The following is a 57,671-nucleotide window of genomic DNA, read 5'->3' as shown; positions in this document are numbered from 1 at the left end:
ACGGCCTGATCGCGCCCGACTCGCACCGGTCGCCGACAGGACTTTCCGTCGCTCCGACGAAGGGCGGAACCGGCGACGTGTGAGCGAGACGTCGCCGGTTCCGGCCTTCGCAGGAGCGACGGGCCGACTCGGGCCACTGAAGCCCGTACCGCCTCAGGGATTTTCGATCAGATCGGCCAATTCGCCCGGATCCTCGAGAACGACCATCGCGGCGGCCGTATCGCCGTCATGCGTGATCGACAGGTGCACCCGCACCCGCGGCAGGAATTCCGCCGCCAGTCCGTGCAGTTTGATGCTGGGCCGGCCCCAGGCGTCGTTCACCACTTCGATGAGCGGATACGGGTTGTCACCGATCTGCGGGCGGCGGGCGAACCGGGAGGTGGCCCATGCTTTGAGCACGGCCTCCTTGGCCGCCCACCGCGCCGCGAAGCTGCGGGCCGGATCGGTGCCCTTGCTCTGACAGTAACGCCGCTCACCCGCGGTGAAACTCTCCCGGAGCATGGTGGTTCCGGCCCGTTCGAGCTGTTCGGCGAAATCGGAGATGGTCACCAGATCCAGGCCGATACCGAGGATGGTCATGAATCCGCAGCCTACGGATTCGGCGAGCCATCATCGGTATCGGCGGATCGTTACCCGGGAGTTGTTACTTCCCGGGCCCGATCTCCTTACTTCTCGGCCTCCCGGTTACCGGCCAGTTCGCCTGTGCCGCAGGAACCGTGGGCCAGATACAGCCCCTCCGCACCCAGGCGGGCCTCCGCCGAGAGCAGCACGTCGGCCTCGAGCTGACGGATCTGCTTGGCGGGAGTGCCGTCGCCGCCGAGACGGCGGTCGGCGGGCCGCTCGTAGAGCGGTTCACCACCGCACATCGCCTCGACCAGCCGCTGACGGCCGGCCAGGCGGCGTTCCTCGGCGCGGCGCAGGTAGTCGTCGCGGCGCTGCGGATCGAGCGCCGCGACGAAGGCCTGCGGATGCACGACCGCCAGCAGGCCGGACACGTGCCCGAACCCGAGCGAGGTCACCATTCCGGCCTTGAGCGCGAACCGATCCCCGAACCGCAGCGGCTGCCGCGGCCACACCAGATGCGGATACTCGGCCATCTTCTCGTCGACGCAGTCGAGGCTGCGGTTCGGCGGAATCACGCCCTGCTCCAGCACCTGGCACAGCCCGATCAGCTGGAAGGCGGCCGCACCGCCCTTGGCATGACCGGTCAGCGACTTCTGCGAAATCACGAACATCGGTGCGCCTTCGGAACGGCCCAGCGCGCCGGCCAGCCGCTCGTGCAGCTCCGATTCGTTGGGATCGTTGGCGGCGGTGGAGGTGTCGTGCTTGGAGATCACCGCGATCTCGTCCGGAGTCACGCCGAGCTTGCGCAGTTCGGCGGCCAGCCGCGATTCCGCACCGCCGCGGCCCGCGCCGAGCGCGCCCAGTCCGGGGGCCGGGATCGAGGTGTGCACGCCGTCGGCGAAGGACTGCGCGAACGCGACCACGCCGAGGACCGGCAGGCCGAACTCCGCGGCGATGTCACCGCGGGCCAGCAGAACCGTTCCGCCACCCTGGGATTCGACGAACCCACCGCGGCGGCGGTCGTTGGCCCGGGAGAAGTAGCGGTCGCTGATGCCCTTGGCGCTCATGGCCGCCGAATCCGCGGTCGCCGACATGTCACCGAACCCGACGATGCCCTCGATACCGAGATCGTCGTAACCGCCGGCGACCACGACCTCGGCCTTGCCGAGACGGATCTTGTCGACACCCTCCTCGACCGATACCGCCGCGGTCGCACACGCCGCGACCGGGTGGATCATGCCGCCGTAGCTGCCGACGTAGGACTGAACCACATGCGCCAGTGCGACGTTCGGCAACGCCTCCTGGAGGATGTCGTTGGCCCGCGGCTCACCGAGCAGGTTGTCGATGTAGAGCGAGCGCATCGACGACATACCGCCCATACCGGTGCCCTGGGTGTTGGTCACCATCGCCGGGTGCACCCAGCTCATCAGCTCGGCGGGACTGAAGCCGCTGGACAGGAACGCGTCCACGGTGCAGACGATGTTCCACAGCGCCACGCGGTCCACCGAACTCGCCATATCCGGCGAGATGCCCCAGCGGGTCGGATCCCAGCCCTCGGGGATCTGGCCGCCGACGGTGCGCGACAGCTTCGCCTTGCGCGGCACCCGAATCTCGGTGCCCGCCTGGCGAATCACCTGCCAGTCGCTGGAATCGGCGACGGGGCTGATCACGGTGTGCTCGGGGTCGGCGGCGTAGAACGCGCGAGCCTCTGCCTCGCTGTTGACCACGAAGCTCAGATCCCGGTCGAGGAAGACGGAGGTGAGCAGCGGCGCGGCGTTGTCGATCATGGAACCGTCGTCGCCGTAGCGGCGGATGCCGCAGCGCTGTACGACGGCGTCGTGGTAGCGCTCGGCCAGCTCCGATTCCTCGACGTAGTCGCCGCTTTCGACGTCGTACCAGCCCGGCTTCGGGTCGTTCTCCCAGGTGACCAGACCGGTGGTCCACGCCAGTTCCAGGACGCCGGCCGCGGACAGTTCGTCGGCGACCTCCATCTCGAAGCGCGTGCGCGCGGAGCCGTAGGGCCCGAGCTCACCGGCGCCGATGATCACGACCATATCGGCGAGATCGGCGGTGACGGAACCCCATTCGGGAGTCGGCAGGGCCGAGGTGAGCGTCGGCGGCACCGGCAGCGCCGGGACCGTCGCGCGCTCGTCATCGGCGACGGCCTCCGGCTCGCGCTCGACATCGTCGGCCAGCGCGGACAGATCCAGCTTCGCTCCGGCCAGGCCACCGGTGAGGTCGATCTGCTGCGGGCCGGTGGCGGTGACGGCGCGAGCCCGCGACGTGCACCACTTGAGCAGTTCGTCGGCCATCTCCTGCGTGGACCAGGTGTGCACGCCGGCCTTCTCCACGGCCGCGACCAGCGGATCGTTATGACCCATCAGGCCGGTGCCGCGCACCCAGCCGATCATCGCGTGCACCATGGTGACCCGCTGCGCCCACGACTTCTCCACCCGCCACTTGGCGATCACCGCGTCCAGCGCGGCCTTCGACTCGCCGTAGGCGCCGTCGCCGCCGAACATGCCGCGGTTGGGCGAACCCGGAAGCACCACATGCAGTTTCGCGTCGACGTCGTGGTCGGCGCCGAGGGCGGACAGACCGCCGATCAGGCGCTCCACCGACCACAGCAGGACCCGCATCTCCATTTCGGCGCGCGCGCCGGCATCGGCCAGATCACCGGCCACCCGCGGGGCGGCGAACGGCAGCAGCAGCGTCGGGGTCATCGCGGGCTTCACGAGCACCTTCGCGCCACCGGCGTTGTCGGTCTGCTCGTTGCCGACCCAGTCGATCAGTGCGTCGATATCGGAGTAGGAGGCCATATTCGCCGGCACCACCCACAGCGCGGCTCCCGCACGAGCGTGGTCGCGGTAGAGCTGCTTGTAGAAGGCGAGGCGGTCGTCGTCGAGCTTGGACGTGGTGAGGATGACGGTCGCACCACCGGCGAGCAGCCGGCCCGCGATCGAGGCCGCGATGGACCCCTTGCTCGCGCCCGTGATCACCGCGGTGTCGGCGGACCAGACACCCTCGTCGGTGCTCAGGGCCACCTCGGCGATCCGCTCATAGGTACGTGCCAGCACCGAACGCGCCTCGCCCATAGCGAGTTTGCGCCACCACTGCGCCTGTGCCGCAACGGCCTTACCGGCTCCGACGAAGCTGTCGACCGTGTCCTCGCCCGAACCACCCAGCCACAGGGTGGCCAGATCCTCGCGGGCGGTGGCCCAGCGGTCGTCGATCAGCACCGCCTTGCGCGCGTCGAAGGCCGGAGCCACCAAACGCGGCCAGTCCGAACCCAATTCGGCCGAAACCAGGTCGACCAGCGATTCGTCGCTCGCCTCCGGCGCCGACACGTGGTCGGTGAGGCCCAGCTGCTCGAGCACGACCCGGGCGGCGGTCGCCAGCACACCGTCGCGCCCGGTGATCTGCTCGGTGAATTCACCGAGGGCGGCCGCGTCGACCGTGGCGCCACCGCCACCACCGGCGGCCGGCAGCGCGACGCTGATTCCGCGGCGCGCGGCGACGGCCTGCACGGCGGCGTCGATCGCGGCATCCACCGAAGCGCCGTCGCTCAACGCACCGGAGACCAGTCCACCGAGATCCCCGCCGCGCACGCTGGCGCCCTCGCGGGTGCCCAGCGACACCTCGGCGGTGACGTGGTGGGCCCAGCCGTCGCCGAGCTGCCACACCTTCTTCACCCGATCGGCGATCGCCGCCGGGCGCTTACCCGAGGGTCCGAACACCTTGCGCAGGTGGTCGCCGATGGCGTCGGACAGCACCGAACCGAACGGCTTGTAGGTGCGGGCCAGCCGGTCGACGGTCGCCGACAGCGCGCCCATATCGGCATCGGCGGCACCGTCGATCGCGCCCAGCGACAGCTCCGAGCCGAGGTCGACCAGCAGCTGGTTGCGTCGCGAGGACACACCGTCGCACAGCGCCTCGATGGTGTCCACGGGACCGATCTGGTCCAGCCGCAGCTTGGTCCACAACGCGATCAGCACGCGGGTGGCGTCGGCGGCGGTGAAGGTGATGTCGTCGGGGCGGGGACCACCGGAGGCGGCGACCGGAGCCGGCGCCGGGGCGGCCGCGGCGGCCGTCGCGGCCGGAACCGCCTCGGCCACAGTCTCTTCCGGCTCGTCCACCGGAGCCGGATCGGTATCGGTGGAGTACACCACGCCGGCCTCGCGCTCGATGTTGAGCACCTCGACCTTGGTGGCGGAGTACTGCGGCAACTTCAGGGTGTTGCCCGCCAGGTTCGCCACGGTCGGCGTCGCCGCCAGGCCGATCTCGACGAACCGCTCCACACCGAGGCCACCGCGTCCGGTGTCGGAGAACAGCAGATCCTGGGTCTCGATCCACCGCACCGGGCTGGCGAACTGCCAGGCCAGCAGCTCGATCAGCACCACCCGGCACAGTTCCTCCGGACGCGCGGCCCACGACTCGAAGTCGTCGAGCACCGCACGCAGCGGCTCCGACGGCACGTAGCCGGCGATCTCGGCGATGAAGTCGCGCTCCAGCGAGAACGGCCGCGGCACCAGGTTCGGAATGTAGCGTCCGGCAAGGACTTCCGGATGCAGATTCTCCGGCAGCAGCTCCTCGAGCTTGTTGCGGAACTCCGGCACACCCTTGCGCAGCACCGTCGAGTGGAACGGCACGTCGATACCCGGCACCAGGACGAAGGCACGCTTGCCGCCGAATTCGGCACGGCGACGCTCGATTTCGGCTTCCAGCTCCTCGAGCCCGGCGACCGTACCCGCGATCGCGTACTGCGAACCGCGCAGGTTCAGGTTCACCACCTCGAGGAATTCTCCGACACGCTCACCGACGCCGGCGACGAAGTCGATCACCTCGGCGTCGGGCAGCCCGATCTGCGACGGCCGGATGGCGGCCATCCGATAGTCGCTGCGGCCCTGCGCATCCCGGGGCACCAGCTCGTGCATGGCCGAGCCGCGCTGGAAGACGACCTCGAGCACGGCTTCCAGCGGAAGCACACCGGCGACCGCGGCCAGCGCGTTGTACTCACCGACGGAGTGACCCGCCAGCATCGCGCCCTCGACGAACGCACCGGCCTCACGCAGTTCGGCGACCTGCGCCACACCGAGGGTGGCCATCGCGACCTGAGTGAACTGGGTCAGATGCAGAACACCCTGCGGGTGGCGGTATTCCACGCCGCGGGCCTTGAGGTAGGTCGGGTTGTCGCGCACCACGGCGAGGATCGAGAAGCCCAGGGCTTCCCGGGTGTGCTTGTCGGCGCGATCCCACACCTGCTTGGCCGCCTTCGACCGCGACCGGGCGTCCAGTCCCATCCCCTTGGTCTGGATGCCCTGACCGGGGAAGGCATAGACGGTCTTGGGGGCCGCGAGCCGGGCGGTCGCGGTCATCACCAGATCACCGCCGGTCCGGCAGGACACCTCGACGATCTCGCAGCCGCGGTCGACGGCGATCCGCTCGACGCGCACATCGATCTGCGCGCCCGGCCGGACCATACCGAGGAATCGGGTGGTCCAGGCGGTGACAGTGCGTGCGGGCAGCGGAGATTCGGGATCCACCGCCGAGACCGCGTGCTGGGCCGCGGCCGACAGCCACATGCCGTGCACGATCGGGCTGCCCAGGCCCGCGAGTTTCGCGGCGGCGTTGCTGGTGTGGATCGGGTTGTGGTCGCCGGAGACCTCGGCGAAGGCAGCCATGGCCCGCGGCGCGGTGAGCGTGACGTCGCGACGGCGGCGACGCGGGGTTTCGGTCGCCTCCTCGGACACCGTCCCGGCCGCACGCGGCGGATCGGTAAGTTCGCCGGCGCCGTTGCGGCCGCGAATCGCGAAGCGCTCCACCAGCGTTGCGACGGTCGGGGTCTCCAGACCGTGATCGCGCATGACGCCGACGGTGACCCGCACCTCGACGACGCGGCCCAGGTCGGTGTCGATCACCGACGCGGATTCCGCGCGCACGCTGAGCACCGCCGGATCGCTGGGCAGCTCGCGCACCAGATCGACCTGGTGGTCCAGGTGCACCAGATCCAGCATGCCCTCGATAACGCTGATGACGCTTCCGTTTTCGCCCTCGACACGGCTCGCGCCGAGCACGGCGAAGACGGCCGGCCAGCAGGCGCCGACCAGCACGTCGGGAACCCGGCTGCCGATGGTGCTGAGGCCCTCCGGCAGACCCGAACCGGTCACACCGGCGTGGTCGGCGACCATATCGGGCGTCCACGCCAGATTCACGTGTGCGACATGAGTTCCGTTGGCGGACTTGATCTCCGGCAGCGCCTGCCCGGCGGCCACGGCCAGCAGGGCCGACATCGCGGTCTCGGCATCGGCTTCGGTCACCACCGGGGCGCCACCGTTGTAGACCGAGCCCGGCACGGTGATGCGGATCCGGACCTCGTTCGCGGGCGACAGCGGGACGGCCAGTTCGACGTAGGCGTTGTCGGCGTCCGGACCGGTCGCGGGAACCAGGGTGGCGCCGGTCGGGCGGTGCAACGCGCCCTGGGTGTCGACGGTCCACTCGCGCAGATCGCCGAGCCGGTGCACCGGGTTCGTGGTGGTGCGTCCGGCCCACTGCACGTCGGGCGCGGCCAGCACGATGTCGATGGCGCCGGAACCGATGTCGGCCCGGCGGCGGCCGTCGACGGCGGCGGGGGTGACGCCGCCGCGGATCAGCGTGTAGGCGGTGTCCTGTTCGAAACGATCGAGCAGTTCACCGACCGGCTCGTCGACGCGGGTGATGCCGGCGACCGAGACGGTGCCGGGGATCACGCACACCTGGTCGGCGGTGTAGCGCGGGTCGTGGGCCTGCCACAGCGAGTCCGAGCGCCACCAGCGGCGCACATCGGCGTCGACGACCGGGACGAAGTTGACCGGCTTGCCGGGGGTCTTGCACAGCGAGACGAAGAACGGCACATCGGCCGGGTGCAGGACGGTCTCGGCGGCGGCCGGGTAGTGCTCCTTCAGCGTGCAGATCACGTGCACCGGCCGTTCGAAGACGCTGTCGTCGTCGAACAGGGTCGGGATGCGGCCGCGGTCGGCGGGGTTGAGGCGGCCCTCGACGCGGCGCACCATCTCGGCGAACCGATCCCGCCAGGTGATGTCGGCCCACACCGAGCGAGTGGCGTCGGCGATGGCGTCACCGAGGTCGGTGCCGCAGTCGAAGCCGTCGCGACCGGCGCGCTGATGTTCGGGCAGCAGTGCGGCCAGCTCCACGTAGCGTTCCAGCCAGCGCAGGTACGTCATGCTCGCGACGTCGCCGAAGTAGGGCTTGGCAGTGCTGTCGAGCGCCTCGATGATCTCGTCGCGGCGCGCGGCCACGGCCTCGGCGTCGCCGGCGACCTCGTCGAGCAGGCGGCCGGTGCGCGAGGCGGAGTTGTCGATCTCGTGGATGTCGGCGCCCAATTGGCTACGGCCGGAGGCCATTCCGCCGGTAGCCGTCCCGGCGGCGACCCAGTCGGGGGTGCCGGGGGTGTCGACCAGCAGCTGCTTGACCTCAGGTGCGGTGGTGGCCTCCAGGGTGGCCATGGCCGCGGTGCCGACCAGCACGCCGTCCAGCGGCATCTTGGGGTAGCCGTGGGAGACCGACCATTCGCCGGTCAGATATTCGGTGGCCCGCTCCGGGGTGCCGATGCCACCGCCGACGCAGATCACGACGTTGTCGCGGTTGCGCAATTCGGCGTAGGTCTCGAGCAGCAGGTCGTCGAGGTCCTCCCAGGAGTGGTGGCCACCCGCGCGGCCACCCTCGATGTGCATGATCACCGGGTAATCCGGTACCTCGTCGGCGATGCGCAGCACCGCGCGGATCTGCGCGACGGTGCCGGGCTTGAACGCGACGTGGGCGATACCGGCCTCGGTCAGCTCGGCGATCAGCGCTACGGCCTCGTCGAGTTCGGGGATGCCGGCGGTCACGACCACGCCGTCGAACGGGGCGCCGGCGGTGCGCGAGCGCTGCACCAGTCGCTTACCGCCCAGCTGCAACTTCCACAGGTACGGGTCGAGGAACAGCGAGTTGAACTGCACGGCCCGGCCGGGCTGCAGCAGGGTCTTCAGCTCGGCGACCCGATCGGCGAAGATCTGCTCGGTCACCTGACCGCCACCGGCCAGCTCGGCCCAGTGGCCCGCATTCGCCGCGGCGGCAACGATTTTCGCGTCGACCGTGGTCGGGGTCATACCGGCCAGCAGGATCGGCGACCGGCCGGTCAGGCGGGTGAACGAGGTTTCGACCACGATGCGGCCGTTGGGAAGCCGAATCGGCTTGGGCGCGAAGGCATCCCACGCCGGTGCGACCTGCGGGGCCGCGCCGGGAGTGAACAGGCTGCGCTGTCCGGGCCGGGTGGCGACCGCGAGGATTCCGACGCCGGTGCCCTTGAGCGAACCCTGGGTCAGGCGGCTCAGCAGATCGCCGGGGCCGATATCCAGAATCCATTGGGCCCCACCGGAAACGGTGTCGTCGACGACCTGTACCCAATCCACCGGGTCGACCAGAATGCTGCGGGCGAGCTGCGCGGCGAGTTCGGTGTCGATCTCACACTGCGCGGCCCACGTCGACACCAGTTCGACGGTCTCGGCCAGCGCCGGGTGATGGAACGCGACCTCGACCTGGACGTCCTCGAAGACCGGGGCGAACACCGCACCGCCGCGCTTCTTGGCGTCGCGATCGCGAGTCTGTTCGGCGTTGATCTCGGCACAGCGCTGCCGCACCCGCTCCAGTTGCGCCACGGTGCCGGACAGGACCGCCCGCCGGCGGCCGTTGCGAATCGACACCACCGCGGCGACATTCGGATCCACACCCTCCGACACCTCGGCCACGACCGCGCGCAGCTCGTCGGGGTCGACATTGGACACCGCGACCATCGGCGATTTGTCGCCCACCGGGATGAGACCGCGCCGGCGCGCCACCAGTGTGGCTGCCGCACCGATCAACTGGGCCAGCGCGAGCAGTTCCGCGTCGCGCGCACCGTGGGCGGTCGCGGCCTCGGCGGCGAGCAGGCCCTGGGAGTGGCCGACGATGCCGGTCGGCGCGTGCTCGGCCGGATCCAGCCCCTGCATCCGCAACGCGCGCAGCGCGGCGACCTGGGCGAGGAACACACCCGGCATCGACACCGCGGCGGAGCGCAGCGCCTGCGCGGACGGCGCCGCCGACTCCTCCCCTTCCGCACCGTCGGCGAGCTCGTCCTCGAGCATCCACGCGATCGGGTCGAAGCCGACGGGCCGGACCACCAGCAGCTGCGCCGCCACCGGTTCCAGCCGCGCGTCCGCCTCGCGCACGAGGGCGGTCAACTCGGGCTCGAGTGCGCTGTCGCGGCCGATCTCCTCGAGCTCCCGCAGCCACTGCGCCCCCTGCCCCCCGAAGGCCAGCGCGTACTTCTCACCACCGAGCAGGCGATCCAGCAGCGACGACTTGATACCCGTATCCGAAACTCCCCCAACGACCTTCGCGTTCGTTCCGGTCCCGGTGCGTTCGTTGATCGTCAAGACGTATCGACTTCCTTCTCGTGGCGGCTCACCCCGCGGGGGCCCGCTCTTGCGTGCACAGGCGTCCCTCACCCCTGAGGACCTGACGAAGCCTCAGGTTCGCACAAAATCATGAGGAAAGCCTCACGTTTCCCCGGCCCCTACATCCCTACCGTCGAGTATTTCGGTACGTACGTACAAGAACGCCACCAAACATGACCCTCCCTCATGTTTGAACCCCCAGGTGGCAGGGTTACTTGGAAGTCAGAAAGTTGAGGGTTCCTCATATTGGGAGTTGCGAAATCGTTATAATCCCAGTTCGTGTTACCCGTGGGTACACGACACCCCCGCGCGGCTTCGCGATCCGCCCCCGGGCCGGTAGAGTTTGGACGGTCGTACCATCACGCGCGAGTGGCGGAATTGGCAGACGCGCTGGATTTAGGTTCCAGTGTCCTCGGACGTGGGGGTTCAAGTCCCCCCTCGCGCACCACTCGAACACGCATATCAGGCAAGTTTGCTGGAAACGCGTGTTTCGGAGAACCCTCGCACACACATTCCCGGCAAATTTGCAGCTTTGCGTACCGCATCCTTCGAGCACCCGCCCACTTAGATCTCGTCGAACTTCCGGCTTTCCGGCCGGACGAGCCGGTGCGTGCTGACGCGGCTGCGGTAGCCCTTGTGAGATGCGGCGGAAGGTCAGGAGTGCGGCGAGTCCTGCCACTCACTCGACAGCCGGGCAGACCACACCGGATTGCGGCAGCCCAGCCGGGCGCGCATTCCTTCCGCGGCGTCAGGGCTGCCCATGACCCGCAGGTGCAGTTCGGTTTCGAGCTCGGCGACACGGGCGGGGTCGTAGCCGTGGATCGCGGTGTCCCACAGCAACCTCTTACTCAATGCCGCGGACATCGGTGCGACATGGGCGGCCATGTCGGCGGCCATTGCGAGAGCGGCGGGCAGCACGTCGGCGGCGGGAAGACAGCGGGTGGCGAGGCCGAGGCGCACTGCCTCGGGGCCGTCGAAAGTCCGTCCCGACAACAGGATGTCGGCCGCGACCGACATCCCCGCGACCTTGGCCACGGTCCAGTGCGCCATCGCGTCAGGCACGACGCCGAGACGCACCTGGGGAATGGCGTAGCGGGCGTCGTCGGCGACCAACCGGATGTCGGCCTGCATCGCCAAGGTCAGCCCGATGCCGATCGCGTGCCCGTTCACCGCGGCGATCACCGGTTTTCGCAGGGCGAAGGCGGGCGGGTCGACCGGTGACGCGGAAAATGCCGCGTCGTCGGGCTTTTCGAACGTCGCCGCACCGCCGCCCAGATCCGCTCCGGCGCAGAAGGCCGGGGCGGCGCCGGTCAGCACGATGATCCGGACCGCGTCGTCGGCGTCCAGATCGCGGTACGCCCGGCCGAGGGCACGGCCCATCGCGGCGGTGAAGGCATTGCGGCGCTCGGGCCGGTCCAATGTCACCACCGCGACGCCGTCGGTGATGTCGATCCGCACGTCGCTCATGCCTGCGCCTCGCTGACGCTCGGCTCCGGCATGACCGACCTTGTCGGCTGTGTTGATGTTCGCTCGCTGCGCTCGCTCATGCGACCTGCAATTCGGCGACCAGATCCCTGATGTGCGCGTCGGGCACGGCGTAACCCGGGAAATAGCAACAGATCCGGTCGGCGACGGCACCGAAGCGCGCCATGATCTCGGCGGCGCATTCTTCGGGCGTGCCGTAGACGGCGAGTGTCTCCAGCATCCGGTGATCGATCAGTTCGGTCATGGCGCCGACCCGGCCGCGCTTGGACAGCGTATTCAGTTCGGGCTGTAGCTCACCCCAGCCCTCGACATCGAGGACCGGGCGGTAGGCGGGTGTCGATCCGTAGAAGGCGAGCAACCGGCGGACACCGACGGCGGCCGCCTCGAGTTCCCCGGCGGTCCGGCCCATCGCCACGATCACCTGCGGATAAATCGCCAGCTCTGCGGCATCGCGACCGGCGCGGGCCAGACCCTCGGCGATCGCAGGCCGGGTGCGCTCGGCGAAATGCCGGGCACTGTTGAATGGCATGACCAGCAGCCCGTCGGCCACTTCGGCCGCGGTTCTGGTCATGATCGGGCCGAGCGCGCCGAGGCAGATCTCCGGCACCCCACAGGGATTGGGGCCGGGGTCGAAGGTGGGCGGCATCAGGGTGTGCCGGGTGAATTCGCCCTCGAAGCGCAGCGGTGTGCCGTACTGCCAGGAGTCCAGGATGGCCTTGACCGCCAGCACCGCCTCCCGCATCCGTGCCGCTGGCCGCGACCACTGGCCGCCGTACCGCTTGTCGATGTGCGCACGGGTCTGCGAACCCAGGCCCAGCCGGAACCGGCCGCGGCTGAGCAGATGCAGATCGTAGGCCGCGTGCGCGAGGTGCACCGGGCTGCGTGGGAGGGCAATGGCGACATTGGTCATCAGGTCGACCGGTTCGGCACCGGTCGCCGCCAGGGTCAGCGGCAGGAAGACATCGTGGGGGCCCTCGAAGGTGAACAGGCCGTCGGCGCCGCAGGCGATCAATTCGGTTGCCCGCGAAACGGCTTCGTCGGGACGACCGCTCAGCTGGAGATCGACCTTCATTGCTCCGCCGCCAGCAGCTGCTCGATCCGTGCGGCGCAGAACGCGGTCACATCGACCTCCGGCGGCAGCTGTAACCGGTGCGCCATGCGCAGCAGCGGGATACTGAGCAGGACGGCCGCCAGTATCTCGTTGTAGCGCAGGTTGCGTACTGTCATCCCGGTGCGTTCCTCGTAGCGCGCGATGGTTTCGGCCCGGGTGGGCGTTCCCGGCAGCCGCTCGGTGCCCTGGAATTCCGAGCACGCCCAATCCAGGAACAGCATCCAGGCGAGGTCGGCCTCGTGGTCGCCGATGTAGGCGATCTCCCAATCGAGGACCCCGGTCACCCGGAAGTCGCTGTCGTAGAGGATATTCGACATGCGGGCGTCGCCCCAGCACAGCGTGACGTGCTCGGGTTCGTACAGATTGGCGCGCAGCCAGTCCACGGCTCGGCGCAGTGCGGGTGGTTGGGTGGTGGACGCCCAGTCGAGCGCGGCGTCGACATAACCGATCATCTGCTGGAGCGGCGCGGTACCGAATTGCGGAAAAGACAGGAAGTCCAGATTCAGTGTGCGCCAGTCGAGCCGGTGGATTTCGGCGATGGTGTCGACACAGCCCCACCACATCGTCGCCCGCTGGGCCGGCTCGGCATCGAAGTACAGCCCGGCCGAGTGGTAGGACGGGAGGTCACCGGGCGCGCTGCCCTCGATCCGGTCCATCACGAAGTACGGACTGCCGAGGGCTTCGCTGCCGCGATCCAGCCAGCGCACGGTCGGAACCGCAACAGAGGTGCCGGCGAGCCGACGCATGACCAGAACCTGTCGCAGCAGGTCGTAGTCGGGAAACAACGCCACCTCGGGCGGGCGCCGCAGTACCAGCGATACCGGATCGGCGCCGTCGCGTTCGAGGTCGAACAGGAAGGTTTCGGTCGCCAGCCCGCGCGGGCTGGCCGACCAGTTCGCCACCCGGACGGGGTCCGCGCCGCGAAATCCGGCGCGCAGCACGGGGACGACAGCGGTCGGCAGATCGGCTGCCGTGGGTCGAGCGATCATCAGTAGCCCTCGTATCCGTAGCGGTCGTTACGACCCATGAACACCATCTCCACCAGGCCGTAGCCGACCTTGCCGTCACTGCTCTCGACCTTGCAGAAGGTTTCGGTGAGCATGCTGACCTGACGCAGTTCGTCGGTGTCGTTCAGATCGACGGTGAAGCCGTCGCTGAAGGACGGGCCCTTCCAGATACCGGACGCGTATCCGCGATACATGTCGTAGCCCGCGAGCCCCGGCCAGAAATCCTGTAGCGCGGTGACCGTGAAGGTGCGGGTATTGCCGTCGGCGGTGTTCGCGGTGAAGGAACCCTCGGACACGATCCGGAAATCGTCCCGGAACCGCAGGTCGTGGTGCACGCTGACGATCGGCACGATCGGCGCCCGCGCCTCGATGGGCTGCTGGATGGAGCCCTCGAAGTGCCAGCGCTGCCCGTCGGCCGTCTCGCGCTGCGCGAAATGCACCAGCTCGTCGTCGAACTGGAAGATGCCCATGAAGTACAGAACACCATCCGGGATCTCCGAAGGCTGCAGGCCCGCACCCTCGCCGAGGCTGCCGCCACCACCGCCGTGGCGAGTGCCCCAGGAATGGTCGCGGCCGAACCACCAGGTGTCGGGATCGATGTCGATGCGCTCGCCGTCGACTTCGAGCCAGCCCGAGATCCGGCCGTTCTGGTAGTAGCGGCGCGCATCCTCGCGGACCCGGCCCCTGGTGCGGAAGAACGCGGGCTCCTGCTCGTAGGCCGGGAACCTGCCGTGGAAGTTCAGCTCGAGACGCAGGCCGTGGTCGTTGTCGCCGAGGGTGGCACGCACACCGCGCAGCGGTTCGGTGATCTCGTAACGGTAGGGCCCGATCTGCCAGGCGCCGAGATCGTCGTAGTTGCCGCCGATCTCGCGCGACAGGCGCGCCACGTGCGCCTTACCGTCCACGGTGACCATGGCGTAGGCGTCCATGACGTTGCGGTTGGGATAGCGCGCCATGCCGGTCATGACGCTGACCCGCCCGGTGGTGTCGAAACCGTAGAGCACGATGCGCTCGGTCCAGCGCAGATCGCTCTGGGCGACGTGGTCGAAGGTCGTGGGCAGTTGATGGCAGAGCAGTTCGTCCTGGGGAGTCAGCACGGCATGTCCTTCGAGTGCGGGAGTGGAACGGGTTTCAATTTAGCCAATTTGAATACGCGATGAAGCGTTTTTCAAAAACTCCCAGTTCGGCTATGCTCTGCGCTCATCGAAGGAGGTGTGATCGGTGACCGAACACAGCGAGGTCCGGCAGGGCCCCGGCCGCCCGCGTGACCGGCAACTGGACGAGCAGGTGCTGCGCGCCACTCAGGAACTGTTGGTGGAACAGGGTTTTCAGGCCACGACGATCCAGGGCGTCGCGCGCCGGGCCGGGGTGGTCGCCACGTCGATCTACCGTCGGTGGCCGAACAAGATCCACCTCGTCGAGGACGCGATCTTCGCGCTCGACACCGGGGTGGTGCCGCAGCCCACCGGCGATATCGGCGCCGACCTGCTCGCGTGGACCCGGCTGTTCTTCGCCGCCGCGACCCACCCCGCGGCTCGCTCCGGCATCCCGGGTCTGCTCTCGGCCTACCACGACGACGAGCAGAGCTACCGGCGGCTACGCGAACGCGGCGAGGGCCTGGCGCGCGTCGCCTTGCGCGCCACTATCGACGCGGCGATCGAATCCGGACAGGTCCCTCTTGGCTGCGATCCCGGCCTGATCTTCGAATTCCTTCGCGGTGCAACGCTACTGCGCGCCCTCACCCGCGGTGACGAGGACGGCGAACAATTCTGCCGTCAGACCGCCGCGGCACTGGTCACCCTGGCCGTCCACCATGAAGGTACGACATGAGAACTTCCGCTCGCCGCCTACTCGCCGCGGTGGCCGCCGTCCTGCTGGTACCCGCGGTCACCGGCAGCGCACAACCCGACTCCACGGGAGTCGTGCTGGAAGACCGCGACATCGCCGATACCGCCGTCCCGCGCGCCACCTGCACGGGCGACGCGCTACCCGAACCCGGCCTGCAAGGCGACGTGTCGGCCGACGAACGCGACAGCCACCGCAGCACACATGGTTACCGATGCAATATCACGCGCATCGGCGGCTACGCGGGCCGCGGCGCTGGGATCACCTCGACCCAGTTCGAGCACTGCGTCTACCTGGGCAGCTTCTTCCCCGGCAACCTGCTCGGTCCCGCGCAGGGCGTGCAGGTGGTCGACGTCGCCGATCCGGCGAATCCGGTACTCACCGCCACCCTCACCGAACCGGCCATGCTGGCCGGAACATGGGAGAGCCTCAAGGTCAACGCCGCGCGAAAGTTGCTGGTGGGCACCGGAGTTCCCGCATTCACCGGGGCCGGGCTGATCTCGGTCTACGACATCTCCGACTGCGCGCACCCGCGCCTGCTCAATCCGGGCCCCGGCACCGATCTGAGCCTGCCGGTCCCGATCACGGCACACGAAGGCGGATTCTCTCCCGACGGCCGCACCTACTGGGCCTCGGGCGTCGTCCCCGGGATCGTCAGCGCCGTCGACCTGACCGATCCGGCCGACCCCCGCGTGATCTGGCAGGGCATGCCCGGCCAGTCCATGCACGGCATGGGCCTGAGCGCCGACGGCAACCGCCTGTACCTGGCCAACAATATGGGCGGGCTCACCATTATGGACACCTCCGCGGTGCAGCGGCGCGACCCCGATCCGCAGGTGCCGATCATTTCCCAGCTGACCTGGACCGACGGCTGGGCGACCCAGCAGAACGTCCCCGTCACCTATCACGGCGTCCCCTACGTGTTCAGCGCCGACGAGGCAGGATCCGGCGGCGTCAAACTCATCGACATCTCCGACGACACCCATCCGCGGGTGATGAACACGATCAAGCTGGAGATCAATCTGCCGAAGCACCGCGACACTGCGATGGCATCCAGCATGGGCGGCTCACTGTTCGCCTACGACGCCCACTACTGCTCCGCCGACCGCCCGGTCGACCCCACCGCACTCGCCTGTGGCTGGATCTCCTCCGGCATCCGGGTATTCGACGTGCGCGACCCGTTCCACGTGCGCGAGATCGCCTACTACAACCCGCCCGCACGCACCGGACAGAACACCGAGCTGTGGAACTCCCCGCACGCGTTGGCCTCGATCATCGGTGTTCCGCTGCTCAGCGCGCCCTCGGTGATGCAGGCCGTGCAGTCGGGCGCCTTCGATCCTGCGCAGGCACACAGTTCGCGCACCGGCGACGTGGCCTTCGGTGACCTCTCCACCGACTGGTGCTTCTCCGCGCCCGAGTGGCGTGGCAATCAGCTGTGGGCGGCCTGCGCCGACAACGGGCTGCTCACCCTCGAGTTGTCCCGTGAGGTGTATACCCCACCCGCCGACCAGCATTCGACAGTCGGCTCATGAGCCGACGAATGGTGCTCGGCGCCGCGGCCGCCGCGTCGATCCTGTTCCTGCTGGTGCTCGGCGCGGCCCTGCGGCCGCTCGTGATCGCCGACACGGCCACTGCCGCACCGGTATTGACCCCGGCCGAGATCGGCTTCGTGCAGGACATGACCGCCCACCATCAGCAGGCACTGATCCTGGTCGAGCGGCTCGCCCCCGATGTGGACCCCACCGTCCGGCGACTGGCCGACCGGATCGCCGATGCCCAGCGCCTGGAGATCGGCATGATGCTCGGCTGGCTCCGGCTGGCCGGGGCGACCCCGACCGATCCGCACCCGATGTCGTGGATACCCGCCGGTCACCACACCGCCGCGGCGATGACCATGCCCGGCATGGCGATGCCCGGCATGGCGACTCGGGCCGACCTCGATGCCCTCACCCGGGCACGCGGCGCCGACGCCGAGACGCTGTTCCTTCGCCTGATGTATCGCCACCATCAAGGCGGCGTCACCATGGCCCAGATGTTCGACGAGCTGTCCACCGGCGGACCGGTCGAACAGGCGGCCCGCGACATGATCAGCACCCAGAGCCAGGAGTCCGGGATCATGGGTCTGCTGATGACGCAGCGCGGCGTGACAGCGACCGGCTGAGACCCCGGACTCAGGGGTGCGTGACCAGTTCGCGGATCGTGGTGCGAACCTCGCCGACAGCCGGGACCGACGCGAATTCGACCGACTCGTGGCAGAAGTCAGACAGCCGCGCGACCGCGCGACCGGCCGGGCGGCCGTCCAGCGACAGCGCCAGGCCGACCTGCTGGGCGGCGTGGTCGGGCTCGCCGAGCATCAATTGCAGGCGAGCGGAGGAGATCGCGGCCATCGCCGGTGACACGAATGCCTCCGGCAGGGGCGGGTGAACATCACCGAAGGCGATCCGTGCCAGGTCGGGCCGGGTGGCGATGAGCTGACGGTAGCTTCTGCCGAGCAGCCGCCACTGCTGCCCCGGCCCCGGCCAATCCCGGCGTGGTCCGAGGAGCATGCCGATGGCGGCCGCGGTGAGGCTGCGGTCGGCGGCGCGATCACCGGCCACGGTTTCGGTGGCTTCGCACCGGCATTCCGCAGCCACGACGATCGCGCGCTGGAACGCGGCCTGCTCGCCGAGAATGCCGTGCGCGTACGCCTCCACCTCGGCCAGGGCCAGCCGCAGCAGCGGCGTCGCCGTGCGGCGTGCCAGATACTGGGCGAGTTGGGCAACCTCCAGTCCCTCCGCCGGGCTGCCGCTGTCGAGGAGTTGCCAGGTCGATCCGGTGAGGATCGCGGCGGTCAGTACCGAGTCCCCCGCGGCGTGGGCCAGCCGCGCGGCGGCGACCGAATACCGGCGCGCGGCGCCGATCTCCTCCACGTCCCAGCTCATGGCGGCGGCGATATCCGCCAGCTCCGCGCCGGCCCGCAGGGCGCGTCCATGCCTGTCCGAGTTCGAAAGCTGCTGCAGTCGAGGTAGATTCGCGGCCAGCCACGCGGTGACGGCGCGACGCGGCGCGTGCCCGTCGCCCCATTGTCTGGCGCGCGCCCAGGTCGCCAGCTGCTCGGCCGCCGCCAGCTCTGTCGTAGCCAGGGCGGGGCGCCGACCGACCGTATGCGCGAGCGGCGGCAGCAGCAGCGACGACAGCTGGCTGGGCAAATCGTCGAACTCGTTCATCGATTCGACGGTCAGCCGGTCGCGCACGTGATCCAGAGGCAGATTCAGTGCCAACTCGTAGGCGGCCACATGCTCGGCGCGCACCGCGCGCGCCCCGGTCTCGAGCTGACCCAGGTACGGCTTGGAATAGTTCGTGCGCGCGGCCATCCCCTGCAAGCTGATTCCCGCAGCCGTTCGGGCGCCACGCAGCGCCGAGCCGACCTCACTCATGTGAGGTCCGCGACAGTGCGGGCCGGCTCGTCCATCCCTTCGAGAATACGACGCCGTCATTCCTCCGCGTGAGCGTCTGCAAAGTGTCTGCAAGACCGCGCGGACGGCCCTGCGCAGCCGGCGGTGTCCCTATCGTCCGACAACGTGAGTAACAACACCGTCTTGTCCGGTCGGCATTCGCGCAACGGCGCGCGGCTCGTGCTGATCTTCCTCGCGCTGATCGTCGCCGCTACGGCGGGGATGACACCGGCGGCGGCGACGCCGTCCTACCAGCCCGTCGGCCAGATCGAAACCACCTTTTACGCACCGGGCCCGTGGGCGGTGGCCGAGCGGACCGGCGTCGACTGCTGCACGTCGACCGGCGAGACCTACGACATCTGGTATCCGGCCGATCTCGGGGCGGCCGTCCACCCGGTCATCACCTGGGGCAACGGCACCATGGCCCACCCGCGCGAATACGCGTACCTGCTCTCGCACCTCGCGTCGTGGGGATTCGTGGTCATCGCCGCCGACCGGACCGACACCGGTACCGGCATTCAGATGCTCGACGCGGTGCGGTATCTGGACCGTCAGAACAACGATCCGAACAGCATCTTCCGAGGCAGAATCGACACTCGCGCGGCCGGGGCCGCGGGACATTCGCAAGGCGGCCTCGGCGCGTTGAACGCGCTCGCGCGCGGCGGCGGCACCGTCGGCACCGCGGTGACTGTCGAGATGCCGGTGTCGGCGGTCTGCGGGTCGCTGCCGTCGGTCGACGGCCAGAGTGCCTGCGTCGATCCGACCGCGGTGACCACGGGGTCGGTGCTGCTGATCAATGGTTCGGCCGACGGCGTCTCGCCCGCGACCCAGCCGGTCCCGCCCGAGCTGATCGGCGCGCAATCGATGCAGGCGTACTACGACGCGTTGCCCCCCGGCCTGCCGAAGGCCCGCGCGGCGGTGGTGGGCGCCCAGCACAACGACATCCAGGGCCAGCCGGACTGCACCAACTACAGCTGTACCGAAGGCGTGTACCGCTACCTCGGCTATCTCACCGCCTGGTTCATGGACCGGCTGCGCGGGGATGCGGTCGCGCACGGCGCCTTCGTCGCAGGCACCGGCGAACTCCTGCACAACCCGCACTGGTCCGACCAGGCCAGCACCATCACGCCCTGACCAACGAAAGGCCTTCTTCGCCATGCAAGACCACATCGAGGAACTACTCGCCAAGCTGGACCTGGACGGCAAGCTGCGGTTGATCTCCGGCGCGAGCCTGTTCCGGCTGGCCGGTGACCCCGCGATCGGACTCGCCGAGATGCCGGTGTCCGATGGCCCGTCCGGGGTGCGGGGCGAGAACTGGGACGAACGCGATCCGTCGGTGAGCCTGCCCTCGGGCACCGCGGTCGCCGCGACCTGGGACCCGGAACTCCTCACCGAGATCGGCGCGCTCATCGCCGCCGAAGCTCGCCGCAAAGACGTCTACGCGGTGCTGGGCCCGACGATGAACCTGCACCGTTCCCCGCTGGGCGGCAGGCATTTCGAATGCTTCTCCGAAGATCCACTGCTCACCGCCGAGATGGCCGCGGCGTACGTGCGTTCCGTGCAGGCACACGGGGTCAGCGCGTGCCCGAAGCACTACGTGGCCAACGATTCCGAGACCGACCGCTTCACCCTCGACGTCCGCGTCGACGACCGGGCACTGCGTGAGCTGTACCTCTACCCGTTCGAGCGCACCGTCGAGGCGGGGGCGTGGATGATCATGGACGCCTACAACGCCGTCAACGGCACCACCATGACCGAGAACCCCCTGCTCGACGAACCACTCAAGGGCACATGGGGATTCGACGGTGTGGTGGTCTCGGACTGGACCGCCGTCCGCACCACCGAGAGCGCGGCAGCAGGCACCGACCTGTGCATGCCCGGCCCGCCCTACCTCTGGGGTGAGCCGCTCGCCGCCGCCGTGCGCGCCGGCGAGATCGCCGAGTCGGCCATCGACGACAAGGTGCGCCGCATCCTGCGTTTCGCCCAGCGCGTCGGCGCCCTGGACGGAACCCCGCGGCCCACACCGACTTTCAGCGACGAGCAAGCGCAGGACCTGGTCCGCCGGGTTGCCGCCCAGGCAATGGTTCTGGTGCGCAACGACAGTGTGCTGCCCCTGGCACCGGACACGACCGTCGCCCTGCTCGGACCGTCGGCGGGCGAACCCCGCTTCCTCGGCGGCGGCAGCGCGACCGTGATCCCCGGCCACACCACCACCCCGCTGGAGGGGCTGACCGGCCGGCTACCGGTGACCCACACCGCGGGAGTCCATCTGTCCGAAGACTTGATCCCCGCCCCGTTGGCGATCATGACCGATCCCGAGACCGGCGAACCGGGACTGTCCACGCGGTATCTGACGGGTGACACCGTGCTCGGCACCCAGCATCGCTCCACGAGCCGCCTGGTACTGCTCGGCGAACCGCTGGCCGCTGCGTCGACCATGGTCGAGATGCGCACCCGGCTGCGGGCCGATACGGCCGGTGACTGGCAGATCGGTTTCGGTGGGGTCGGCCATATCCGGCTCGACATCGACGGCGAGACCGTGCTGGACCAGAACGTGACCCTGGATTCCGGCGATCCCGCTGCGGCGTTGCTCAACCCGCCCCAGCGGCACGTGACGCGCACGCTCGCCGTCGGCGACGAGGTCGAGGTGCGGCTCGTCACCAGCATCGAGGAGGCGATGCCCGGCCTCGGCATCATTCTCGGCGCAACCCTCGGCATCCGGCGTCCGCAGCGCGATGCGGACGAGGAGTTCGCGGCCGCGATCGAACTGGCACGCGCGGCCGAGGTGGCCGTGGTCGTGGTCGGCACCACCGAGCAGATCGAGAGCGAGGGCGTCGACCGCACCTCCCTGCGACTGCCCGGCCGTCAGGACGACCTCGTGGCCGCCGTCGCAGCGGTGAACCCGCGCACCGTCGTAGTGGTGAATTCCGGTGCGCCGGTGGAGATGCCGTGGCGCGACGACGTCGCCGCAGTACTGCTGGCCTGGTTCCCCGGCCAGGAGTTCGGCGCGGCGCTGACCGACGTGCTCACCGGTACCGCCGAACCCGGCGGCCGACTGCCGACCACCTGGCCGAAGACCATGGCCGACGTCCCGGTCCTGAACACCACACCCGTCGACGGCGTCCTCGACTACACCGAAGGCATCCATATCGGGTACCGCGCCTGGCTGCGGGCAGGGACCGAGCCCGCCTACCCCTTCGGCCACGGGCTCGGCTACACGACGTGGTGGATCGATGATCTCGTCGTCGAAGGGCGCACCGTCTCGATCACGGTCACCAACACCGGCGTCCGCGAAGGCAAACACGTTGTCCAGGTTTACCTCTCGCGTCCGGACAGTGCCGTGGAACGTCCGGTCCGCTGGCTGGCCGGTTTCACCGCCGTCACCCTGGCACCCGGCGACTCCCGGACCGTCTCGATCCCCCTGCCCGAACGTGCCTTCCAACATTGGGCAACTACCGGCTGGGAGACCGAGCCCGGCGAGTTCACCGTGCAAGTAGGTACCTCGGCCGCCGATCTCCCCCGCACCGCCCCCATCTACTGACCCTCCTGCTCGACCATCTCGAACGCAGTTCCCGAACAACGGAGCGTGGCCATGTCCACCAGTACCTCTCAACTCGACGATGAGCAAGACACCGGTCGGCTCGACGGCGCGTCGCGCACACGGATTTTCACGGTCCTGGCCGTGATCGTCCTGTTCTCCGAGATCGCCCCGATGCAGTACACGATCGTCGCGGCGGCACTACAGAAGATAGCGCCGAGCTTCCCCGGCGTCGGAGCCGACATCAACTGGGCCATCATCGTTTTCGGGTTGATCGGCGCGGCCGCGTCTCCGTTGATCGGCAAGATGAGCGACGTGTGGGGCAAGAAGCGGATGTTCCTCATCTGCGGTGCACTGTTCGTCATCGGCTGCCTACTCGACGCGACCACCTCGAACTGGGCCGTTTTCCTGTTCGGTCGCTGCCTGCAGGCCACCGCCATCGCGACGGCGGTGGTCGCCTACGGCCTCATCCGAGACCTGATGCCACGCAATATGGTTCCCCTCGCACTCGGTTTCACGGCCACCGGTTTCGGTGTCGCCTCGATCGCGGGCCCGATCCTGGGCGGCTACCTGGTCGACAACCACAGCTGGCGAGCGATCTTCTGGGTACTCGCCGCGTTCAGCCTCATGATGCTCCCGATGGTGTGGCTTATCGTGCCCGAATCCAAGCTTCGGGTCTCCGAGCGGATCGACATCGTCGGCGCCGCGCTGCTGTCCGGCGGCGCCGCGCTCACCCTGATCTACGTCGACAAGGGGCATGACTGGGGTTGGGCGAAGCCGACTACGGTGGCCTGGCTGACCGCGGGAATCGCACTGCTCGGACTGTTCGTCGTTGTCGAAAAACGCGTCTCGACACCGATCATGGACATGAAGCTGCTGTTCCATCCGCGCGTCGCACTGGTGCTGGCCGGTGCGCTCTTCGCATCCCTGCAAATCGGCATCGTCTCCTACGCCATCGCCTACATGGCCCAGACCCCACCGGAGTCGACGGTAGTCGCCGGCGTCCAGCAGGGCACTCTGGCCAAGATCCAGGAGATGACGGGGCAGGCGCTGCCGCCCGAGGCCGTGCACGTCGGCATCGATCCCGGCTATACCTACGGCAGTGGATACACCCTGCTCGAGTTCGCCCTCCGGATCGCGCTGCTCGGTTCGGTGATCACGATGATCTTCGGCGCAGTGGCAGGCCTGCTGGCCAAGCGGGTCGGCGCCCGATTGCCGCTGGTCGTCGCCCTGTTCATCTTCGTCGGTGCCGGGATCGCATTCGCGGTGCTGCCGCTGACCACCACCAACTTCCTGATCGTGAACTCGATCTTCAGCATCGGATTCGGGATGTACTACGCCTGCATGCCGATCCTGCTGGTCGAGGCGGTTCCACAGGAACAACAGGGCATCAGCCTCGGCATGCTCGGCGTCATGCAATCCATGGGTGTCGCGATCGGTCTGGCCGTCATCACCGCGTTCCTCTACAACAACGGCATGAGCGCCCTGGTGAGCGTCGGCGGGCAAGCCCAACCGGCTACCCCGCTGCCCAACCTGTTCGGTGATCACGGATACCAGTTGGGTTTCTGGGTCTGCGCGGCCGCCTCGGCGCTCGCCCTCTCGCTCGCACTGGTGATGAAGCATGGCCGCTCGCCTGCCACCGGCGGCACCGCCCACTGACATCGTGGTGCCGGTTGGTCACGACCGCCGCCACGCAACCCGCGGCCAGGACTCCTGGGAAACCCATCACCGACAACCCCGGCTGCAACGCGAATGTGACCGTGCCGGACTCCCGACATGAACACGGAAACCCCCACAGCATCGGTCACCGCAATGCATAAGGGGGGACACAGACCCAAACACCATGGCCAACCACCACGCGCTACGCCACCAACGCTTGATCCTCTCGATGCCCATCGTCTACCGTTCGATGCGATCGAACACACAGTTCAGGTAAATCTGTCGCATCGGGGGATACAAGTCCCCCCTCGCGCACCGTTTCCGGTCACCGGTGACACATCCGGGTGGGTGGGTGTTCAAGTGCACTTGAACACGAAGGATGAGCATGGCTTTTTCCGATGACCTGCACCGATTTCCGGCATACGTGCCAGAACTGACATGCGCGACCGCGGCGTCCGCGAACCGAGGACGGTGCGCGTGTTCTCACCGGTGATCCCGCACCAAGGCCCGCTACAAGAACTCGTCCATGGCCCGGCCCTGCGACCCGCTACCCGCCTGACAGCCGATCCCGACCTGCGCTTCCGATCTCGACCGTCGGCGAAGGAGGCCGAGTCGTGAGCCGGCACCTGTTCACCGCACTGGAATGGCAGCCCGCGCAACGCCTGCGGCTGCAGGTCGACGAATCCGGGTCCCTGGTCGTCATACCTGATTCGGGCGGTCCTGTCGCCTACAGGGACGGATACCTCTGCGCGCCCTGCCGCTGGCGCCGACGAATGAATCTCACGACCGGCGGCCGAGTCATCATGGTCGCGTGGTTATCGAAAAGGCCCGGATAATGGTCGGCATTAAAGCCATCGCGACACTGTCCACCGGATACCTCAACGCGCTCGACTAGTACAAAATCGGCCTGAACGCTGTGCGGTTCCTGCTCGCCGTCGGCGATTTACTGGTGGCCTGGCGCCTCATCGCCGCCGAAACCGCACTCATCGCAATCAAAGCTGGGCAGAACACCACCTTCTACGCCGGCAAGATCGCCGTAGCCTCGTTCTTCGCCAACGCCGTACTCCCCCACGTCACCGCCGAACTCGCGGTGGTATCCGGAACGGACACGACAGTGATGGACCTCGACGAACCGCCTTCTGATCCACGGCGATTCGTGCGCTCGCCGGAACCGGGAGCGCACGAATCCGCCGACTGACCCGAGCAAGCCCCAATCGCCGATGACGATATCGTCTGCGGCGGCGGATTACTCGACCGCGGAGGCGTGAGCGGCAACGACCCGCCAACCGCGCGAGTCGTCGTGCGCCCAGGTGCGGGTGTAGCGCATCCTGGCCGCGAATGGTGACCCGTGCACGCTTCCCTCGACGAGGCCGAGGAACCACGTGACCCCGGTTGTCCCTTCCACCAGCACAGTCAACTGTTCTTCCTCGAGCTTGGTCACAATCTGAGTCTTGGTGCGGTGCAGCTCGAGATCATCGGTCTTGGTGAACGTGTCGGCGCCGAGCGTGAAGATCAACCGATCATCGAGTAACTCGTCCAGCGCCTGGACATCCCCAGCCAGCTGCGCGTTCTGAAGTCGCCGTTCGGCATCCCGCAAATCCTTCTCCATGGTTCTCATCCTGCCAGCGGGGACGAAGACACCACCCGAAGCCGGTCACGCACGGCCGATAGTGGTCCACCAGTCGGTCACGCCGGACAATTCCTGACTCCCAACCCGATCACCCGCTACGCCATCGCCGGCGATACCCCGGACATGGTCCCCAACTCCGACCACAGCATCGATGTCTCGATCCAGTCGCAGGAACCGCAGGACGGCAAACAGAAAGCCAACTGGCTGCCCGCTCCCGCGAATGGCAAGGCCTTCATCCTGTTCGGCCGCGCCTACATTCCCGGGCCCGCGGTGATCTCCGGCGACTTCACAATGCCGCCGGTCACCCGTAACGGATAGCGAGCAGCGGGACCGTCGACTCCGCGATTCACGGAACGGGAGCGAAGAAGCCGATCGCAGCACCGTATGAGGTCGGCGTGTCGCGGTTGGCGCAACCTGTAATCCCATTGGAAAGATATGGGGGAGATTTGTAACTCCGTGGCGGCACGACCGGATCGGTACGACACCCCTGGAGGTCGGAAATGCGTGTTTCTCGTTCTGCCAGAGCCCGTGTGCCCACAGCTTTTCTCGCCGCCACGGCGGCGGCGACCGTATGGGCGCCGACGGCCTCGGCCGAGCAGCCCGGTCCGCTGCCGGTCTACACCTGCGACATCGGCGAGCAAGGGCCCGGTATGACGGGACCCGACGGAACCAGGGCCATCACGGGGCTGAACTGCCAGCCCGACCCGGGCGCGCCCACCAGCGGGAGGATCGAGGAAGCGACGGTCATCCAGCCCAGAGACAGCGAGCTTGCCTACATCTGCAACGGCACGGTGTTCGTCCACCAGAACATCCTCAACGGTCAGTTGGAACTGACGACCGATCGTTGCCGCATCCCGGGTTCGCGGTAGCATTCGCCGAATTTCGGGCGGAGGCGCCCGGCACATGCCCAGCACAACTCGCCGCTACCGCTTTCGCCGCGCTTTCGCCGGATGTAGCCGCGTCCGCGAGCGATGGTAGGTCGAGCTGGTAGTCGCCGGCGAAATAGATGTTTCCGAAGGGCTCGCGCAACGTCGGGAGGGTGGTGCGCCGGCCCGGCGCCCAGAACGGCACGACCCGGCGGTGCCGGCGCAGAATGCCTTCTCCCAGTTTCCCTTCCAGCTCGGGCAACACGGTGAGCAGATCGTCGGTGAATCGGGAGACGATCTCCTCGTCGGGCAGATCGAGCAATGCGTCGGCCTTGCCGCCACCCGCGAAACACGCGAGCGCGCCGCCCGGTTTGCGGTCGCTGCCGGTGCGCAGCGCCGCGGCGTGGTTGAACACCGCCTGGAACGACAGCTGTGGCGTGGAAATGCCGAAGTACTTGTCCCAGCGCTGCGGACCGACCTCGTCGGTGAAGAAGCCGACGACCACGTACCGCCCGTAGGTGATGTCGTTGAACGAATTCCGATACCGCTGCGGGAGTTCCGGGATGATCCGCTCGCTGACATCGGCGGGTGCGGTCACGATCGCACGCCGGGCCCGCAGCCGGGCCGGGCGATCGCCGTCGAGGTAGTCGACGACGACGCCGTCACCGTCGTTGCGCACCGACTGCACCACCGAGTTCAACCTGATCCGGGCACCGAGATCCGCGGTCAGCACGTCGGTCAGGGTCTGGTTGCCACCGGCGGGCAGCGAGAAGTTCGGAATCTTCTCGGGATCGGCCAGTGCCATGCCGACCGAGGTCACGAATTGGGTGGCGGCCGTCTCGTGCAGGTCGCATCCCATCCACTGCGCCGACCACGACCGGACGACGGTGTGGGCCAGCTCCGAGCGCACACCCTTCAGCAGATACGACGCCAGCTTGGCGTCGAGCCGTGCGCGGACACGTTGCGCGACACGGCTTTCCGATTCGAGGAACGGTGTGACCGCGAGGATGCGCGAACCGACGAGGGCCAGGCCGAACCGGTCCAGCATGGTCATCTTGGTGCGGAACATCAGCGCGAAGGGATTCGAGGTGTCGACCGTCCCCCCGTTGAGGTGCAGCGCGATGCTCTTACCCGCGAGCGAGCCCATCTCGATGCCGTGCCGGTCGAGGGCCTCGATCAATGTGCCTGTGCCCTCGGTGAATTGGGTGCCGACGTTGATCCAGTAGTCGCCCTGCCGGACGGTGTCGACTCGCCCGCCGGTGCGGTCGGTGGACTCGAGGACGACCATGTCGGTGTCCCGTCCGAGCGTGGTCGCGGCGGTCAATCCCGCCATCCCGGCGCCGATGACAACGACTTCCGTGGTCTCTTCCACGACATTGTGGGTCTGCATGGTGACTCCTTGTTCTGAGCTTTCGAGGGAAGATCCGAATTCGGTCAGGGTCGAGCGGTGACCGAGGCGCCGGCACCGACGGCCTGGGCATCGACGCGCTTGTTGTGCGCGTCGAAGGCGCAGTAGGCGCGGTAGTAGGTGAACATCTGCAGGCCCCAGGTGGACAGGGCGAGGATGTAGAAGATGGTGTGCTCGGAGTCGTCGCCGGGGATGTGGACGAAGTCGTAGATCGCGGCGATGACGAAGGCGCAGGCCGTGGCGATCCCGGCCCACACGGCGTGACCGCGCTCGCCGATGTTCCACAGGCGCGCCACGAAGTAGATCAGGAAGATCGTGGTGAGTACGTTGACCACGATGTAGAAGATCTTGCCCGGCGTGCCGATCTGCTCGGCGAAGCTGCTGAGGACGAAGCCCACCACGGCCGCGAGGGCGAAGGCGCCGATGTCCACCGCCACCGAGGGCTTGTATCGGTGGGTGACCTTCATCAGTCCCAGGACCAGGATCAGCGTGATACCGACGGACCTCGAGAAGGCGTCGAGGAAGTAGGCGAAGTGGTACATCGGGCTGTCGTGTCCGGCCTTGATGAGACCGTAGATCAGGAAGTTCGTCCCCGATGTGGCGACGATCATCCACTCGATACCGAGCAGATAGTTCTTGTGGTTGCGGATGAACTTGATCCCGCAGGTGTATCCCACGGCGATCATCCAGATGTCCGCCACCGCGAACAACAATTCTCTGATGGACATGATTTCCTCCTCGGAAGCTGACCTCGACCGACCGGCGGCGATGGCCGTTTCATTTCGTGAGCGCCGCCAGGCGGTCGGCGGCGCGATCGGCGAGCCAGGCCGCATACAGCGCGGGTCCGCTGACCAAGTTGGGCGGGAAGCGTTTACGGCCGTGCCAGATCGCGCCCAGGTCCTCGTGGATCGGCGCGCCGCAGATGTGGTCTGCCAGCAGGTGGCCCACGTATTGCGCCTGCGCGAAACCGTGCCCGTTGCAGGCCAGCGAATAGAGCACGTTGCCGGAGGCCTCCCCCGCGGCGGGAAGCCAGGTGGAGCTCATGCCGATCCAGCCGCCCCACGCGCGTTGCGGCTCGACATCACGCAGACCGGGGAACCGCTCGCGGAAGCCGCGGACGAGGTCGTCGGCAACGTTCGGGGCCGGAGTGCGCTCCGGCAGCGGGTTCCGCCCGACCTGGACGCGACGCGTGCCGAATACGATGGTGCCCCTCGGTGTTACGCGGTAGTTCTCGATGATCATGTGCAACGTGACCATCGGCGCGCGGCTGGTCCAGCCGATGGCGTCGAGCCGCTCGGGTGCGACTGGTTCGGTTTCGACCAGCGAGGTCCACACCGGGGCGGCGAGATGCTTGGGCGCGATGGACAAGCCGTTGCTGTACGCGTTGGTGGTCAGCAGCGCCTTGCGTGCCCTGACCTTTCCCCTCGGCGTTGCGACAGTGACCCCGTCGCCGGTGTCGTCGATGTCGCGTGCCGGGGTGCGCTCGTACACGCGCACGCCCGCCGCGATCGTCGCGGCCCGCAGGCCGAGGGCGAACTTGCCCGGATTGAGCGTGCCGCCGACGCCCTCGCGGATACCGCCGAGGAAGCCCTCCGGCAGTCCGGCGTCGGGGCCCTCGACGAATTCGCCGGAGGAACCGGCCGCGGCGAGCACCTTCGCGTTGCGGCGCGCATGGCGCAGCTGCCCCTTGGACACCGCGGCCATCACGATTCCGGCCTGCTGATAGTCGCAGTCGATCCGGTGGTGGTCGATCGCGTTCTCGGCGAAATGCACCGCCCGCTCGGCGTACCGGTACAGCTCGCGCAGCCGCTCCCGCTTCAACAGGAAGCCCAGCATCTCCGGGTCGGCGGCCACCGAGTTGGTGATGTAACCCGCGTTGCGGGAGGTGGCGCCCCAGCCGAGGGTCTTCGCCTCGAGCAGCACCACGTCGACGCCCTTCTCGGCCAGGCGCAGAGCGGCCGACATGCCGCCGCCCCCGCCGCCGATGACGACCACGTCGCACCGGATGTCACCGGTCAGTGGCCGTCCGGTGGGGTCGGGCTGTTCGGCCCACCCGGTGTCGTGGATCAGCTTCATCGCCGTCACCTCGATTCGTCCGCGGGGATGACCGCGGTGCCGCGAGCGCGCACCGCGACCAGGGGTGGATCGAGCACCTCGGCGCGGCCGGTGTCATCGCAGCCGCGGCAGATCACGCGCAGCTCGAAATCGACTGTGCGGCTGCGATTTCCCTTTCGCACCAAACTCGCTTCGGCCTCGACGACGTCGCCGCCCCGGACCGGGGCGAGGAACTCGACGGACGAGTAGCCGGCGAACAGCCCCTCGTGGCCGTCCAGCTCGATCGACAGATTCGTGCCGACGTCGCCGAACAGCTTCAAGGCGTAGGCGCCGTCGACGAGGTTGCCGGCGTAGTGCGCGTCGGAGAAGGCGACGTAGCGCCGATGGATTGCGCTGCTCATGCGATCTTCAGGTGGATCGGGCCGATGGTGCGGGACGGCGTTTCACCGTCGATCTCGACACCCGGGTAACCGCGCTTGGCGATCTCGGTGCACATCCGGCGGTACTTGCCCACGCCACCCACGTAGCCCATGAAGGTGTTGGGCTTGCCGTCGATGTTGGACCCGCGATACCAGGAGTCCGTGGTGGCGTACAGCGTCTGAGCGACGGTCCACTCGGTGATGTCCACCCATTCGCGCTCGGCCTCGGCGGTGGCTTCGATCGTCGTGGCCTTGGTGTCGCGGGCGTGCTCGAGGAGGTCGGCGATCCAGTCGACGGCTTGCTCGATGCTCACCACCACGTTGCTCGCCAACGCGGGGCTCAGCGGGCCGGCGACCATGAAGAAATTCGGGAAGTCGGCGGCCATGATCCCGAGATAGGAGCGGATGCCGTCGTGCCAGACGTCCTGGAGCTTCCGGCCGGAGGCTCCGGTGAGGTTGAGCCCGTACAGCGGGCCGGTGAAGGCGTCGAACCCGATGGCCAGCACGATCGCGTCCACTTCGTAGCTGCCGGCCGAGGTGACGATCGCGTTCTCGGTCATCGTCTCGATCGACTCGTCGCGCAGCGACACCAACGACACGTTCTGCCGGTTGTAGGTCTCGTAGTAGTCGGTACCGAAAACACTGCGCTTGGCGCCCAGCGGATGGTATTTCGGCACCAGCAGCTCGGCCGTGGCCGGATCCTTCACGATCTCGCGGATCTTGTCGTGGATGAACTCGGACGCGGTCCGGTTGGCCTCGGCGTCGGTGAGCAGGTCGACGAATTCGGCGCCGACGCCCAGGAAGCCACTGCGCTCATACGCCTGCTCGTAGCGCCGTCGGCGCTCCTCGTCCGAGACATCGAAGGCCCGGTCGAAGACGGGGCGATCGGGGATGCCGCCCGGCGAATGCCGGCACTCCTCACGGATCGCGGCGTAGTCCTGCTTGATGGCGGCTACCTGCTCGGGGGGCAGTTCGGCGTTGCGGGCGGGCATCACATAGTTCGGGGTGCGCTGGAACACCGTGAGGTGCTCGGCGACCTCCGCGATCAGCGGAATAGCTTGCACCCCGGACGATCCCGTGCCGATCACGGCGACACGCTTGCCGGCGAGGTCGTCGAGCGAGATATTCCATCGGCTGGTCGACACCCGCAGGCCGGTGAAGTGCTCGAGTCCCGGCACATCGAAGTCCTTCGGGGTGGACAGGCCACCCGCACCCGAGATCAGGTATCGACTGCGGCGCGTCTCGCCGTTGTCCAGGCGCACTTCCCACAGCCGGTCGCCCTCGTTCCACGTCGCGCCGATCACGCGGGTGTTGAAGGTGAAGTATTTGCGCAGGTCGAAACGGTCGGCGACATGCTCCAGGTAGCTGAGGATCTCCGCCTGTGGCGCGAACCGCTGGCTCCACGTCCATTCCTGCTGGAGCGCCTCGTCGAACGAGTACGAGTAGTAGATGCTCTCGACGTCGCAGCGGGCACCGGGGTAGGTGTTCCAGAACCAGGTGCCGCCGACGCTGGGACCCGCCTCGAAGCCCGCGAAGGTCCACCCGGCGTTGGCGAGCCGGTAGGAGAGGTAGAGGCCGGTGAAGCCGGCACCGACGCCGATGACGTCGACGACCCCGGCATCCGAGGTGGTGGAGTTCATGGAAATTGCCGCTTTCGTCCGTAATAGTCGAATGACTCGATCATATGACTCAGTAGCTGCCAGTAGACCAGTGGTCCCAGTCACAGTCAAGAGGCGGGCCGAAAGTAAACACTTACGGCGCACCAGCAGGTCCGCTGGTCGAGCGACCGATAGCCAGTGTTGACCTGCGATGTTCCGTTCTCTACCCTGAAATCAATCGACCCAGTCATATGACTGAGATGTTGCTAATTCGAGGCGGGCGCCGACCGACGCAAGCTTCCGAGGTATCCGAACGCCGGCCGCCACGATCACCCGAACGGGGCCGCGGTGCGCCGCCCCGAGGCGAGGTGAACGCCCATGCATTCTGCGGCTCCTCCGCAGCGCGACCGCGATGTGCAGCTTCGAATCTGGTTGGGCGGTATGGCTTTCGACTTTCGCGCCGCCCCCACGGCTGCCGTCGCCTTCTTCACGGAATGGCGCCGGAAGCGTTGCGAGGCAATAGAGATGGTCTCCACAGCACGCTGCGATGTGAGTCTTCTGCCGCGCCTTCCCTGCGAGCAGTTGTTCCACGATCCCGCTACATGAGAGGTTTCGCGATGGGCAATCACGGTCGGATGGGCGGCACCGCGTCGTCGGTCGTCCAGCAACAGATGCGAGAAGTGCTCGACCATTTCGGAACGTGCCCCGAATGCGGTTACGCCGCACAGGCATTCATCACCGCCACGTACTACGCCGATGGCAGCGCAACTGTCGGGACACTCGGTAGATGCGGGCTTCCGTGTGGATGGTCCGGTCCCACCGAAGTACTGAAGATGACCGAACACTGGCGGTAGCGGGATTCTTCCCGATCCCTTGACACGGAATGTTACGGCCGTCACACTTCATTCACCTTAACGAATGTTCGTTAAGTTTCCGCAGGATTCATCGCACTCGTCAGGCCCTTCCTGCGGCTCCTCCTTCGACCGGCATCCCGCCATCGCGGGGCATCGAGCCGTCGTCGAAGCCATTCCCGGAGAAAGCGAAATCGCATGAAGTACACACGAATTGCCGCGTCGATCGCGAGCGGGACCGCGGTCGTCGGACTCGCGTGCGGAACGGCCCACGCCGGCTCGGATCAGCCCAGTGCCGTGCAGCCGGCCGAGCCCGGCACATCGCTGCACACCACCCTCGCACCGGGCGTCGACTACAGTGGGAACGCCGGCGACAGTTCGGTTTTCGTCACTACGCCGTTCGGATCACTGACCACCAGGGGCACCGAATTTCAGGTACTCGACCAGCAGGGCGACGTCGTCGCCGGTCAGCCACTGACCCAGGGGACGGATCCGGCGCAGTGGCCGATGGCAGCCCGGCCGCAACAGAGCGTGACGGCGAGTGACCCTGCGCCGCAACCGAACACCGACACCGATCCGGGTGCCGCGTCCGCGACGGTGACCTCCACGCCGAATCGGCAGATCGACGCGGGCGCCGACTTCAACGCGGCGTTGGGCCAAGCCGCGGTTCAATTCGGTCTCGCCACCGGTGTCGGAACGCTCGCGGGCGGTGTGGTCGGCATGGGCCTCGGATGCGTGGGCGGCGCGCTGACCGGCGGCTTCCTCGCCATTCCGACGGGGCCGATCGCGGCCCCGGCGGCGGCGCTCGGCTGCGTCATGGGCGCCTCCCTGGGCGCCGGCATCGGAGGCGTGACCGGCGCGGCGCTGCTGGGAATTCCGGTCGGCGTCGCCAGCGCGGTCCAGATGTACAACTCGCTGCACGCGGCCGGTGATATCTGAGGCCCAGCCGGCACCGACGAGCCCTGGGACACAGGGGCAGTGTCCCAGGGCTCGTCCAGAATCCGGTGTGGGTCGTATCGGGCGCGCACACGGCAGAGATGTCGCTACATAAAACGTTGCCGTAGTTCGGTTTTGCGGAATTTTCCGGTAGCGGTACGGGGAATTTCCGCCAGGAACTCGAACCTGTCAGGTATCTGCCATGTGGCGTAATGAGCCGAAAGATGGAGTCTCAGCTCGCCAGGGTCCACGGACATCCCCTCCCGGACCACGACGGCCGCCAAGGGGCGTTCTCCCCACCGTTCATCGGGTACGGCGATCACGGCGGCCTCGGCGACTGCCGGGTGGCCCATCAACAGGTTTTCCAGGTCCACGGACGAAATCCACTCACCGCCGGACTTGACCAGGTCCTTCGCGCGGTCACAGATGCGGATACACCCCTGTTCGTCGATCCGCACGATGTCCCCGGTTCGGAACCAGCTGTCGGCGGTGAAACTCTCACCGCCCCTGCCGTTGTAGTAGGCCGACGCTACCCACGGGCCGCGAATTTCCAACTCCCCCATCGCAACGTCGTCCCATTCGATCGGACGCCCTGCGTCGTCGACCGCGCGGATCTCGACCAGCGGAACGGCCGTGCCTTGCCGGGTCCGGTACTCGTACTGCGCATCCGAGCCCTGGTCATCGAGGGCGACCGGCAGGCGGCTCACCGTCCCCAGCGGCGCTGTTTCGGTCATACCCCATGCCTGGATGACACGGAGGCCGTGCCGGTCGTAGCCCTCCAGCAGCGCCCGCGACACCGCCGCCCCGCCGACGATCAGCCGATCCAAGCGGGTCAGGTCCCACCGCTGCGGTTCGGCGTCGAGGGCCGCCAGCATGCCCATCCACACGGTCGGCACTCCGGCGGTCATCGTGACTCGTTCTCCGACCAGCAGATCGAGGATGCTGTGCGGGTCCAGTTGTGCCCCCGGGAGGACCAAGCGAGCACCGATCATCGCCGCGGCGTACGGCAACCCCCACGCGTTGGCGTGAAACATGGGTACCACCGGAAGCAGCGTGTCACGGGCGGATACCCCGAGCGCGTCCGGGAGCGCGGCGGCCAGCGAGTGCAGCACCAACGCGCGATGCGAGTAGACAACCCCTTTGGGGCGTCCTGTCGTTCCGGAGGTGTAGCACATCGCGGCCGCGCTCTTCTCGTCGAGAACCGGCCAAGTCATCGGTTCCGCCCCCTCCGCCAGGCCGTGGTAGTCCCACATCCCTTGCGGCGCATCGTCATTGTGAGTCACCACGACCACATTCGTGAACCGATGCGCGTGCCGGAAACTCTCGAAGACACCCAAGAGTGTTTCGTCGACCACGAGCACCGAATCGCCGGCGTCCGCGGCGATGAAAGCGAGTTCGTCGGCATGCAGTCGCGGATTGAGGGTATGGACCACCGCGCCCATGGCCGGCACCGCCAGGTAGATCTCCAGATGCTCGACCTGGTTCCACAGCAGCGTGGCCACTCGGTCACCGGCTACGACGCCCAAGCCGGCCAGAGCTGTGGCCACCCGCCGGGCCTTCTGGGCACACGCCTGCATCGTCGTCCGGGTGAGACTGCCGTCGGGACATCGCGAGATGACATCCACGTCATGGAAGAGCTGCGCGCGCTCCACGACAGAGGTCGATGTCAGAGGGTAATCGTCCATCGTCAAGGCATTGAACATTGTTGCTTCTCAGTTCTTTTCAGGTCACAGATCGTCTTCGGCAATCCGCGGAGCAACTGCTCGGGGCACTCCGTTTATCTCGAGGCCTTCTTTCGAGCAGCGATCGAGGCTGCTCGTCAGCCGATTCGCAGCATTCCGCGGACCAGATGCCAGTAGTGCTCGGCGACATCGCCTACGGTCAGCGCGCCGTCGGGCCGGTACCAGTTCAGCACGCCGTCACAGAGTGTGGTCACCGCGAATGTGGTTGTGGTCAAGGCGGTTTCGCTCTCGATCCCGCTCACCGCTGCGATGCGGCCCCGCACCAGCTCGTAGTACGCCCGCCGGGCATCGTGCAGCAGCCGGCGCTCTTCTTCGGGGAGGAATCGTTCGGTGGCCCGCGAATTCAGCAGCAGGTCGTGGGCACGCGCCAGTTGCGCATGTTCGAGCTGGTGGGCGACGTGGCGGCCGATGGTCTCGCCGAGGCGGGCTTCGGCGTCGCCCGCCTGCCCATCAGCCGATATCCGAGCGAGGAACCCGCGCAGTGCGCGCAGCATCGCCTCGGAGAGAATGGCCTCTTTCGATCGGAAATGGCTGTAGAGTCCCGGCGGTTTGATCCCGACCGCGTCCGCGAGATCCCGCACCGTGCAGGCCTCGAAGCCGCGCTGCGCGAACAACTCCATCGCCACCTCGAGGATGCGTTCGCGAGTGCCGGATCGGCCGGGCGACGGTGTCGCGTCCGCGATACGGCGATCCATCTGTTCGACCAACGCCCCGATGCGGGCCAGGGCAGCGGCGTCTTCCGCCTCGACGGCGGCCACTGTGCCTGCTGCCGTGGCCAATTCGGGATCCCTTCGAAGCGAACGACCATTCGTTCGCTCGACTCTACCGCGCGTGGCTCAGAGCGGAAGATCCGGTGAATCGACGCCGACCACCCGGTCACCGCAGAAGACCCGCACCGACTCGGCGGGCCCGTGACCACCGATGCCCGCCGATTCCCAGAAGCCCTGTGCGGAGTCGTCGCCGAGGTCGGCGACCTTGGCGCCGTTGACCCGCACCTCGCCCGACAGAATGCGCGCGCCGACGTCGATGGCCCGATCGGTGTCGGCGCCGAAGACGTAGGCGTCCAATCCGGACGGATTCGCGTTCGCCACCCGCAACGCCTCGTCGTCGGAATCGACGGCATGCACCGACACGACGGGGCCGAACAGTTCCGCAGTGGCTTCCGATCCGTCGATACCGGTGGCGATGGTCGGAGAAAGGAAGAACCCGCCGAGTTCGGGCAGCCGAGCCGGCTGGTGAATGTGCGCGCCCTTGGCCCGGAGCTCTTCGATCCGCTGCTGCAGGGTCGCGAAGTGCGGCGCGTTCGAGATCGGGCCCAGCTCGACATTGTCGTCCAGCGAATGACCGACCGCGATTTTCGCGATCCGCTCGGTCAGTGCTTCGACGAGGGGTTGAACCAGGCTGCGATGCGCCAGCACCTTGCCCGGTCCTTCACACCACTGCCCGTTCAGCTTGGTCATCCCCTCGAAGATGCCGTCGGCCGCGACGTCGATGTCCGCGTCGTCGAGGACCAGCGCCGGGTTGTTGCCGCCGAGCTCCAATTGGAGGACCTTGAAATCCTCCGCCGCGGCGCGCGCGATCGCTCGGCCGGCGACGGGGCCGCCGGTGAAGGCCACGATCTTGACGCGCCGATCTCCGGTGATCGCGGCGCCGACATCGCCCCGGCCGTGCACGAGTTGCAATGCCCCGCTGGGCAATCCGGCTTCGACGAAGCATTCGACGATGAGCTGGGCGCTGCTCGGCGCGTGTTCCGACGGCTTCAGAATCACCGGGCATCCGGCCGCCACCGCACTCACCACCTTGGCCGCGGGAATGAAGCTGGGCCCGTTCCACGGCGTGAGGATCGCCGCGGGGCCCCACGGAACCTTGTACAGGCGGACGTCGCGGCCGCCCGCGGCGAGGGCCCGCACCCGTGGGATGGTCCGCAGATCCGAGGCTGTCGCCCTGATGCGAGCGGGCAGGAAAGCCGCCGCCCTGCGGGTGTCGCGGATCGGGACTCCGCTGGTCATGGCATCGGTGCGCGCGATGTCCTCGACCCGCCCCTCGAGGAGATCGGCAACGCGCTCCAGGATTTCCGCGCGCTCCTGCCCGGCAGCATCGTCCCAGCGTCCGATGCTGTAGGAACGCTCGGCATACGCGAGAGCCCGTTCGACATCACGGTCGCTGGTCGTCACGGCTCGGTGCAGCTGCTCACGCGTATTGGGGTCGACGTTCCATTCGCCCGCGATCGTGTCGCACTCGACCCAGCTGTCGGCGATGTAGTTGACCGGTTCCGGGATCGCCACGGTCGGATTCGTCATTCGATAACACCTCTACCTTCGGGATTCGGCCTGACGCAACGGCGTCCAGGCCGTCGTCACTGCTCCAGATCGACCACGACGCGGGTCACGTCGCCGGACCGCATCGCCTCGAAACCCTTGTTGATCTCGCCGAACGGGATCACCTGCGTCACCATCTCGTCGAGCAGCAACCGCCCCTGCAGATACAGCTGCGCGAGCTGCGTGATGTCGTGACGCACCTGCCCGGAGCCCATGTACGACCCGATCAGACGCTTCTCGCCGAAGAAGAAGTCCGACGCGGGCACGCTCAGTTCGGTGCCGTCCGGCGCGATGCCCACCAGGCATGCGGTACCGGTCGGCCGCAGCACCGCCAGCGCCGTGGCGGCGGTGCGGGCCGACCCCACGGCCTCGAAGGAGTAGTCGACACCGTCACCCAGCACCTTCCGGATCTCGGCGGCCACATCGTCGACGCCGCCGTTGACCACATGCGTCGCGCCGTAACCGCGCGCTGCCGCCAGCCGGGCATCGTCGAGATCGATGGCGACGACGGCGGACGCGCCGGCGAGCCTGGCGCCCTGGATGATGGCCGATCCGACTCCGCCGCATCCGACTACCGCGACCGTGCTTCCCGGCCGCACCTGCGCCCCGCGGAACACCGCCCCGACGCCGGTGATGACGCAGCACGACAGCAGGCATCCCACCTGCAGCGACACCTCGTCGGGCATCTTCACCAGCGCGTTCTCACGCATCAGGATGTGCCGCGAGAATGCGCCGATATCCCCGAGCCGCTCGACCGGCCGTCCGTCGGGCAGCCGGTAGGCGGGCCGGGGGCGGCGACGGATCTCGTCGACACGCTGACACTGTGTCGACCGGCCCGCTTCGCAATTGACGCAGCGTCCGCACGACGGCGTGAGGGCGGCCACGACCCGGTCACCCGGCCGCAGTCCGGTCACCGCCGAACCGACGGCCTCGACCACGCCCGCCACCTCATGGCCCACGACCACCGGGAGATCGGTCGGCACCGTTCCGGTCATGTAGTGCAGATCGCTGTGACACAAACCGACGTTCGAGACCGCCACCCGGACCTCGTTCGGCTCCGGATCGTCCACCTGAATCGTGGTGATCTCGAGCGGTTCGCCGATCGCGGTGAGCACCGCGGCTTCTGTGTTGATCATGACCTGTCCAATCCGTTGTGCTGATGCGCATGAGGGTGTGCGTCGTCGCGGCCCCGATCTCGCTGCCCGGACCGGAAATTCGCGACACCTGAGCTGAAAATGCCGCTCTCCCAAGACTTTCGAGCAGCGACGTCCTCGCGGGCGAAGGCCGACTCGATCTCCTCGAGCGCCGGTCGCAACAGGGCGAGATGGAGCGCGGTCGTGTTGTGTTCCGGCGTCCACTGCACCACCACATCGATCGCACGGTCGAGCAGTCGGCCGGGCGCGACGATCTCGTCGAGGAGCCCGATCCGCAACGCCTCGTCGGCGCCGATCCGCGGCGATCCGAGAACCATGCGCATCGCGTGGTTGCGCACCAGGCGGGTGAGCAGCACGCTCGACGCGTTCGAGATGGTGATCCCGCGGCCGTTCTCCGGCTGGAAGTACTCGGTCGCGGGGGTCCCGATCCGGGCATCGCAGCACAGGGTGATCTCGGAAGCGCCGCCGACGGCGATGCCGTTCACCGCCGCGAGCACGGGAACTCGGGTTTCCACGATCGCCCGGGTGATGTCGTGGAACGTCTCGAAGGCCGCCCGGAACTCCGCGTACGACGCGGGGGGTGTCTGCAGATCTTCCCCGGCGGAGAACGCACGCCCCTCCCCGGTCAGGACGATTCCGCGCACGCGGTCGCCCGTCCCGAATTCCCGGATCGCACTCGCCAGCCGCAGCCGGGTGGCGACGTTCATCGCGTTCAGCTTCTCCGGGCGGCGCAGAGTCAGGACCGCGACATTCCGTTCGATCCGGGTGTCGAGGTGATGGGTCGCGGGGGCGCTCATCCGCGCTGCCCGTTCTCGCGCAGGTCGTAGGTGATCCCGGGGTTGTCGGCGGCGCGCGCCGCGAGAGCCGGCTTCGACACTCGCTCGGACGGCGTCCGCGGAAAGTCGTCGACGAATTCGACATAGCGCGGAACTTTGAAGCGCGCCAGCTCATTACGCGCTCGCTGGATGATCCGCTCGGCGGTCGAGCGCTCGGCCGGAACGCCGGCGGTGAGCCGAATGTAGGCCTTGACCTCTTCACCGAATGTCTCGTCGGGTACGCCGAGGACCGCCGCGGAGACCACCGACCCGTCCTTTTCCAGGACGGCCTCGACTTCGGCGCTCGCGATGTTCTCCCCGCCCCGCCGAACCATGTCCTTGATCCGGCCGACGAGCTGATAGCGGCCATCGGGCCGGCGCACGGCCACATCGCCGGTGTGCAACCAGCCGTCGCGCAGCGTGCGTCCGGTGGCCTCGGCACGGTTCCAGTAGCCGACCATCATCGGCTTGCCCGAAAGGACCAGCTCGCCGGGCTCGCCATCCGGAAGGTCGGCGCCCTCCGCGTTCACCACGCGGGCCCGCTTCGTCGGTACCGGCTGTCCGAGGTTTCCGCTTCCCACATCGCCGGTGTCTTCCGGATAGCTCACCAGGTCGGCGCCCGACTCGGTCATCCCGTAGATCTCCCGCCAAGGCGCGCCCCAACGCTTTTCCAGCTGCCGATGCAGTCCCGCCGGAATTCCCGAGCACATGATCAGCCGCAGGTCGTTGTCCAGGTCGTCGGGGCTGGGCGGCTGTTTGAGCAGCAGGGTGGGCATGGCGCCGAGGACATAGGTGAAGGTGGCGCGATGACGCCGGACGTCGGCGAAGAACCCCGACGCCGAGAATCGCGGCAATACGACCAGCGGCGCGCCGATCGTCAGCGCCACAGCGGTGTTCCACTGCGGATCGATGTAGGAGAACGGCTGCGCGGTGAGCAGCACGTCGTCGGCGTGCAGACCGGCGGCCGCCGCGCAGATCCAGCCCAGCCGGACCCAGTAGTCGTGGGTCAGCATGCATGCCTTGGGAAACCCGGTGGTTCCGGAGGTGTATTGCAGGTTCGCGAGGGTGTCGCCGGCAAGCCGGACATCGGGCGCACGGTCGGGAAAATCCTCGGAGCCGTCCGCGGCGATATCGACGATGCGGACGCCGGACAGATCGTCCTCGTCCTGCGTCACTTCGCCGAGCAGGCTCAGCTTTTCGCCTTCCGAGAAGACGACGCGAGCACCCGAATCACGCAGTACGAAGGTCAGGTCGGCCCTGCGGTACGAGGAGTTCACCGGGACCGCCACCGCGCCTGCCTTCAATGTCGCCAGCCAGACCACCGGCCAGTGCACGACATTGGGCAGCATGATCGCTACGCGGTCACCGGGCGCGATGCCGTCGACCTCGATGAGCCGATGCGCCAGGCGCGACGTCCACGCGTCGATCCGGCCGAACGTCCACGACTCGTCCCCGAAGCGGAGGAACTCTCGATCCGGCGACGTCCGAGCACACGTCGACAAGAGGTCGATCAACGTGGCCGACGCCGGATCGTCCCCTATGTGGTCGCGGGCGACCGCCGGCCGACGGACCACGTCCCGGGTCGATTCGATTGCGTTCACGGTTTCTCCTTGCGATGTGATGCCGGCCATAACGTTAGCGCGATCATAGTCATTTGATCAAGCCAAATGACTCACTTCGCGCCGCACAGCCCTTTCCGAGCCACCGGAGAGCGATCATGATCGGTGATATTGTCGAGTTAGACTTGATCATTCGCCCAACTATTTCAGGAGGCAGCAGTGGCACGGATCCCTGCGGCTGAACGACGTACCGACCTCGTCAACGCGGCCATTCAGGTGATCGCGACCCACGGTGTCGACGGCGCGACCACCCGCCGCATCGCCGAACAGGCCGGCGCTCCGCTGGCGACGCTGCACTATTGCTTCGCCTCGAAGGAGCTCCTGTTCGCGGCCGTCTTCGAGCGAGTGGCCGCCGAGTACCAGGAGGTCATCGCTCGTAGCGATGTCCACGGCGACGTACCGACCACCGCCCGGGAACTCCTGCGCGGCGTGATGAGCTGGTATCTCGAGGCGGCGGCCTTCGCGGCCGCGACCATCGAGCTCATCAGCTGGGCACAACGCCAGGACGGCAACCCGGCGGGCATCGTCTACAAGCAAGCCTTCGCCGTCCTGCGTTCCATTCTCGACAAGGCGAACAGCGACGGCCTGCTGCCGACCGAAGCGATCGATGAAGTCAGCTACATCGTCGCCGCGCTGTCCGACGGGTTCGCGCTGAACTGGCTCACCTTCGGCGACCGCGAGGAGGCTGCCCGGCAGGTGGCCATGAGCATCGCCGTGCTCGACGCGTGGCTGGCCACGAAACTGGTATCACCGGTCTCGGCCGCGCAGCCGACACCCGGACCCACGGTCCAGCCGAAGACCGGAATGAGCTCGTTGGTCTCCTGGGTGAATGTCGGCTGAGCGAACCGAGATTCGTCGTATCGCTCGACAACCGCCGAACCCGCATCGTTCCCGGGCAATGGATCGGGCCGGTACCGCGAGAGGCGGCACCGGCCAGAATTCCCTTGCCGCAGAACAGATCTCATCCGGCCGTGGACATACGGGCGCCTTCTTACAGGCCGTGGCCGGCGCACAGACGTTCGGCCGCTTCGTCGACGACCCAACTCAAAGCTCGGTCGTCGCGTTCCATCCACTCCGGATGCCACTGGACCCCCAGCACGGGAGCACCGGGAAGCTCGATCGCCTCGACCACGCCGTCCGCGGTCCGGCCCGTGACGACCAGACCCTCGCCACACACGTCGACAGCCTGATGATGCCACGAGTTGGTCACCGCGCGGTCCCCGAACAGCGTCTGCGCAACGGATCCGGGCGCGAACGACACCACATGATCAGGTGTACCGTCGGTGAGCGCGGCCCGCTCCGACAGATGCCGCACCGGGCCCGCCGGGAGATCCGCGATCAGCGTGCCGCCCCGCGCGACATTCAGAACCTGCAGGCCGCGGCACACTCCGAGCACCGGCGTATCGGTGTCGATGGCCGCGCGCACGAGCGCGATCTCGTACGCGTCCCGCTCCCGGTCGTGCACCATCGGATCCGATCGCGCATCGATCGCACGCACCACAGTCGGATCACCACCCCAGCAACCGGGATGAACGTCCTGACCGCCGGTGATGACCACCCCGCTCAACCACTGGCACACTGCGGCCGGGTCCGCGTCGTAGGGCAGCATCACCGGAATCCCGCCGGCCCGCGCGATCCGGTCCGAGAAGTCGGACATGAAAGCGTCGGTGAGGCGGTCCGCGTACCGGTGGTCCAACCCGTCCACCAGTCCCAGCCGGAACCGCCTGCCCGTGATGCCGATCAGCGGCCGTGCGGCGGTCGAGAAGTCACGCACCGCGGTCACGGGAACTCGAAGTAGCGTGCGGACTCCCATTCCGAGAGTTCGGCGAACGGGTCACCTCCGCCGGTGTGGAACTGCATCCACTCCCACCGGCGGGTGCCGATCCAGTAGTCGACGAACTCGTCGCCCAGCAGCTCCCGCAGAAGGGGGTCGGCGTCGAGCGCTTCGGCCGCCTTGGTGATGGTGTCGGGCAGTCGCTTGATGCCGGGCGGCATGCACCAGGCCATATCCGACACCGGATCCGGCGGCTCGATCTCGCGTTCGAGGCCGGCGATCACACCGGCCAGCACGCCCGCGGTAGCGAGATAGAGGTTCGCGTCCGCACCCGGGAGGCGGTACTCGAGCCGAGAGTAGGACGGGTGCCCGCACACCGCCCGGACGGCGGTGGTCTTGTTGCTGATGCCCCAGCTGACGGTGACCGGCGGACCACTGAGATCCACCAGCCGGCGGTAGGAAGTGATCTGCGGCAACACGATCGAGGTGTTGCCCTCCAGCGTCGCGATCAGACCACCGATGGCGTGGCGCATCGTCTCCGAAGGCCCGTCTTCGGCGTAGAACGCGTTCACGCCGTCGCGCTGCAGCGAGAGATTGATGTGCGACGCCTGCCCGTAGCCCGCGGTCGGCTTGGCCATGAACGTGACCGAGCGCCCCTGCTCGAACGCGACCTCGCGCATCACCTGACGGGTGCGCGCCCACGCATCACAGACCCCGATCGGATCGCCCGGTACCAGGTTGAGCTCCACCTGCCCGGCCGCGTCCTCGTCGCTCCAGGCCTCCCACTCGATGCCCAGCTCGTCGAGGCGCCGCGACACCGCCGTCATGTAGTCGATCCAGTCTTTCGACTTCGCGAGATGGTATGCGGTGCCGGCGGATCCGCCGAGCGGAGTGAGGTCGCGGTAGCCACGCGCCCGAGCCTCGTCGATCGACTCCGAGAACAGGGTCGTTTCGATCTCGACCGCGATGGTCGCGGTGTACCCGAGGGTCGCCAGCCGATCGACCATCTTTCGTACCAGGTTGCGCGGGCAGATCGGAACCGGTGTGCCGTCCTTCAGCCAGTAGTCGCCGATCACCGACTGCAGTCCCGGTTCCCACTCGACCAGCGTCGACATATCCGGTTTGAAGCTGACGTCGTCGAGGTGCCCACGCCAGCCCGGATAGGCGAAGCCCATGCTGGGAGCGTTGCCGAGGTCGAGTCCGAACAGCAGGTCGGCGAAATTGAATCCCGACGCCGCGCTCGCGTCGAACTTCTTCGGCGAGACATTCTTGCCGAGGAAACACCCCTCGTGATTGGTGGCCTCCAGCCGCACGGCGCGGACGTCGGAGCCGCGGACGCCGAATTCCGAAGTGGCGATGGTGATTTCAGACATCGAAACGAGCCTTCCAGGATGCGCCGATCATGACCGACAGTTGAGAGAGGGTGCCTTGAATTCCGAGGGCACCGGTGGCCAAGGTCGCGAACAGATCGTCCACACCGGAGAACACGCCGGCCAGCGTCTCCTGCGCACCGGCGATCACGTAGTGGGTCTCCCCCTCACCGCAGACGATCTGCTCCACTCCCTCGGGCCCCTCGGTGACAGCGATGAGCATGTCCGGAACGCCCGGCACCGAGCGCGATACCGTCCAGAAGTGCTCGGCGGCCGCGCGCCAATCGGGCAGCGGCGGTGTCAGTGCGGCCGAGACGTCGGCAACCAGATCCTGGTCACCCACCGGGTCGCCGATCGCGGCGAACCTGGCATTCAGGTCGACGGTGAGGGTGGCATCGGGTTCGGTGAACACACCGCTGGACACCTCGACAACACCGTCGCCGAAAGCGATCGTCGCGGACTGGGGCGTGTCGTGTGAGCGGATCGCCACCGTCGCCGCGGTCCGTCGCAGCGCCGACAGCGCATGGCCGGCGCGTGCGGAATCGCGCAGTGTCCGGCCGATCAGCCGGACGATCGGCGTGGCATCGTCCTCGATCCGTATGTCGATGCCTGCGGCCGCGCCGGCGCTGGGCACCACGCGGTCGATCGTGGTTTCGGTCATCTTCGGTGTCCTTTCGACTACGCGAGATCGTGTGGCGCGCGCGGCAGCAGCAGACCTCGAGTGAGAACGCAACCGTCATAGTCAGTTGTCTGGGTCACGTGACTATGATCGTGAGGCATACGTCACTCGTTGTCAACAACTCGAAGAGGATCGCCGATGCTTACACCGACACCCGCGTACTGGGATTTGCTGGACGCGGACGCGCAGGCGGCCGCGCAAGCTATCGCGAGGGCGCTCCCGAAGCCACTCCGCGAACTGGGGCCCGCCACCGCGCGCGAACTGCTCGCGACGCGGCCGCGCGAACATCCCCTCACGGCGATCGACCAGGTTGAGAACATCGAGATATCTTCCCGCGCAGGAACTTTGAGGGCCCGGCTCTATCGGGCCACAGTCGAGTCGGACCCTCCCGCTCTGCTCTACATGCACGGCGGCGGGTTCATCCTCGGCACCCTCGACGGCGTCGACGAGCTCTGCCGGGCCATCGCGGCTCGCTCGGGTTTCGTGGTCGTCTCGCTGGAGTATCGGCTCGCACCGGAAAATCCGTATCCGGCCGCGCTCGAGGACTGTGTCGACGCATATCTGTGGCTCCGCGAGCACGCTCGCGATCTGGCGATCGACTACGACCGCATCGCGGTGGGCGGCGATTCGGCGGGCGGCGCTCTCGCAGCCGGACTCTGCCTCGCGCTTCGCGACGGCGAGCTCCCGCTGCCGATGGCGCAGGTGCTCGCGTATCCGCCGGTCGACGACTCCTTTACCGCGCCATCCTGGACGGAGTTCGCCGATGCACCGCTTCTGACCAGTGCGGATTCCAAATGGCTCATCGAGCAGTACCGGGGACCCGACTATCAGGACCGTGCCGACCCTCTTGCGGCGCCGATCCGCGCGGAGTCGCTGCACGGGCTGCCCCCCGCGTTGATCCTCACCGCGGAAGTGGACCCGATCCGCGACGATGCGGAGGCGTACGCCGCACGTCTGCATCGGTCCGGCGTCGCCGTCGTGACCACGCGGTACGCGGGGGTGTTCCACGGCTTCTTCACCGAAGTGGGCGTATTCGCCAAGACCGAGCAGGCGATCGAGGACGTGTGCGCCTATCTGCGCCGGCTCGTCCGTCGGTGACGCCAGAGCGGCCCGAGCCGATCCCATCGAGCGGCTGACCGGACGACCCCGTCCGCGCTTCGGAGGTGTGCGCATCAGCGTGATGCGCACACCTCCGAAGCGTTGAATATGTTGTTGGACAACATCTCCCGAGTTTTCAGAGCGCCCCGATACCGGTCCGGCAAACGGCACCTTGGCAACGCCGCAAGGACCGAAGCGGATCGCCGAAACTCAGCAGGAATCGCTGCCGTTCCCCTCCAGAGCGCCGCTTTCTACCACTCGGAAACAACGCCGATTTCACCTAGAGTCGTTCATTTGATCAACTCATATTATTGCAGCTAGACCCCTATATATGCGTCGATCCCAGAATCTCTATTGCAAAGAGTTGGTCAAATACCTTGATCATATGACTACATACCTCCTAGTCTATGGCGCGGATCACAACTCGGCGCGGCAGCTTCCCGCGAATGCGCGGATCAGACCGCCGATTCTATGGAGAACGACAATGACCGAAATCAATGAAACGACCGGCGCAGGCCGGGATTCGAGCGCTGGTGGCGCGCCGCCGAGAGGGGTGCTGATCGGAGTCGGCGCCCTGCTGGTCACCCTGACCAATGCGATCATCTTCGTCCTGCCGCCGCTGCTGCCGATCATTCAGGCGCAGTACGGTCTCGCCACGGTTTCCGAGACCACCTGGATCTACACCGTGCTCACACTGGGCGGCGGGGCGGGCTTCATCCTGCTGCCACGCCTGGCCGACGTCTTCGGCGACCGCAACGCGACCGTATTCGCCGCCGGATGCCTCACGCTGGGAGCGTTCGTCCCCGCCGTCGGAGATTCCTACCCGGCCCTGCTCATCGGGGCCGCGCTCATGGGAATCGGCGGGGCGGCGCAGCTGCTGCCGCTGGGATTTCTCCGGCGGAATCTGGCCGACAACGGGGTCGCGACCGCGGTCAAAGTCCTGGTCGTCGCCACCGGCCTCGGCATCGTCGTGGGCATGATCGGCGGCGGCCTGATCGTCGAATACCTGTCGCTGCGTAGCTTCTTCTGCGTCCTCACCGCCGCCTTCGCCGCGACGACGGTCATCTCGTTCGTCGTGATTCCGCACGCCCCGCCCGCGGAGCCCACCGGCCGGATCGGCGCGCTCGGAACGGTGTGGATGATCGGCTGGGTCGCGGCGCTGCTGCTCGCTTTGACCCAGGGCTTGGTCTGGGGCGCCGGGGCTCTCATTCCACTGATCGGCGGTATCGTCGCTGCCGCACTGTGGGTACGCGTCGAGCGCAAGTCGTCGGCGGCCGTCTTCGATGTCGCCATGCTGAAATCGCCGTTCGTCACCGCGGCGAGCGTGGCGATCGCGTTGTTCGCGGCAGTGAACGCGGCGTTCCTGTTGCTGCTCAGCACCTACAGCCAGATCGATCCCGATTCCCTGCAGCCCTCGGACGCGTATGGGCTCGGACTCTCCGCGCTGCAAACGGGGTTGCTGATGGTGCCCTTCGCTGTGCTGTTCCGGGTCGGAGGCCGCATCGCCGAGGGCCCGATCGCCAAGGGACACGCGTCCCGCGTCTTCGTGGTGGGAGCACTCGTCTGTGTCGCCGGCCTGGCCTGGCTGGCACTCGCCCACGACCACGCGTGGCAGAACCTCGTGGGGGCCGGCGTCATCGGGCTCGGATGCAGCATGGGATATGCCGCGGGCTTCACCGTCGTGCAGATAGCAGTTCCCGAAGAGAAGGCCGGAATGGCCGCCGGCGTAGCCGGTACCTCCATGGCTGTCGGCTTCGCCTTCGGCACCGCGTTGATCACCGGTGTTCTCAGTGCCTCGGTCGTCCACGTTCCGGGCACGGACATCACGGTCGCCGACAAGGGCTTGTACGGCACGAGCTACTGGATTTCCGCCGTCCTGGCCGCAGGTGTCCTGGCGACGGTCCTGATCTCACGCGCACGTTCTCGCCGGCGCGCCGCAGTCGCCGTGTCCTGATCCAGCTGAAGCCAGCCGAAGGAATTGAGAGACAATGGAAATCAAAGAACTACTCTTCATGGTCGCCGACCTGTGGATGATCTTCGCCGGATTCTTCTACGGATGGAAATTCATCCGGCGCTACCAGAACTACCTGCTCGGCCTCGAATGGATGATCGTCGCCACGTCGGGCACCAACTTCCTCGTCTGGTCCGCGATCAAGGGCAGCGAAGACGGGCTCATGTTCAAGTTTGCCTGCTTCCTGGACGCGTTCTCCCGATCGGTCGGCATCACGCTGATCCTCGTCATGGGCTTGATGCGCGTCACACACCGGTACAAGCCCACGCTCGCCACCGACATCGGCGTCTTCGTGCTCGCCACCATCGCCGGCCTGTACTTTCAGCAGTTCCACGCCCACTTCGCGCTGGGCCCGGCCACCTACTACGTGGTCGTCAACGTTGCGACGTCGCTGTTCCTCATCTACTTCGCGGGCCGACTGTGGGCGGTCGGCGAGAAGGTGAAGACCGTCGGAACTCTCGCGGCCACCGCCGCCGGATTCGCCATCGCCATCACCTACGACTTCTTCCCGATCCCCGGTGACGACGAGCTCCGCACGATCTTCTACACCGCCGCGCTGGCCACCTGGGGCACGCAATTGTGGATGTACTTCCTCGGATACCGCGCCCTGCACAACCACAACGAAGCGGCTGACGCGCGGCCGGCTCGGCGGGAACAGAGCGCTGCCGGGGCCTGAGAGGGCCGCATTTCAACGGCACGCCATCACCGGCCGCAGGCCCGGCGATGGCGTGCCGCCGTCACCACCCATGCGAAAAGGATCATCGAAATGAACACCGACAACGTCGAATACACCACCTTCACCGGCTGGATCGACCCACCCAGCGACGTCCGCCCGGCGTTGGAAGACGACATCACCTGTGAGGTCGCAGTCGTCGGCGGCGGCCTGAGCGGTATGTCGACGGCGTTGCGGCTGGCCGAGCGCGGTCGAGACGTCGTGCTGCTGGAGGCCGAATTCTGTGGGCACGGCGCCAGTTCCCGCAATGCGGGACAGCTGGCGGGTGCCCCCGGCGGAGACATTCAGCTGTTGAATCTCCTCTACCGGAAGAAGCTGCCCAGCATCGTGCAATTCGCCGATCATGCCGAGCATCACGTCGAAGATCTGATCAAGACGCACGACATCGACTGTGAGTACGAATCGACAGGCAATGTCGGCGTGGCGGTCTCGCGGGGACAGCTGGGCCGCGCGCGGCGCGTCGCCGAGATTCTGCAGCGGGCCGGTGCGAAAGCCGAGTTCGGCACGAGTGCGGAGCTGGGCATTCCTCGTGGATTTCTCGGTGGGATGCGCGAGGCCATCGGCGGAATGATGAATCCGGGCAAGTTCACCATGGGCGTGCGCCGTGCCGTCTTCTCCTCCGGCGCGCGAGTTTTCGAACAGACCCGGGTCACCGACGTCACGCGGGAAGCCGGGCACGTCGTCATCCGCACACCCGGCGGTGTGGTGCATGCCGACACCGTCGTCCTCGCGACGAACGCATACGGCGGCGAGCTGGCGATCACTCCCAAGAATCTGTCCGTGCCCATCTGGGTCATCGAGGTGGAGACCGAGCCGATCGACCCCGCGCGTCTGGCCGCCCTCGGGTGGACCAGCCGCGCCGGCCTGTTCACCCAGCACAACTTCATGGAGAACTATCGGCTGACGTCGCGCAACACCATCGTGTTCGGCGTTCGACGGATCGAACGAGGAAAACAAGGCCCGTTGCCCACGAAGCAGCCGGATCCGGGGCTCGTCGCCGAACTCGCCCACGCCTTCGCGACACGATTCCCGGCCCTGGCCGACGTGTCGGTCGCTCGTGCGTGGGGCGGCTGGATCGCGATCACTTCCTCGTGGCTGCCGCTCGCCGGTCGAATCGACGACAACGTCTTCTACTCGATCGCCTGCAACGGCCACGGGTTGGCCCAGGCCCCCTACCTGGGATCGTTGATTGCGGACATGATCGTCGACGGAAAACCCCACGAGGATCTGCAGGCGCTGTGGCAGCAGAAGCCGAAGTTCCCTCGCCCGATGATGATGGGCCCGTTGGGTTTACGCACCATCTGGGCCGTCGATCGGTTCAACGATCTGGTCAACGGGAGCCGACGTAACGCCCGGCGTGGGTCGGCGCCGGTGAGCTGAGCGAGAACGCGTAGGGTCCGGGACTCGTCAGCCGGGGCATTCACCGGCCTTCTGTGCGATGCGTACCCCGGATCAGTCGGCTCACACCGACGCGACGTAGCCCGGCGGTGGGCCGATTCCGGTCAGGGCCCTCCAGGTCCGCTGCTAGCTCAGCGTTTTCAGTGCCGCGGCATCGTAGGCCTTCAGCTCATCGATCCGGCCGCTCAAGACCTTGGCCGCCCATTCCGGGTCCTGCAGGAGGGCGCGGCCGACGGCGACCAGGTCGAACTCGTCACGCTCGAAGCGGTCGAGGAGGTTGTCGAGGCTGCCGAGTTCGGCGCCTCTGCCCGTGAAGGCGTGGAGGAAGTCGCCGTCCAGGCCGACCGAGCCGACGGTGATGGTGGGCTTGCCGGTGAGCTTCTTGGTCCAACCGGCGAGGTTCAGGTCCGAGCCGTCGAACTCCGGGAGCCAGTAGCGGCGGGTGGAGGCATGGAAGGCGTCGACACCGGCAGCGGCGAGCGGCGCAAGGATGGCGTCGAGCTCCTGCGGGGTCTCGGCGAGCCGCGCGCTGTAGGCCTCCTGCTTCCACTGCGAGAAGCGGAAGATCACCGGGAAATCGGGCGATACGGCCGCGCGAACCGCGGCCACGATCTCGGCCGCGAACCTGGTGCGCGCCACCGGATCTCCACCGTAGGCGTCGGTACGGCGGTTCGTGTGCGCCCACAGGAACTGATCGACGAGATAGCCGTGGGCGCCGTGCAGTTCGACGCCGTCGAAACCGATCCGCTCGGCGTCCGCGGCGGCCTCGGCGAACGCGGCGATGACGTCGTCGAGATCGCGCTGCGTCATCGCTTCACCGGTTGGCTCGGTGCCGTCGACACGGATACCGGAGGGGCCCATGGCCGGGGCATCGGGGTAAGGCTGTTCGCCGCGATTGCGGACCATGCCGATATGCCACAGCTGCGGCACGATCGTGCCGCCGGCGGCGTGCACGTCCGCGGCGACCTTCGCCCAGCCCGCCAACTGCTCCGCACCGTGGAATCGCGGAACCCGATCACTCTGACCGGCCGACTCGTGGCCGACGTAGGTCCCCTCGGTGACGATGAGACCGACACCGGCGGCGGCGCGGCGCGCATAGTAGGACCGCACGTCGTAACCGGGGATGCCGCCCGGGGAGAACATGCGCGTCATCGGCGCCATCACGATGCGATTGGGGACGGTCAGGCCGTTCAGCGAAACGGGCCGGGACAGGATTTCCGCTGCGCGGGAGGTGTCGGACACGGTGACGGTCACTGGGTACTCCTCGTAGAAACTTGACAACTTTGATGGTTGATAACCTCAAGCATTACCCACGGTAGGGGTGAATAGTTGAGATGGTCAAGTTTCAGGACGTAGGATGAATTGCATGGCCGAGGTTCCGCGCATCGACACCGCCCAGCTCATGGAGCTGCTCTCGGTGTCGCTGGGCGTCTACTACAGCGAATTCACGCTCGCAGCGGCAAGCGAGAACCTCACGGCAAGTCAGGGCAAGACATTGACGGTGTTGCGCCGGGGCCCCGCCGCGATGCGCACCCTGGCCGAGACCCTGGCGTGTGATGCGTCCAACGTCACCGGGATCATCGACCGGCTGGCGAAGCGGGGTCTCGTGCGACGGGAGGCCAGCGCAACCGACCGCCGCGTCACCAATCTGGTCATCACCCCCGAGGGCGAGCGTGCCGTCGACGCGATCCGCGCGAAAATGCATCAGACCCGAGAAGGCCTGAGCAGACTCGGCGACGAGGACCGTGATCGTCTGCACACACTCCTGGAACGGGTCTTCGTCCAACCCTGACGCTCGACGAGGGCTCGGCCGGGACAGCGCCGAATCCCTTGCAGGACAGCTACTTCGGAAGCCATTGTCGCCGCGGCGGCAATCATCGGATTGTTCGGCGGTATCCACTACACCCGCCATGGCGGCGCCCTCGACGAGATCGCCGGATTCTCGGTCACATCGCCACGCTCGTGTCGCCAGAATGCGCCGCGAACTTGCCAGAAATCGGATGCGTTGGCGGCTAACGTTTTTCGTGCGCCCAGGGCGGTCGTGGCAGGTGAACGCGGATCCGCATGTAGGAGGGGAGATCCGCGCTCAGGCCGGACCCACCGTGCCCGACTTGATAGTTTGACGTCGTTCTGCGGCTGGGCGCGAAAGGGAATCTCTGGTGGATTCGGAGTATCGGTGGGAGGAGGAATCGTCGGCGACCGCCGAGACGCCCGCCGAGCGGATCGAGTCCTGGCACCATTACCTGCGGAGCCGACAGGGGTCGGTGGGATTGGCGTTCGGCGACACCGTCGTGCACTACCGCAGAACCGGACGAGATGTGCGGGGCGACGGCGACGACAGCTACCGGTTGCTGCTGCCACTACGCGGGGAATTCAAGTTCGCGCAGGGTGACGCCGCGGAGGTCGTCGCTCCCGGCAGGCTGGCGTTCTTCCATTGGGGATCACCGCTGGTGATGCGTCAGGACGAGCCACTGCTGCGCACGATTCGCCTCGAGCGTGCGCGCCGGCGCCTGTCGTCACCCCTGCCGGTGGACATGGACACGGTCGCCCACCAGACCGGGTTCACCACGACACGCCGCTTCCGCGAAGCCTTTCAGCGCCGGTACGGCCGGAGTCCGGAGCAGATGCGCGCCGAACTCTACGGGCCGTAGCGGATTCCGCCGGCGAGCCGGCTGCCGGCGAACGAAAACGTCGGGCGCACTTGGCGTTTACGCCTGGATGACCTCGACGCGCACCAATGCGTTCGGCGAGTCGCAACTGGCCCACGACTGGTTCTGACCGTACTGCACCGGGCCGTACTTCCAGTAGGTGAACGGAACGGGCCACGCGACGCAGGTGAGCTTCACTTGCTGCCAGGTAGGCAGCTCGCAATTGGCCATCCCGCCGGTGTTGAAGATGTTGTAGACGTGACAGTTCGCCTGCCACACCGGTACATCGGCGTTGGCCACACCACCGCCGACAAGCGCGGCGGCAGCGGTCGCCCCGGTAATGACCGCACTGGCCGCGAGTCGCTTCGCGAAAATCATGTCGAAACCTCCTGAGCAGTTGTGCATGAAAGATCGCTGGAGATTCGCGGACGTTACGCCCGTCGGTGCGCGACCGATGAACACGGCAGCGGGATTTGGCCGTTGGTCGACCTACTCCCGCCGCTGGAAGCGCTCTCGGCGCGATCGCCAGAAGTTGACCCACAGCGTTTTCCGTTGCGTGGTGCTTCATCCCGAGCCGCCGGATCGCATCGTGATCCCGTTCGGCGGAAAGCGGCTATCACCCAGCAGGATTCGGCGGGCGGTTTCACACTGGTGCGGTGACCGACTACCTGCTGCGCCCGATCGGCTCCGTCGAATCCGAGCTCACGGACCGCGCTACCGCACCGCGCCAGCCCGACGAGGGTGCCCCACCGGCCTGGGTGGTGCTCGACGACCGTTACGCCGAAGCGCTGGAAGGCCTCGCGCCGGGTATGGACCTGGTGCTGCTGACCTGGCTCGACCGCGCCGACCGGGAGACTCTGGCGGTCCACCCCCGAGGTGACACGAGCCGACCCCTCAACGGTGTCTTCAGCACGCGGGCACCACACCGTCCCAACCCGATCGGGCTGCACGAGGTCCGGATCCTCTCCATCGCCGGCACCCGGATCCGCGTCGCGCACCTGGAAGCCTTCGACGGGACTCCGGTTCTCGACATCAAGCCCGTTCTGGCCGCGTCCGCGGCTGACCGGTGAGATGAGGGCGATCGCCGGCCGGCCCCTGGCGGGGTGCCGCGGTCAGTCGTTGTCGCAGAGGGCTTTCAAGGTGCGCGGGACTTCTTCGGCCGGCAGATAGCATCCGGTCTGCTCGAAACCGCCGATGGTGTGGGTGGTGTAGTCGCCGTAGCCGATGCGCAGGAAGTCGTCGCCGCTGAGGCCGTGCACGGTCCAGTCGAAGGCCACCCGAGCGCGGGCGACCAGCGTGCGCAGAGCCATCAGGTGATAGCCGCGCGTGACGAATTGTGCTGGGATACCGCGCAATCCGATCTTCAGCGGGCGCGCCACCGCGTCGGCGCCGCCGAGGTCGACCACCATGCCGAGGTCCTGATGCCGGTACGGCGTGGGCCGTCCGCCACGCAGCGCGGTCACCAGATTCCTACCGAGGTGGCGGCCCTGGCGCATGGCGTGCTGCGCGGTGGGAGCGCACAGCGTGCCCGCATCGGCGGTCAGGTCGGGAACCGCCGCCGCATCGCCACAGGCCCACACACCGGTGAGGCCCGGCACGGTGAAATCGGCCTCGGCGACGATGCGGCCCTTCGTCGTCGCCGCGCCCAGATGTCCGGCGAGGGGGCTGGGGACGACACCTGCGGTCCACAACACCGTCCGCGTCGGGATGAAGCGGCCGTTGGTGAGCTGAACACCATGGGCGGTAACCTCTTTCGCCGACGCGCCGGTGATGAGTTCGATGCCGCGGTCGGCCAGATTCCGCTTGGCCTGTTCTCCGAGTCGCTGTCCGAGTTCGGGCATGATCCGGTCGCCGTGTGTGACCAGATGCCAGCGCACCATGCCGGATTCCAGCTTCGGGAAATACCGGCGCGCGGCGGCCCGGGTGACCTTGTTGAGCACGGCCGCGGTCTCGGTGCCGGCGTATCCAGCGCCGATGGTGACGAAGTTCAGGCGCTCCCGGTCTTCCTCCTCACCGCCGCGCACCGCCGCGATGTCCAACTGCTGCAGGACGTGGTCACGCAGGAACATGGCCTCGGCGAGCGTCTTCATCCCGAATCCGTACTCGTCGAGGCCGGGCACGTCGAGGACGCGGGTGATGCTGCCCGGAACGAGCACCAGATGGTCGTAGTCGAGGGCACTTTCGGTGCCGGCGGATCCGCGCACCACGACCTGCCGGGTATCCGGATGCACCCCGATCGCCATGCCCGGAACCACCTCGGTGCGGCGCAGCACCCGCCGCAGCGACACCGTGATCGACCGCGGATTCAGCACACCCGAGGCGACCTGCGGCAGCAGCGGCAGATACAACAGCCCCGCATCCGGTGTGACGAGTTGGATGAACGCTTCGTCGGGGCCGAGATGACGCTCCAGGTAACGGGCACATTCGACGCCGGAGAAACCACCGCCGATGATCACGATCTTCGCGGGACTCACGAATTCACTCTACTGATCGCACAGAAGACGCAGGTCCGAGTTCATCGGCCGGGCCGAGGCCGTGGTCGTGACGGCGAAAGACGAATCGGCTCAACACATCACCGGCGACAATCGATCGCCGGGGCGGTTCGCCCGCTACGCCGTGGCGTCCGGGACCGGGCGGGCCGGGGGCTGCGGCGCCAGCTGAACACCGGCCAGACCGGTCCAGCACAGGCTGGCGGTCGTGGCGACGGCCTCGTGTTTGGCCAGGGGTTTGCCGGTCGCGACCCAGTCCCGCGCACACGACTGAGCGATCGCGACCAACTCGGCCGTGATCAGCCAGCCGTGTTCCGCGCGCGGCAGCGGATGCGGCGCCAGCGCCCGGGCGAGCGTCTCGATACAGATGGTGGCGGCCTGGTGCGCGATGCGCTGCGCCGACGGTTCGTCGGCGACGGCGGCGCCGGCCAGCAGGGCGGCACTGCGTGGCCGGATGTCGGCGAAGTCGAACACCGCCGCTACCGAGGCCTCCACGATCGATCGCATGCCCTCGGCGGGTTCGAGTGCGGCGGTGAGCGTCTCCTCCAGTTCCTGCATCGCCTCGTGCAGCACGGCCAGATACAGTTCCAGCTTGCTCGAGAACGACTTGTACAGGACGGGCTTGCTGATTCCGGCCCGGCAGGCGATCTCCTCCATGCCCGCGGCCCGATACCCGCACGCGGCGAACAAACCCGCCGCCGCGGCCAGGATCACCCGCCGGCGTTGCTGCCTGGCCTGCGTCATCTGTCTGTCCACCACCTGGCACCTCCTGCGCCCACGGTACCGACGCCCCGGTTCGGCACAACCGCGACCCGCACGATCACGCCGGTTTCGCCCTCTTACGCCTCGAGGAGACAGTCACTCGAGAGCGCGCACTCGAGGGCGCGCGAAGCAACACCCGCCCCGGCGCGCCTACGGAGCGAGGACTATTCGCCCGAACACTTCGCCCGCGTCCATCTTCCGGTGCGCGAGAACGGCATCGTCCAACGGGAGTATCTCGTGGACCACCGTGCGGAGTTCGCCGCGCCCGGCGGCGGCGAACTGTTGCGCGCGGACGGCGCGGCGGTCGGATTCGGAGACGGTGTCCGCGCTGAAAGTGGCGAAGGACAACGACTTTCGGAACGCGGTCATCATCTGCATACCGAAGTCCGCCGGTGGGTGGCCACCCACGATCCCGACCGCCACCATGCGGCCGTTCGGATTCAGACGGGCGAAGAACGAGGGCAGGTCCGCACCGGCTACGACATCGACGATGACGTCGTAGCCCGCCGGAGCGTCCGCACCTCCCTTTCCCGAGCGGTCCAGGACGTGGGTCGCGCCGAGTTCGCGCAAACGGTCGCCACGGTCCGCCGACGAGGTCGTCACCGCCACCGCGCCGGCCCCGCCGCGGGCAGCGAGTTGAACGGCCGTGACCCCGATACTGCCGGCCGCACCCCGGACCAGGACCGACTCACCGGGAGAGAAACGAGCGTGAGCCAGGGCGAAATGGGCGACCACTCCGGAACTCCCGAGCGTCACGGCATCGACCGAGGACAGGTCCGGCGGCAGCGGGAGGACGTCCTCGACCCGGGCGCTCGCCTGTTCGGCGTACCCGCCGCCGAAGCCGGTGAAGGCCCACACCCGCCGGCCGATCCACGATGTGTCCACACCGTCGCCGGCCGCGGTGACGGTGCCCGCCACTTCACTGCCGGGAACGTGGCCGGCTTTGAACCCGTCGCCGCCGATCGTGCCTCTGCGAATCACGGCGTCCACCCCGCCGACGCCGATCGCCTCGGTGGTGATCAGCACCTGTCCGGCGGCCGGCGTCGGCGCAGGGAGATCGACCACGGCCAGTCCCTCGGCGGGTCCGAATGTCTGGATGACTACTGCCTTCACTCGTCTTTCCTCGCTTCGAGCGATTCCGGACCGGTCGAGCCGTCCGGGCTGTGCTCGACGCTAACGGAC

At 67.6% G+C, this 57,671-nt stretch carries 46 protein-coding genes, 1 tRNA gene and 1 pseudogene (1 of these 48 running past the window's edge); 21 read left to right on the top strand and 27 right to left on the bottom strand.

The annotated features are described in order from the left end of the window. Nucleotides 1–9, top strand: partial view of a TetR/AcrR family transcriptional regulator gene (locus RJ03_RS06605; protein WP_228533674.1) — the 3' portion only. It extends 621 nt beyond the left edge of the window; only the last 9 of its 630 coding nucleotides appear in the window; the start codon falls outside the window, past its left edge; its stop codon occupies nt 7–9. A gap of 144 nt (nt 10–153) precedes the next feature. On the opposite strand, the gene acpS is transcribed toward RJ03_RS06605, so the two are convergent. Both acpS and RJ03_RS06595 read right to left on the bottom strand, forming a co-directional pair. Further along, the gene (gene acpS / locus RJ03_RS06600) at nt 154–579 is read right to left on the bottom strand and encodes a holo-ACP synthase AcpS (RefSeq protein WP_030517926.1); all 426 of its coding nucleotides are present in this window, start codon (nt 577–579) and stop codon (nt 154–156) included. Between the two features lie 86 nt (nt 580–665). Further along, on the bottom strand, nt 666–10,016 hold the full coding sequence (locus RJ03_RS06595) for a type I polyketide synthase (RefSeq protein WP_036498957.1): 9,351 nt from the start codon (nt 10,014–10,016) through the stop codon (nt 666–668). A gap of 384 nt (nt 10,017–10,400) precedes the next feature. Here RJ03_RS06595 and RJ03_RS06590 point away from each other — a divergent pair. After that, nucleotides 10,401–10,485, top strand: a tRNA-Leu gene (locus tag RJ03_RS06590). A gap of 206 nt (nt 10,486–10,691) precedes the next feature. On the opposite strand, the gene RJ03_RS06585 is transcribed toward RJ03_RS06590, so the two are convergent. The 4 genes from RJ03_RS06585 to RJ03_RS06570 all read right to left on the bottom strand — a co-directional run bounded on the left by RJ03_RS06585 (nt 10,692) and on the right by RJ03_RS06570 (nt 14,737). Then, entirely contained in the window at nt 10,692–11,504 is an 813-nt protein-coding gene (locus tag RJ03_RS06585; protein ID WP_036498954.1) for an enoyl-CoA hydratase/isomerase family protein, read from the bottom strand. Between the two features lie 76 nt (nt 11,505–11,580). Further along, nucleotides 11,581–12,594: a TIGR03617 family F420-dependent LLM class oxidoreductase gene (locus RJ03_RS06580; protein ID WP_036498951.1), complete on the bottom strand. Its 1,014-nt coding sequence runs from the start codon at nt 12,592–12,594 to the stop codon at nt 11,581–11,583. After that, nucleotides 12,591–13,622 carry a phosphotransferase family protein gene (locus tag RJ03_RS06575; protein ID WP_051024391.1) on the bottom strand — a complete coding sequence of 344 codons (1,032 nt, stop codon included), beginning with the start codon at nt 13,620–13,622 and terminating at the stop codon, nt 12,591–12,593. Before RJ03_RS06575 ends, RJ03_RS06580 begins: the two co-directional genes overlap by 4 nt. Continuing rightward, nucleotides 13,622–14,737, bottom strand: coding sequence for an Rv3169 family protein (locus RJ03_RS06570; protein WP_036498948.1), 1,116 nt, complete (start codon nt 14,735–14,737; stop codon nt 13,622–13,624). The genes RJ03_RS06575 and RJ03_RS06570 overlap by 1 nt, the downstream gene beginning before the upstream one ends. 124 nt (nt 14,738–14,861) lie before the next feature. Here RJ03_RS06570 and RJ03_RS06565 point away from each other — a divergent pair, with 124 nt between their 5' ends. From RJ03_RS06565 to RJ03_RS06555, 3 genes are read left to right on the top strand one after another with little or no spacing between them, the layout of a single operon-like run. Then, nucleotides 14,862–15,470 carry a TetR/AcrR family transcriptional regulator gene (locus RJ03_RS06565; protein WP_036498945.1) on the top strand — a complete coding sequence of 203 codons (609 nt, stop codon included), beginning with the start codon at nt 14,862–14,864 and terminating at the stop codon, nt 15,468–15,470. Beyond that, nucleotides 15,467–17,017: an LVIVD repeat-containing protein gene (locus RJ03_RS06560; RefSeq protein WP_036498940.1), complete on the top strand. Its 1,551-nt coding sequence runs from the start codon at nt 15,467–15,469 to the stop codon at nt 17,015–17,017. Before RJ03_RS06565 ends, RJ03_RS06560 begins: the two co-directional genes overlap by 4 nt. Beyond that, nucleotides 17,014–17,646 carry a DUF305 domain-containing protein gene (locus RJ03_RS06555; RefSeq protein ID WP_051024390.1) on the top strand — a complete coding sequence of 211 codons (633 nt, stop codon included), beginning with the start codon at nt 17,014–17,016 and terminating at the stop codon, nt 17,644–17,646. The genes RJ03_RS06560 and RJ03_RS06555 overlap by 4 nt, the downstream gene beginning before the upstream one ends. Before the next feature lie 10 nt (nt 17,647–17,656). On the opposite strand, the gene RJ03_RS06550 is transcribed toward RJ03_RS06555, so the two are convergent. Continuing rightward, nucleotides 17,657–18,901: a helix-turn-helix domain-containing protein gene (locus RJ03_RS06550; RefSeq protein WP_036498935.1), complete on the bottom strand. Its 1,245-nt coding sequence runs from the start codon at nt 18,899–18,901 to the stop codon at nt 17,657–17,659. A gap of 144 nt (nt 18,902–19,045) precedes the next feature. Between RJ03_RS06550 and RJ03_RS06545 the strand changes: the two genes are divergently transcribed. The 4 genes and pseudogenes from RJ03_RS06545 to RJ03_RS06525 all read left to right on the top strand — a co-directional run. Next, entirely contained in the window at nt 19,046–20,053 is a 1,008-nt protein-coding gene (locus RJ03_RS06545) for a poly(ethylene terephthalate) hydrolase family protein (protein ID WP_051024389.1), read from the top strand. Nucleotides 20,054–20,075: 22 nt separating this feature from the next. Next, nucleotides 20,076–22,460, top strand: a complete 2,385-nt coding sequence (locus tag RJ03_RS06540) for a beta-glucosidase (RefSeq protein ID WP_036498932.1) — start codon at nt 20,076–20,078, stop codon at nt 22,458–22,460. A 51-nt stretch (nt 22,461–22,511) separates the two neighbouring features. Continuing rightward, nucleotides 22,512–24,116, top strand: a complete 1,605-nt coding sequence (locus RJ03_RS06535; RefSeq protein ID WP_036498930.1) for an MFS transporter — start codon at nt 22,512–22,514, stop codon at nt 24,114–24,116. Between the two features lie 895 nt (nt 24,117–25,011). Beyond that, a pseudogene (locus RJ03_RS06525) lies at nt 25,012–25,314 on the top strand (acyl-CoA dehydrogenase C-terminal domain-containing protein); the annotation flags it as partial. 48 nt (nt 25,315–25,362) lie between these two features. Here RJ03_RS06525 and RJ03_RS06520 read toward each other — a convergent pair. Further along, nucleotides 25,363–25,725 carry a nuclear transport factor 2 family protein gene (locus RJ03_RS06520; protein WP_036499003.1) on the bottom strand — a complete coding sequence of 121 codons (363 nt, stop codon included), beginning with the start codon at nt 25,723–25,725 and terminating at the stop codon, nt 25,363–25,365. Between RJ03_RS06520 and RJ03_RS38930 the strand changes: the two genes are divergently transcribed. Together RJ03_RS38930 and RJ03_RS06510 are read left to right on the top strand one after the other, a co-directional pair. After that, nucleotides 25,660–26,064: a DUF1214 domain-containing protein gene (locus tag RJ03_RS38930; RefSeq protein ID WP_083870627.1), complete on the top strand. Its 405-nt coding sequence runs from the start codon at nt 25,660–25,662 to the stop codon at nt 26,062–26,064. The two genes, RJ03_RS06520 and RJ03_RS38930, sit on opposite strands and share 66 nt — an antisense overlap. A 212-nt stretch (nt 26,065–26,276) precedes the next feature. After that, complete coding sequence (locus tag RJ03_RS06510) at nt 26,277–26,615, top strand: hypothetical protein (protein WP_036498921.1); 339 nt, start codon at nt 26,277–26,279, stop codon at nt 26,613–26,615. Here the strand turns inward: RJ03_RS06510 and RJ03_RS06505 are convergent. Genes RJ03_RS06505 through RJ03_RS06485 form a run of 5 tightly spaced genes read right to left on the bottom strand, consistent with a single transcriptional unit; the run spans nt 26,560 to nt 32,134 of the window. Beyond that, on the bottom strand, nt 26,560–28,002 hold the full coding sequence (locus tag RJ03_RS06505) for a flavin monoamine oxidase family protein (protein WP_051024387.1): 1,443 nt from the start codon (nt 28,000–28,002) through the stop codon (nt 26,560–26,562). The genes RJ03_RS06510 and RJ03_RS06505 overlap by 56 nt on opposite strands. A 44-nt stretch (nt 28,003–28,046) precedes the next feature. Continuing rightward, entirely contained in the window at nt 28,047–28,748 is a 702-nt protein-coding gene (locus RJ03_RS06500) for a hypothetical protein (protein ID WP_036498918.1), read from the bottom strand. Nucleotides 28,749–28,797: 49 nt separating this feature from the next. Then, the gene (locus RJ03_RS06495; protein WP_036498995.1) at nt 28,798–30,096 is read right to left on the bottom strand and encodes an NAD(P)/FAD-dependent oxidoreductase; all 1,299 of its coding nucleotides are present in this window, start codon (nt 30,094–30,096) and stop codon (nt 28,798–28,800) included. A gap of 5 nt (nt 30,097–30,101) precedes the next feature. Beyond that, on the bottom strand, nt 30,102–30,476 hold the full coding sequence (locus tag RJ03_RS06490) for a hotdog domain-containing protein (protein ID WP_036498913.1): 375 nt from the start codon (nt 30,474–30,476) through the stop codon (nt 30,102–30,104). Then, the gene (locus tag RJ03_RS06485) at nt 30,473–32,134 is read right to left on the bottom strand and encodes a flavin-containing monooxygenase (RefSeq protein ID WP_036498910.1); all 1,662 of its coding nucleotides are present in this window, start codon (nt 32,132–32,134) and stop codon (nt 30,473–30,475) included. The genes RJ03_RS06490 and RJ03_RS06485 overlap by 4 nt, the downstream gene beginning before the upstream one ends. Before the next feature lie 575 nt (nt 32,135–32,709). Here RJ03_RS06485 and RJ03_RS06480 point away from each other — a divergent pair. Both RJ03_RS06480 and RJ03_RS06475 read left to right on the top strand, forming a co-directional pair. Next, nucleotides 32,710–32,946, top strand: coding sequence for a hypothetical protein (locus tag RJ03_RS06480; protein WP_036498909.1), 237 nt, complete (start codon nt 32,710–32,712; stop codon nt 32,944–32,946). Nucleotides 32,947–33,141: 195 nt separating this feature from the next. Next, complete coding sequence (locus RJ03_RS06475; protein WP_051024386.1) at nt 33,142–33,882, top strand: DUF8020 domain-containing protein; 741 nt, start codon at nt 33,142–33,144, stop codon at nt 33,880–33,882. A 104-nt stretch (nt 33,883–33,986) separates the two neighbouring features. Here the strand turns inward: RJ03_RS06475 and RJ03_RS06470 are convergent, their stop codons facing one another. The 6 genes from RJ03_RS06470 to RJ03_RS06445 all read right to left on the bottom strand — a co-directional run bounded on the left by RJ03_RS06470 (nt 33,987) and on the right by RJ03_RS06445 (nt 41,509). Next, entirely contained in the window at nt 33,987–35,564 is a 1,578-nt protein-coding gene (locus RJ03_RS06470) for a long-chain fatty acid--CoA ligase (RefSeq protein ID WP_245552200.1), read from the bottom strand. Between the two features lie 134 nt (nt 35,565–35,698). Next, a complete protein-coding gene (locus RJ03_RS06465; protein ID WP_157163356.1) occupies nt 35,699–36,400 on the bottom strand; it encodes a TetR/AcrR family transcriptional regulator in 702 nt (233 codons plus the stop codon). Nucleotides 36,401–36,457: 57 nt separating this feature from the next. Continuing rightward, nucleotides 36,458–37,921, bottom strand: a complete 1,464-nt coding sequence (locus tag RJ03_RS06460; protein ID WP_036498902.1) for an aldehyde dehydrogenase family protein — start codon at nt 37,919–37,921, stop codon at nt 36,458–36,460. 56 nt (nt 37,922–37,977) lie between these two features. Further along, nucleotides 37,978–39,075: a Zn-dependent alcohol dehydrogenase gene (locus RJ03_RS06455; protein WP_036498899.1), complete on the bottom strand. Its 1,098-nt coding sequence runs from the start codon at nt 39,073–39,075 to the stop codon at nt 37,978–37,980. Then, a complete protein-coding gene (locus tag RJ03_RS06450) occupies nt 39,072–39,890 on the bottom strand; it encodes an enoyl-CoA hydratase/isomerase family protein (RefSeq protein WP_036498896.1) in 819 nt (272 codons plus the stop codon). Before RJ03_RS06450 ends, RJ03_RS06455 begins: the two co-directional genes overlap by 4 nt. Beyond that, nucleotides 39,887–41,509 (bottom strand): class I adenylate-forming enzyme family protein, encoded by a 1,623-nt coding sequence (locus RJ03_RS06445; protein ID WP_232329554.1) that lies wholly within the window; start codon nt 41,507–41,509, stop codon nt 39,887–39,889. Before RJ03_RS06445 ends, RJ03_RS06450 begins: the two co-directional genes overlap by 4 nt. Nucleotides 41,510–41,686: 177 nt before the next feature. Between RJ03_RS06445 and RJ03_RS06440 the strand changes: the two genes are divergently transcribed. Continuing rightward, nucleotides 41,687–42,367 carry a TetR/AcrR family transcriptional regulator gene (locus RJ03_RS06440; RefSeq protein ID WP_036498890.1) on the top strand — a complete coding sequence of 227 codons (681 nt, stop codon included), beginning with the start codon at nt 41,687–41,689 and terminating at the stop codon, nt 42,365–42,367. Between the two features lie 151 nt (nt 42,368–42,518). Here the strand turns inward: RJ03_RS06440 and RJ03_RS06435 are convergent, their stop codons facing one another. The 3 genes from RJ03_RS06435 to RJ03_RS06425 are packed head-to-tail and all read right to left on the bottom strand — an operon-like array spanning nt 42,519 to nt 45,332. Next, the gene (locus RJ03_RS06435) at nt 42,519–43,310 is read right to left on the bottom strand and encodes a gamma-glutamyl-gamma-aminobutyrate hydrolase family protein (RefSeq protein WP_036498886.1); all 792 of its coding nucleotides are present in this window, start codon (nt 43,308–43,310) and stop codon (nt 42,519–42,521) included. Continuing rightward, nucleotides 43,307–44,674 (bottom strand): glutamine synthetase family protein, encoded by a 1,368-nt coding sequence (locus tag RJ03_RS06430; protein ID WP_036498884.1) that lies wholly within the window; start codon nt 44,672–44,674, stop codon nt 43,307–43,309. Before RJ03_RS06430 ends, RJ03_RS06435 begins: the two co-directional genes overlap by 4 nt. Beyond that, on the bottom strand, nt 44,667–45,332 hold the full coding sequence (locus tag RJ03_RS06425; protein ID WP_036498881.1) for a hypothetical protein: 666 nt from the start codon (nt 45,330–45,332) through the stop codon (nt 44,667–44,669). Before RJ03_RS06425 ends, RJ03_RS06430 begins: the two co-directional genes overlap by 8 nt. A 156-nt stretch (nt 45,333–45,488) precedes the next feature. On the opposite strand from RJ03_RS06425, the gene RJ03_RS06420 reads away from it, so the two are divergent. From RJ03_RS06420 to RJ03_RS06405, 4 genes are all read left to right on the top strand, one after another. Beyond that, nucleotides 45,489–46,448 carry an alpha/beta hydrolase gene (locus tag RJ03_RS06420; protein WP_036498878.1) on the top strand — a complete coding sequence of 320 codons (960 nt, stop codon included), beginning with the start codon at nt 45,489–45,491 and terminating at the stop codon, nt 46,446–46,448. A gap of 484 nt (nt 46,449–46,932) precedes the next feature. After that, entirely contained in the window at nt 46,933–48,402 is a 1,470-nt protein-coding gene (locus tag RJ03_RS06415; RefSeq protein WP_036498876.1) for an MFS transporter, read from the top strand. Nucleotides 48,403–48,436: 34 nt separating this feature from the next. Then, nucleotides 48,437–49,135 (top strand): hypothetical protein, encoded by a 699-nt coding sequence (locus RJ03_RS06410; protein ID WP_036498874.1) that lies wholly within the window; start codon nt 48,437–48,439, stop codon nt 49,133–49,135. A gap of 90 nt (nt 49,136–49,225) precedes the next feature. Further along, a complete protein-coding gene (locus RJ03_RS06405) occupies nt 49,226–50,572 on the top strand; it encodes an NAD(P)/FAD-dependent oxidoreductase (protein ID WP_036498872.1) in 1,347 nt (448 codons plus the stop codon). 144 nt (nt 50,573–50,716) lie between these two features. Here the strand turns inward: RJ03_RS06405 and RJ03_RS06400 are convergent, their stop codons facing one another. Next, a complete protein-coding gene (locus RJ03_RS06400) occupies nt 50,717–51,844 on the bottom strand; it encodes an NADH:flavin oxidoreductase (RefSeq protein WP_036498870.1) in 1,128 nt (375 codons plus the stop codon). Nucleotides 51,845–51,956: 112 nt separating this feature from the next. Here RJ03_RS06400 and RJ03_RS06395 point away from each other — a divergent pair, with 112 nt between their 5' ends. Both RJ03_RS06395 and RJ03_RS06390 read left to right on the top strand, forming a co-directional pair. Then, nucleotides 51,957–52,382, top strand: coding sequence for a MarR family winged helix-turn-helix transcriptional regulator (locus RJ03_RS06395; protein WP_036498866.1), 426 nt, complete (start codon nt 51,957–51,959; stop codon nt 52,380–52,382). 367 nt (nt 52,383–52,749) lie between these two features. Next, nucleotides 52,750–53,241: a helix-turn-helix domain-containing protein gene (locus RJ03_RS06390; RefSeq protein WP_036498863.1), complete on the top strand. Its 492-nt coding sequence runs from the start codon at nt 52,750–52,752 to the stop codon at nt 53,239–53,241. A gap of 57 nt (nt 53,242–53,298) precedes the next feature. On the opposite strand, the gene RJ03_RS06385 is transcribed toward RJ03_RS06390, so the two are convergent. Beyond that, complete coding sequence (locus tag RJ03_RS06385; RefSeq protein WP_036498860.1) at nt 53,299–53,616, bottom strand: hypothetical protein; 318 nt, start codon at nt 53,614–53,616, stop codon at nt 53,299–53,301. Between the two features lie 278 nt (nt 53,617–53,894). Here RJ03_RS06385 and tsaA point away from each other — a divergent pair, with 278 nt between their 5' ends. Beyond that, on the top strand, nt 53,895–54,308 hold the full coding sequence (gene tsaA, locus RJ03_RS06380) for a tRNA (N6-threonylcarbamoyladenosine(37)-N6)-methyltransferase TrmO (protein ID WP_036498858.1): 414 nt from the start codon (nt 53,895–53,897) through the stop codon (nt 54,306–54,308). 42 nt (nt 54,309–54,350) lie between these two features. On the opposite strand, the gene RJ03_RS06375 is transcribed toward tsaA, so the two are convergent. From RJ03_RS06375 to RJ03_RS06365, 3 genes are all read right to left on the bottom strand, one after another. Beyond that, nucleotides 54,351–55,712: an NAD(P)/FAD-dependent oxidoreductase gene (locus RJ03_RS06375; RefSeq protein ID WP_036498856.1), complete on the bottom strand. Its 1,362-nt coding sequence runs from the start codon at nt 55,710–55,712 to the stop codon at nt 54,351–54,353. A 135-nt stretch (nt 55,713–55,847) separates the two neighbouring features. After that, on the bottom strand, nt 55,848–56,486 hold the full coding sequence (locus RJ03_RS06370; protein ID WP_157163355.1) for a TetR/AcrR family transcriptional regulator: 639 nt from the start codon (nt 56,484–56,486) through the stop codon (nt 55,848–55,850). A 153-nt stretch (nt 56,487–56,639) separates the two neighbouring features. Next, the gene (locus RJ03_RS06365) at nt 56,640–57,602 is read right to left on the bottom strand and encodes a zinc-binding dehydrogenase (protein WP_036498853.1); all 963 of its coding nucleotides are present in this window, start codon (nt 57,600–57,602) and stop codon (nt 56,640–56,642) included. Between the last annotated feature and the right edge of the window lie 69 nt (nt 57,603–57,671).

Origin of the sequence: Nocardia aobensis NBRC 100429, assembly GCF_000308375.1 — a bacterium.
GTDB classification, from domain to species: Bacteria; Actinomycetota; Actinomycetes; order Mycobacteriales; family Mycobacteriaceae; genus Nocardia; species Nocardia aobensis.
Note: the sequence above shows the minus strand (reverse complement) of the source record. Positions and strands in the feature narration are given on the sequence as shown.

Excerpts from the sequence above, each read along its gene's own strand:
- acpS (WP_030517926.1), bottom strand. The coding sequence starts at position 579 with ATGACCATCCTCGGTATCGGCCTGGATCTGGTGACCATCTCCGATTTC.
- RJ03_RS06555 (WP_051024390.1), top strand. The coding sequence starts at position 17,014 with ATGAGCCGACGAATGGTGCTCGGCGCCGCGGCCGCCGCGTCGATCCTG.
- RJ03_RS06560 (WP_036498940.1), top strand. The coding sequence starts at position 15,467 with ATGAGAACTTCCGCTCGCCGCCTACTCGCCGCGGTGGCCGCCGTCCTG.
- RJ03_RS06580 (WP_036498951.1), bottom strand. The coding sequence starts at position 12,594 with ATGAAGGTCGATCTCCAGCTGAGCGGTCGTCCCGACGAAGCCGTTTCG.
- RJ03_RS06495 (WP_036498995.1), bottom strand. The coding sequence starts at position 30,096 with ATGAAGCTGATCCACGACACCGGGTGGGCCGAACAGCCCGACCCCACC.
- RJ03_RS06550 (WP_036498935.1), bottom strand. The coding sequence starts at position 18,901 with ATGAGTGAGGTCGGCTCGGCGCTGCGTGGCGCCCGAACGGCTGCGGGA.
- RJ03_RS06405 (WP_036498872.1), top strand. The coding sequence starts at position 49,226 with ATGAACACCGACAACGTCGAATACACCACCTTCACCGGCTGGATCGAC.
- RJ03_RS06500 (WP_036498918.1), bottom strand. The coding sequence starts at position 28,748 with ATGTCCATCAGAGAATTGTTGTTCGCGGTGGCGGACATCTGGATGATC.
- RJ03_RS06535 (WP_036498930.1), top strand. The coding sequence starts at position 22,512 with ATGTCCACCAGTACCTCTCAACTCGACGATGAGCAAGACACCGGTCGG.
- RJ03_RS06410 (WP_036498874.1), top strand. The coding sequence starts at position 48,437 with ATGGAAATCAAAGAACTACTCTTCATGGTCGCCGACCTGTGGATGATC.
- RJ03_RS06480 (WP_036498909.1), top strand. The coding sequence starts at position 32,710 with ATGGGCAATCACGGTCGGATGGGCGGCACCGCGTCGTCGGTCGTCCAG.
- RJ03_RS06415 (WP_036498876.1), top strand. The coding sequence starts at position 46,933 with ATGACCGAAATCAATGAAACGACCGGCGCAGGCCGGGATTCGAGCGCT.
- RJ03_RS06460 (WP_036498902.1), bottom strand. The coding sequence starts at position 37,921 with ATGACGAATCCGACCGTGGCGATCCCGGAACCGGTCAACTACATCGCC.
- RJ03_RS06475 (WP_051024386.1), top strand. The coding sequence starts at position 33,142 with ATGAAGTACACACGAATTGCCGCGTCGATCGCGAGCGGGACCGCGGTC.
- RJ03_RS06520 (WP_036499003.1), bottom strand. The coding sequence starts at position 25,725 with ATGGAGAAGGATTTGCGGGATGCCGAACGGCGACTTCAGAACGCGCAG.
- RJ03_RS06385 (WP_036498860.1), bottom strand. The coding sequence starts at position 53,616 with ATGATTTTCGCGAAGCGACTCGCGGCCAGTGCGGTCATTACCGGGGCG.
- RJ03_RS06455 (WP_036498899.1), bottom strand. The coding sequence starts at position 39,075 with ATGATCAACACAGAAGCCGCGGTGCTCACCGCGATCGGCGAACCGCTC.
- RJ03_RS06425 (WP_036498881.1), bottom strand. The coding sequence starts at position 45,332 with ATGACCGAAACCACGATCGACCGCGTGGTGCCCAGCGCCGGCGCGGCC.
- RJ03_RS06430 (WP_036498884.1), bottom strand. The coding sequence starts at position 44,674 with ATGTCTGAAATCACCATCGCCACTTCGGAATTCGGCGTCCGCGGCTCC.
- RJ03_RS06420 (WP_036498878.1), top strand. The coding sequence starts at position 45,489 with ATGCTTACACCGACACCCGCGTACTGGGATTTGCTGGACGCGGACGCG.
- RJ03_RS06540 (WP_036498932.1), top strand. The coding sequence starts at position 20,076 with ATGCAAGACCACATCGAGGAACTACTCGCCAAGCTGGACCTGGACGGC.
- RJ03_RS06395 (WP_036498866.1), top strand. The coding sequence starts at position 51,957 with ATGGCCGAGGTTCCGCGCATCGACACCGCCCAGCTCATGGAGCTGCTC.
- RJ03_RS06585 (WP_036498954.1), bottom strand. The coding sequence starts at position 11,504 with ATGAGCGACGTGCGGATCGACATCACCGACGGCGTCGCGGTGGTGACA.
- RJ03_RS06485 (WP_036498910.1), bottom strand. The coding sequence starts at position 32,134 with ATGAACTCCACCACCTCGGATGCCGGGGTCGTCGACGTCATCGGCGTC.
- RJ03_RS06490 (WP_036498913.1), bottom strand. The coding sequence starts at position 30,476 with ATGAGCAGCGCAATCCATCGGCGCTACGTCGCCTTCTCCGACGCGCAC.
- RJ03_RS06575 (WP_051024391.1), bottom strand. The coding sequence starts at position 13,622 with ATGATCGCTCGACCCACGGCAGCCGATCTGCCGACCGCTGTCGTCCCC.
- RJ03_RS06505 (WP_051024387.1), bottom strand. The coding sequence starts at position 28,002 with ATGCAGACCCACAATGTCGTGGAAGAGACCACGGAAGTCGTTGTCATC.
- RJ03_RS06470 (WP_245552200.1), bottom strand. The coding sequence starts at position 35,564 with ATGGACGATTACCCTCTGACATCGACCTCTGTCGTGGAGCGCGCGCAG.
- RJ03_RS06450 (WP_036498896.1), bottom strand. The coding sequence starts at position 39,890 with ATGAGCGCCCCCGCGACCCATCACCTCGACACCCGGATCGAACGGAAT.